Raw genomic sequence first — 55,753 nt, forward strand, 5'->3', positions numbered from 1 at the left:
GCGCCAGGGGGTCCGGATCCGTGGTGCAGGGGAACGCGCCGGGATTCCCCTGCGTGCGCACCGGGAACCCGGCCGCCGACACGGCGGCGGGGTTGGACGAGGTCTGGTCGACCACGAGGTTCGAGACCAGGCGCGGCTCCGCGTCGTACACGAAGCCCTTCTTCTGGGTGTAGCTGGAGCCGGCCTGCGCGGGGAAGCCGGGAGGCGCCCCCTGCGCGTCGCGGAACCTCGCCGGTGTCACCCGCGGGAAGGCCCGGTGGGCGGCGCCGAAGCCCTCGCGGCCGCCGAAGAGGTTGTTGCACGTGCCGTCGACGGTGCGCAGCCCGAGCCCGGCCAGACGGTCCGGCACCTGGTTCGGCGCGCTCCCCACGAGCGTGCCGCACGGGTTGCTGGCGGTCCGGGTCGCCGCGTGCCGCTCGGCGATGCGGATCTGCTTCAGGATGAACGACAGGTCACCGGCGGTGACCGTGAAGCCCTGCCCGGGCGCGGCGGCGGCCGTGGCGGGGCTCGTGGCGGGGCCGGTGAGGACGACGGTGAGCGACGCCGCCACCAGGCCCAGGAGGGCTGACGCGCGGGCCAGACGGCCCGTCGCGGGTGGGTGCTGGGGATGCATGGGGTTCTCCCGTGCCGGCCCGCCGGGTGCGGGCGTACGACGCCATTCCTGACGGGTCGACGTTGTGGTCGCGTTGTGACGGAGCACCGACCGGCCCCCGCGACCGCAGGGTTCCCACAACACGCCTCGGTGAGGGTCGACCCGACCGCCCACCACGGAGGAGCCCATGCCCGTCAACCGACGCGACCTGCTGTCGATGGCCCTGCTCGGCGGGGCGGCCGTCGCCCTGCCGCTCGAGGCGAGCCTGAGGCCGGTCGCCCTGCGTCACCGTCTCGCGGCCTCGGCCCTGCCGGCACCGTTCAGCGCGCCGCTCGGCGTCCCCCCGGTCCTGGCCCCGGTGCGGCAGGACGCCGACACCGACTACTACCGCGTGACGATGCGGGAGTCGACCACCGAGGTCGTCCCCGGGTTGCGCAGCCCGGTCTGGGGCTACGAGGGCATCGCCCCCGGTCCGACGATCCGGGCCGTGCAGGGGCGCAAGGTCGTCGCGCGGTTCGTCAACGAGCTGCCGGCGACCCATCCGCAGTGGGGCTACGCCCCGTGGACGTCGGTCCACCTCCACGGCTCGGCCTCGCTGCCGCAGCACGACGGCTACGCCAGCGACATCACCAACCCCGGCCAGTACAAGGACTACCGCTACCCGAACTGGCAACCGGCGCGGACCCTCTGGTACCACGACCACGGCGCCCACCACACGGCGGAGAACGTCTACATGGGGCTCGCCGGGCTCTACCTGCTCACCGATCCGCTCGAGCAGTCGCTGCCGTTGCCGAAGGGCGAGTTCGACGTGCCCCTCGTCGTGACCGACCACATGTTCACCACCGACGGCGTGCCGCTGCTGAACATCGTCGAGGGCAAGGGGGCGTGGGGCGACGTGGTCGCGGTCAACGGTCGCGCCTGGCCGGTCCTGCGGGTCAAGCGGCGCAAGTACCGCTTCCGGATCCTCAACGCCTCGATCTCCCGGTCCTACCGGTGGTCGTTCTCCGACGGCACCCCCATGACCGTCGTCGCCACCGACGCCGGGCTGGTGCCGAGCCCGACGGTGGTCCGGGACTTCCGCCACAGCTCGGCCGAGCGGTACGAGGTGGTCGTCGACTTCTCGCGCCACCGGCCCGGCCAGCGGGTCGTCCTGCGCAACATCTCCCCGCCCAAGAACGTCGACTACGCCCGCACCGGCACCGTGATGGCGTTCGACGTGGTCGACGACCCCTTCCCGACGACCGACAACGCCGTCCCCGACGTGCTCTTCCCCGAGCAGCCCGCGATGAACGTCCCGGAGGGGGCCGCGCTCCGGACCCGGCGCTTCCGGCTCCACCGGCAGAACGGGTTGTGGAAGATCAACGGCACGACCTGGGACGACGTGGTCCGCAGCGGCTTCCGCAAGGTCCTGGCGGACCCGCGGCTCGACGACGTCGAGGTCTGGGAGCTCGTCAACGAGTCCGGGGGCTGGTTCCACCCGGTGCACATCCACTTCGTGGACTTCCGCGTCCTGAGCCGTAACGGCCTCCCGCCGGCCCCGCACGAGTGCGGCGGCAAGGACGTCGTCTACCTCGGCCCGGCGGAGACCGTCCGCGTGCTCGTGAAGTTCGAGCGCGGCCGGGGCCGCTACATGATGCACTGCCACAACCTGGTCCACGAGGACCACGACATGATGGCCCAGTTCGAGATCGTCGACCCGGCCGTCCCCGCCCCGGACCCGCTCTCGGAGCCGTCCTCCTGGTTGCCGGCAGGTGAGCTGTGAGCGCCCGGCTGGCCCCCTCGGACCCGTCCGGGGCGGGCGCGGACCGTCGGCCCGCCACGCCACACCCGGTGGCGGTCGCGGGCGCGGTGGCCGCGTTCGCCGTCGCCGGTCTCCTGCACCTCGTGGTGGCGCCGGAGCACCTGCACGAGGTGCCGCTCCTCGGGATCGGCATGGTCCTCACGGCCGTCGTGCAGCTCGCCGCGGCGACGGCGGCGGTCCGGTCCGGCCGGCCCTGGCCGGTGCTGGCGGTCGGGGCGCTGGTCACGGTGGCCGCGATCGCGTTCTACGCGCTGACCCGCACCGTCGACCTGCCGCTGATGCCCGGTGGCCACGCCCACGACGGGGCGGCCATGTCCGCCTCCGTGCCCGGGGCCGTCGGGGACGGCGTGCCCCGGCTCCCCGGGTCGCGCACCGAGGGCGTGGGCCTGCTGGACGCCGTGTGCGTCGCGGCCGAGCTGGTCGCCGTCGTGGCCGCCTCCGCGCTGCTCCCCGGCCGGGTGGGCGCGCTGGTCGCGAGGACGTCCCTGGTGGCGGCCCTCGCGGTGGTCGCCTGGCGGGTCCTCCTGGGCTGAGCCGTGGCCACCCGGACCTCACACGGCCGGGTCGGGGTCGTGCTCCGGCTCGTACTCCGGGGGGTACGTCGGGCCGGCGCGGTCGACGGCGTGCTCCGGGTCGGGCACCAGCTCGGCCTCCTCGCCCGTGTCGGTCCACCTCACCAGGTAGGGCGGACGCCCGTCGTGACCGTGCACGTCCAGCACGAGCGCGTCGCGCACCGTGCCGCTGGTGCGGTCCCGGACGAGGATCCGGTCGCCGTGGTGGACGTGCATGGTTCCGCTCCTCCGCGTGGCTGTCCCGCGACGCTACGCAGGGCGGCCCGGGTCCCGGCAGGGACCTTGGGCCCCCGACGACGGGTCCGGCGGCCGTCCCTCGTCCCGGGCCGACCGGACCGACAGGGCGACCCGCACCGCGGCCTCGCAGGCGACGGCCCGCCCCCGCTCGTCCAGGCCCGGCAGGGCCCGCAGGGCGCGGTCGACCCGCGCCACCAGGGCGAGCACCTGACCGGGCGGGACCTCCCCGGCGTACTCCCGGACCAGCCGGGCCCCGGCGCGGCGCAGGGGGCGTGAGGCCCGGTCGTGGGTCGACACCGGCTGCTCCGCCGCGCGGCCGGCCACCGGGTCGGCCAGGAGACTCATGAGGGTCCGCCGGCGACGCCGGGCACGACGAGGACGGCCGTGTGAGCCCGTTCCAGCACGGCCAGGGCGGTCGACACGTGCCAGCTCCGGTGGTCGGCCTCCGAGCGACCGACCACGAGCAGCGCGTCGGCACCGAGACCCTCGGGGAGGCAGACGTCGACGAGGCCCCGCCGGAGCTCGGGCGTGACCCGGACGTCCGGGTACTTCTCCTGCAGGCCGGCCAGTGTCTCGGCGAGCAGCAGCCGCAGGTCCGTGGTGTCGTCGGCGGCCCGGGGCGGGACCGCGCCGTGGCCGTGGAGGGCCGCGTCGACGTCCCAGAAGCAGTGGACGACCCGGAGCGGCGCCCGCCAGAGCGCGGCCTGTCGGAAGGCGGCCTCGACCGCGGCCCGTGATCCGCCCGTCGCGTCGCAGCCGACGACCACCTGGCCGATCCCCCGCACCGGGTCGCCGTCGGCCGCGGGATCCCGTGGGGGCCGGCGGGAGACGATCACGGGACAGTGCGCACGGCGGGCCACGGTCGCGCTCACCGAGCCCAGCACCGGCGACCGCAGCGGGCCGCGGCCGCGCGACCCCAGCACCAGGACGTGCGCGACCCGCGACAGCTCGAGCAGGGTCGCCCGCGCGTCCGCCTCGACGGTCGCCGTCGCGCAGGTCACGTCGGGGGCCACGTGCTCGGCGAGGACCACGGCCTCCGCGAGGAGGCCGCGGGCCCCCTCGCGGACCGCCTCCGACAGTCGCTCCTGGTCGACCCCGGCCATCAGGGCCCAGGCGGGGTCGCGCAGCAGCGTGGACGGGTCGGCGCCGTGCACGAGGGCGAGCGGACGGCGCTCGCGCGACGCGAGCTCGGCGGCCAGCACCACGGCCCGACGCGAGTCGCGCGAGCCGTCGACGCCCGCCACCACGGACCCGGGTCGGACGCTGGGGATCTGCATGTCGCCAGCCTGGGCGTGCCCGGGCGCCGTCGGCACGGGCCGAGATCCCGTGGTCCCGGGACCAAAGGCCGGGTCGTGCCCGGTCCGGTGCGCCGTCAGCCACCGGTGCGGCCGACGGGCCGCAGCACCTGCGTCGAGGGCAGCCGTGGGGGCGACGGCTCGGGCGGCCGGCCGATCGGCCGCCACCCGACCCGGAGGAGGAGGTGGGGCTCGAACCGGTCCTCGACGACGTGGCGACGCAACGCCGCCCTCGTGCCGGGGACCTCGACGACCTCGCTCAGGGGGACCAGCGCCAGGTCGTCCCGCTGCGCACGCAGCCACGCACGCCCGAGGGCGACACCCGAGACGAGCCAGGCGTCGACGTCGTCGCGCGGGCCGCCCAGCACCACCAGCGGGTCACCCGCCCGGAGCGTGGTCCGTCCCTCGGGGGGTCGGGACCCCCGCGACCGGTGCGGTGCGGTCCGACGGGCCTCCCCGAGGAGGGTCCGTGCCCACCAGTGGCTCCGCGCCGACCCGACGGTGAGCGCGCACGCGCCGCCCGATCGTGCCTCGTCGACCAGTCGGTCGAGCCTCCCCGGTGGGACGGGCCACCCGGTGAGCCTGCGCCGGTCGGTACGTCTCGCGAGGAGGGCGAGCACCGCGGCGAGGTCCTCGGCCCCGCGGTGACGGGGGACGCCGGTGATGCGGGCCATCGGGGTGGAGCCGGGGCCGTCCGGCAGCAGCGTGGTCACCGGTTCGAGGGCGCAGGCGCGCAACCCCACCTGCGCGTGGTGGAGGGACACGCCGCAGCTCAGCACCAGGCCCCGGCCGTCGGGGTCCCAGCGGGGGAGAGCCCGCTCGGTGACCGCGTGCAGCTCCAGGTGGGAGGGGCCCACGACCCAGCACCAGGGCTGGGAGTTCCCGAGGCTGGGCGCCCGCAGGGCGACGGTCGCGGCCCACCACAGCCGGCGGTCGCGGGGTCCCGCCCTCATGTCGACGGGGGACCGCTGGTCCGGTCGCGCCGCCGCCGGGCACCGCGGCGTCGGAGGTCGACGCGGCTCAGCAGGCCCACCACGTGGCCGCCGAGGTCGACGACGGGCAGGTCGCGCACGCCCGCGGTCGCCGTCCGCGCGGCGGCGGTCCCCACGTCGTCGGTGGGCCTCGCCCACACGGGATCGCGGACCATCACCTCGGCGACGACGCGGGCCCGGGTCGGTTCGTCGAGGACCGGCCCGGAGCAGGCCCGTCCCGCGGTCGGCACGACCGTCGCGGCGAGGTCGGCCACGCTCACCACGCCGACGACCCGGTGGTCGGAGTCCACCACGGGCAGGCTCGAGAGTCCGTGGAGGGCGAGCAGCTCGACCGCCGCCGTCACCGTGGCGTCGACGCGCGTCGTCGCCACCGGGGCCGTCATCACCTCGCGGACCAGCACGCGGACCACCCTCCTCGCGACGAGCGTCCGCCCCGGTCAGGCTCCTGGCTGCGGTCCGAGGACCCGGGATCGGGAGCCTCCGGTCCCCCTGTCGCGGGACGCCGGCCATGGCTAGGTTGAGACGCATGAGCGACGCCGTCGACGCGGCCCCGGGCCCGGTCCGGGTCTACCTGCTCGACGACCACGAGATCGTGCGGCGGGGGATCCGCGAGCTGCTGGAGGCGGAGGGCGACATCGAGGTCGTCGGGGAGTCGGGCTCCGCTCGGGACGCCGCCCGCCGCATCCCCGCGCTCCGACCCGACGTCGCGGTCCTCGACGGACGGCTGCCCGACGGCAGCGGCGTCGACGTCTGTCGCGAGATCCGCTCCCGCGACCCGCGGATCTCGGCGCTCATCCTCACGTCGTACGACGACGACGACGCCGTCTTCGCCGCGATCATGGCCGGCGCCAGCGGCTACGTGCTCAAGCAGGTGAGGGGCACCGACCTCGTCGACTCGGTCCGACGGGTGGCCGCCGGCCAGTCGTTGCTGGACCCCCAGGTGACGTCGCGGGTCCTCGACCGGGTGAGGAACGGGCCACCACGCAACGCCGCGCTCGACCAGCTGACGGCGCAGGAGCAGCGGATCCTGGGCCTCATCGGGCAGGGCCTGACCAACCGGCAGATCGCCGGGTCGATGCACCTGGCCGAGAAGACGGTCAAGAACTACGTGTCCGCGATGCTGGCCAAGCTGGGCCTGACGAGCCGCACCCAGGCTGCGCTGTACGCCGCGAAGCACGACGTCCCGCCGTCGTGACCGAGGACCCCCCGGGGCCGACCCCCCTCGACACCCGGCTGCTGCTCGAGGCGGCCTCGACGGTCGCGTCCGACCTCTCGCTCGACCGCGTCCTGTCCAACATCGTCGGCATCGCCGGACGGCTCCTCGGCGCCCGGTACGCCGCGCTCGGGGTGCTCAACCCGGGCTCCGGCCCCCGCCTGCGCACGTTCGTGCACCACGGCGTGTCGGACGACGTCGTGGCGACGATCGGCGAGCTCCCCACGGGCCACGGCCTGCTCGGGCTCATCATCGACCGGCCCGCGCCCCTGCGGCTCCACGACATCGCCGCGCACCCCGCCTCCTACGGGTTCCCGCCCCACCACCCCCCGATGCGCTCCTTCCTGGGGGTGCCGATCCGGGTGCGGGGGCGGGTGTTCGGCAACCTGTACCTGACGGAGAAGGACGGCTCGGCCGACTTCACCGAGGAGGACGTCGAGGTCGCGGTCGCCCTCGCGTCCTCGGCGGGGGTGGCGATCGAGAACGCCGAGCTCTACGAGGAGTCCGAGCACCGTCAGCGGTGGCTGGCGGCGAGCGCGGAGATCACGGCGGGGCTGGTCGGATCGCGGGACCCCAGGTCGTCCCTCGAGATGATCGCGGAGCGTGCCCGGGCCACGGCGAGCGCGGACTTCGCCTGGATCGTGGCGGGCGCCGGGCCGGAGGACCTCGAGGTGCACGCGGTGTCGGGGTTCGCCCCCGCGATGGCCGAGGTGGTCCGCGCCGCCGCCCTCAGCGGGACCCTCACCCAGCGGGTGGTGCGCACGGGTCGCGCGGCGGTCAGCGCGCACCTCGCCGGCGACGTCCGGGCCCAGCTGCCCGCCGTCGAGGGGTGGCCCGAGATCGGTGCGACGGTCGTCGTCCCGCTGAGCACGGCCGCCGGCGGGTGCGGGGCACTGGCGCTCGCCTGGGCCGCGGACCGTGGGGTCGACGTCGACCGCATCGACACGTCGCTGCCTGCGGGCTTCGCCGAGCAGGCCGCCCTCGCCCTCGAGGTGGGTCGCGGCCGCGACGACCGCGAGCGCGTGGCCCTGCTGGAGGACCGCGACCGGATCGCCCGGGACCTGCACGACCTCGTCATCCAGCGTCTGTTCGCGGTCGGCCTGGGGCTGCAGGGAGCGGCGAGGGCGGTGGTGGACGCCGAGGTCGCCGCGCGCATCGAGCGCGCCGTCGACGACCTCGACGCCACGATCCGTGACGTCCGCCGCACGATCTTCGACCTCGCCAGCGACGGCGAGGCGCCGGACCTGCAGAGCGAGGTCGAGCAGATCGTCGGGCGCGCCGGCACCACCCTCAAGCTGCGGCCGACGCTCGTCCTCGACGGGCCTGTCCGCTCGGCGGTCCCCGCCGAGGTGGCGCCCGACCTGCTCGCCGTGCTCGCCGAGGCGCTGTCGAACGCCTCGCGTCACGCCGACGCGACCGCGGTCGAGGTCCGCCTGGTGGTGGACGGGGCGTCGGTGCGTCTCGAGGTGGCCGACGACGGGACGGGCCTGCCCGTCGACCGGCACGAGAGCGGTCTCGGCTACATGCGCGACCGGGCCCACCGCCACGACGGCACGCTCACGGTCGGGTCCGGTCTCGGTGGCCGGGGCACCGGACTGGTCTGGACGGTGCCCCTGCTCGCCGGAGGGGGCGGGCCCGGGCCCTGACCGGGCGCGTCGGCACCGACCGGTCAGGCGGTCGGGCTCCCGGGCCACGACCCGAACGCGCGACCGGTGAGCTCGTCCGGGACGAGCCGGAAGAGCATCCGTCGCCGGTCGTCGGGCCAGGGCACGGGGGTGGGCCACCCCCCGGCCGGCTCGGGCTCGGCGCCGGTCCGCACGTGCTCGAGTCCTCCCCGGGCCAGCACGCTCCACCCGCTGCGTGTCGGTGCGTCCAGCTCGTCCGCCTCGAACGCGACCCGCCACCCGTGCAGGTGGACCGCCAGGCCGGTCCAGGTCGCGGTCCGCCACCAGATGGCCCCGTCGCGCACGACGTGGCTCACGGGGAGGACGACGGGTCCCCCCGACTCGACGTAGGCGACGCGCCCGACCGGTGTCGCGGCGAGCAGGTGCCAGCAGGAGTCGCGGGGGAGGCGCCGCACGGGGCCGGGGCCGGGGCCGGCCGGGGCCGGGCGAGGGGGAGCCATCGAGCCAGTCCAGCCGCTGCGGTGGGCGGCCGGCAGGGTCCGCGGACCTGCGTCGGTGGGACCTGCGTCGGTGGGACCTGCGTCGGGACGGTGCGGGCGCGGCCCGGCGCGTGGCACGGGGGCACGAGGAGGCCCGAGACCCGTCGGACGCTTCGCGACACGGCCCCCCCGGTCGCGCCTGGCGCGGGGTCCGGGCCTCCTCGTGCCCCCATCCCCCCACTCCCCACGGGGGGCGCGTCAGGGTCCGGGGTCACCGCTGCGCCGGGGCTCTCGTCCCTGGTGGCCGGTGGGGTGGCTCCCGAGGCTGGGCCCATGCCCCTCTACCGGTCCGTCTGGACCCCGGTGGCCGGCGCGGTCACCGCCGTCGCCGCGGCGGTCGTCCTGGTCGCGCGTGGTCCCGCCGTGCTGGCTGCGGAGGTCGTGCTGGTGTCGGTCGCCGGCCTCGTCGCCGGCCACGCTCTCCAGCCGGACCCGCGCCGCCGGTGGGAGACCGGGTGCCGGGTCGCCGTCGGTGCGTCGGCCACCACGCTCGTCGCCGTGGGCCTCGGGGAGCTGGTCGGCCCCGTGGCGCTGCTGGTGGCGCTGCTGGGCGCCGCGACCCACCCCGCCGGGGTCCCCGCCGTCGTCGGCGGGGCCGGCGCGCGACGGTGTCGGGGTGCGGCCCGTCCGGCGGGCGACCTGACGCTGCTCGACGAGCGGGTGCTCCTCCGGATGTGGCGCGAGAGCGACGCGCGGATGCGCCGCTGCTGGGACACCCCGGTGGCCGCCGCCGAGCTGGCCGACACGAGGCGCCGGCTCCTCGACGAGCTGCTCCGCCGGGACCCCGCACGCATGACCGCCTGGTGGCCCTGACCGTCCGACCCGTCCCGGCCCCGTCCCGGCCCCGTCCCGGTGCGGTCCCGCCGCGGCCGTCGGGCCCGAGCGGCAGACTGGGGGCACCGAGCCGCCCGCACCCGAGGAGCCACGTTGATCGTCATCACCGTCAAGAAGAAGCTGAAGCCCGGCGCGGCCGAGGACTACCTCGCCGCCAGCCGGCCGTTCCTCGAGGCGACCCGCGCCGAGCCCGGCAACCTGTGGTTCGAGCACTACCGCAGCGTCGAGGACCCCGACACCGTGCTGACCATCGAGGCGTTCGCCGACAAGGCCGCCGGCGAGGCCCACGTCGCGGCGCCGCACTTCCAGGACAGCCTCACCGACGACACCACCAAGCAGTACGTCGCCGAGGTCCCCGAGATCCTCTACGTCGACGTGCCGGACAAGGACGGCTGGGACCGGATGGCCGAGTTCTGAGGCGCACCGGGCCGCGGCCTCACCGCACGCTCGGGCGGTAGTGCAGCTCGAGGGTGTGCCCGTCGAGGACCCGGCTCCCGAGCAGCTCGAGGTCGAGGTCGCCCGCACCGGCCAGCACCGGGCTCGTCCCGGTGCGACCCGAGACCACCGGGAACACGGTGAGCTGCAGACGGTCGACGAGCCCGGCGGCCAGCAGCGCCCAGTTCAGCGACAGGCTGGCCTGCGAGCGCAACGGCACCGCGGAGGTCGCCTTGAGCCGACGCACGACCTCGACGCCGTCGCCGCGCTCCAGGGTCGCGTCGGGCCACCCGAGGGTGTCGTCGAGCGTCGCGGAGACCACGGTCGCCGGCATGCGGTGCAGCCGCCGGTTCCACTCGTCGAGGGCGTGCGGGTCGGTCCCGGCCGCCAGGGCCGGCGCGACCTCCCGGAAGGTCGTGGCCCCGAAGACGAGGTGCACCGGCTCCGCGAGCTGCTCGGCCCGGCGCGCGAGCAGCTCGGGTCCCTGACGGCCCCAGTAGCCGCCCCAGTCGCGCTCGCCGGGGCCCGCCGCGTACGAGCCGTGGCCGTCGAGCGTCGAGAACACGTCCCAGGTGTACGTCGCGGTCATGGCGCCTGCTCCTCGAGGTCACGGACGGGGCACGACCGGTCGACGCGCCCCCGACACCCACGACCGGGTCGGGGGCCTCGACTCATCGGTCGGCGTGCGGGTGCAGGACGACGCGGGCGAGGGTGGCGGGTCGCTGGTCGGGCCCGTCGAGGTGGCCGGTGACGTCGACGACGGCGAGGCCGCGTCCGGCGTGACGGACCGCGGCGGCGTACGCGAGGGTCGCGCCGACCGGGATCGCGCAGGTGTAGGCGAGGTGCAGCGAGGCCGTCGTCAGGTGCGCGGCGACCGCCCGCCGGGCGACGAGGTCGGACAGGCACAGCGAGATCCCGCCGTGGACGTTGCCGAGCGGGTTGGCGAGCACGTCGGGGACCACGAACGGCGCGCCGTCGGCGTACGCCCGGTCGAGCCAGGCGACCACGTCGCCGCTGCCCGCGACCCGCTCGTACGCCGAGGGCGCCGGGTCGGCGCCGGACAGCGGCACGAAGCGCCCGCGCTGGGTGCTCCGCGCGACGACGCGGTCGTGGTCGTCGACGAGGTGACCGGTGGCGTACGCGCCGAGGGCGTCGACGTGGTCGACCTCGGCGACCGCGGTGAGCTCGCCGCTCGTCGGCAGCGGCCCGAGGACGTCGAGGGTGATCTCCGCGCTGACCGACCAGCGGCCGTCGGGTCGGGTGGCGATGAGCGCGTAGCCGAGGACGTCGTCGACCAGCACGCCCAGCGCACCGGCCGCGGTGCGCCCGTCGCGCCCGGCGAGCCAGGGCCCGACGGGCATCGAGCCGGTGGTCCGGGTGCCGTCCTGCGCGATCGTGCCGAGCCGGAAGGCGTCTTCGGGGCCACCGTGCAGGGCCGGGAGCGGGCGCGGGGTGCTCACCGGGCCATCATGCGGGCGGGGTCGCGCGACCCGGGGCCGGGGCCGGGTCGGTGGGGCGGTGACGCACCAGGTCGAGCGCGAACCGCACGTACTGCGCGGCGACCTGCTCCGCGCTCGTGGGGCCGTCGGCGCGGAACCACTGCGGCAGGGCGGTGGTCATCGTGACCACCGCGCGGGCGGCCTCGTGCGGCGTGTCGGTGCCGAAGGCTCCCAGCCCGACCGCCGCCGCGACCTCGTCGTCGACCACCTGCTGCACCTGGCGGCGCGCGGTCGCGACCCGCTCGCGCGCGGCCGGCTCGAGGCTGCGCATCTCGCTGGCGCCGACGAAGCCGAGCTCGCGCCGGTGGGTGTGGAACAGCGCCAGGCACTCCACCACCAGCGCGAACCGGGTCACCGGGTGGGCCCCGTCGGCGCGGGCCGCGGTGACCCGCGCCAGGAGGTCGGTCATCGTCAGGTCCAGGATCGCCAGCAGCATCTCCTGCTTGCCGGCGTAGTGGTGGTAGAGCCCGGGCACGGAGAGGCCGGCCCGCTCCGCGATGGTCCGCATCGTCGCGCCGTGGTAGCCGAACTCCAGGAACGACGACAGTGCACCGGCGAGCGCCGGGTCGAGAGCGAGCGTCTCGAAGCGACGCCAGTCGGCGGTGGTGCGGGGACCGTCCACGGAGGCGGCGGGCCGGGCCGGCGGGCCGTCGTCGACGGGGGAGAAGAGCCGCTGCACCGGGACGTCGAGGAGGGTGGCGAGAGCGGCCACGCGCGCGCTGGAGGCGCCCGTGCGGCCGTTCTCGATCGCGCTGAGGGTGGCCACGCTGATCCCGAGCGGCGCGGCGACGTCGCGCAGGGTGAGTCCGCGGGCCAGGCGCAGCCCACGCGCGCTGGCCCCGAGCGCGCGGCGGTGCGCCGCCCGCGGGTCGTCGTCCTCCACGCCCCGGAGGATACGGCCGCGGTCGATTTCAGCAAACCTGAAAACCCCTCCGGCGCGGCGTGTCGTGCCGGCCGTCCGGCGAGCCTTGACACCTCTGGACGGGTCCAGCATCGTGACGTGGGTCATAGTGCGAGCCGAGCGCTCGTTCGGTCGACCCAGGAGGAACCATGCCCGAGGAATCCACCGCCCCCGCCGTCGGAGAGGTCCTGAAGGACGCCCCGAGCAACTGGGGCAAGTGGGGCGACGACGACGAGGTCGGCGCGCTGAACTACCTCGGCCCCGAGCAGGTCGTGGCCGCCGCCGGGCTGATCAGTGCCGGCAAGGTGTTCACGATCCAGCGCCTGATCGGCGACCCGAAGGGCGACCCGGTGTGGCCCGGCCGCTCGCCGGCCGAGCGCACCCAGATCCTCGACGAGGGCGACTGGGACGAGGGCGGCAAGGGCCCGTCGTTCCCGGGCGGTCTGCACTACGCGGACGACAAGATCAACGCGTTCCTCCAGGGCTCCACGCAGTACGACGCGCTCGGCCACGTCTGGTACGACGGCCTGCTGTGGAACGGCTACGACGCCCGCACCACCATCGGCGGTCTCGACAAGGCCAGCGTGCAGCCGATCGCGGAGAAGGGCGTCGTGGGGCGCGCCGTCCTGCTCGACATGGCCCGCTTCCGGGGCAAGCCCTACCTCGACTCGGCGGAGACGTTTACCCACACCGACCTCGAGGAGTGCGCGCGCTCGCAGGGCGTGGAGCTGCGCAAGCGCGACATCCTCGTCATCCGGACCAACTACCTCCAGCGCTTCTTCGAGCTGGGCGACGCGTTCTACGAGGGCTTCTGCGAGCCGGGCCTGGTCTACAGCCCCGAGCTGGTGCAGTGGTTCGCGGACATGGAGATCCCCAACCTCGTCACCGACACCATCGCCAACGAGGTCACGTTCGACCCGAACAACGGGGTGGCGCTGATGCTCCACAACGCCCTGATGCGCAACCTCGGCGTGACGCTGACGGAGATCGTCGACCTCGAGGAGCTGGCGGCGGACTGCGCCGAGGACTCCCGCTACGAGTTCTTCTACGCCGCCGCACCGCTCAAGGTCGCGAAGGGCAGCGGCTCGCCGGTCAATCCCATCGCCATCAAGTAGGCGCGTCGTGAGCGTGTACGACGAGCGTCCCTGGCTCGGGCTGTACGGCGACCTGCCGGCCGACCTCGCGCCCGAGCACGCGGACGGGCTCTCGCTGTTCCGGGCCGGGCTGGCGGCCGACCCGGACGGCGCGGCCGTCGTCTACTTCGACGGCACGCTGTCGCGCCGCGAGCTCGACGAGCAGAGCGACGCTCTGGCCTCCGCGCTGCTCGACCGGGGCTTCGCGCGCGGCGACCGGCTCGCGGTCTACCTGCAGAACGTGCCGCAGTTCGTGGTCTGCCTGGTGGCGACCTGGAAGGCCGGCGGGGTGATGGTCTCCATCAACCCGATGAGCCGCGCCCGGGAGCTGACCTACCTGCTCGCCGACTCCGGCGCGAGCGTCCTGGTCTGCCTCGAGAGCCTGTACGACGAGGTGGCCCGCGACGTGCTCGCCGCGGGCGACGCCGGGAGCGCGGTGTCGCTGGTGCTCACCACGAGCGAGCTCGAGCACCAGACGCGCCACGACGGGCGGCTGTTCGCCGGCGCCTCCCGGCGACGCCACGAGGGCACGACCGACCTGGCCACCCTCATCGACGAGCACCGGGGTCGGATCCCGCCGCCGGTCCGGCTGGGTCCCGACGATGTCGCCTTCCTGACCTACACCTCCGGCACGACCGGGGTCCCGAAGGGGGCGATGAACAGCCACGGCAACGTCGCGTTCACCGCCACCACCTACCGGGACTGGGCGCGGTTCGGACCGGGCGGCTCGATGCTGGGGATCGCCCCGCTGTTCCACATCACGGGGCTGATCGGCCACGTCGCGGTCAGCTTCGCGGCGCCGATGCCGCTGGTGCTCGCCTACCGCTTCGAGACCGACGTCGTGCTCGACGCGATGCTCGAGCACCGCCCGACGTACACGATCGGGGCGATCACCGCCCTGAACGCGCTGCTGGGCTCGCCGCGGTTCACGCGCGACCACGTCGCGTCGTTCGTCGCCGTCTACTCCGGGGGCGCGGCGATCTCGCCGACGGCCGAGCGCCGCTTCCGCGACGCGACGGGGCTGCAGGTCCACAACGCCTACGGGCTCACCGAGACGACCAGCCCGATGACGCTCACGCCGTTCGGCTCCCCGTCACCGGTGGACCCCACCTCGGGCGCGCTGTCCGTGGGGGTGCCGATCTGGAGCACGGTGGTGCGGATCGTGGGCGAGGACGGCGAGGACCTGCCGCTGGGGGAGGTCGGCGAGATCGTCGCCGACGGCCCGCAGGTGGTGCCGGGCTACTGGCGCAAGCCGGAGGAGACCGCCGCCAACCTCCCCGGCGGGGCCCTGCGGACCGGCGACGTCGGGTTCATGGACGCCGACGGCTGGATCTTCATCGTCGACCGCAAGAAGGACATGATCAACGCGTCCGGCTACAAGGTGTGGCCGCGCGAGGTCGAGGACGTGCTCGCCGAGCACCCCGACGTCCGCGAGTCCGCCGTGGTCGGGGTGCCCGACGAGCGGCGCGGGGAGACGGTCAAGGCGTTCGTCAGCCTGGTCCCCGGCTCGACGACCACCCCCGACGCGCTCGTCGCGCACTGCAAGGAGCGGATGGCGGCCTACAAGTACCCGCGTCAGGTGGTCGTGATCGACGAGCTGCCCAAGACCGTCACCGGCAAGATCCTGCGTCGCGAGCTGCGCGGCTGAGGCGCCGGCCCGGGACCGAAGGACACGAGGAGGGCGGGCCCTTCGACCCTGGGTCCCGGTGAGGGGACCGACGAGCCTCGGGAGTGCCCCGAGCCGTCGAGGAGGACCCGTTGCACAGCGTGCCGACGCGACCTCACGACCACCCGGGCCCCGGCCCCGGCACCCATGTCCGTCGGGGGCCCGGCGCCCGGTCGGACGTCCGGTCGGACGTCCGGTCGGACGTCCGGTCGGACGTCCGGTCGGACGTCCGGGCGGACGGGCCCGTCCGGCGGCTGCTGACGGCCGGCGTGGTCGTCCTGCTCGGGGTGGGTCTCGGCTCGGGGGCGGCGCTGGCCGCGGCGGGCCGTCTCGGCGAGGAGCCGGGAGGCGGCGGCGGGGGAGCCGACTCCCCGGCGTACGACGAGGCCACCCTCCCCGCCCCGCGGCCGCTCGTCGACCCGACGGCCGCGCTCGCCGGGTTCACGGACGCGCGGATGGCCGCCGCCCCGCCGGACCCGCTGGTCCTCGCCGACCAGCGCCTGTTCCGCGAGTGCCGGTGGGTGCTGGCGGCGGGACGCGCGCTCAGCACGTCCGACGACGCCGACCTGCGGCAGCGGGGCGAGTCGGTCGTCGACGGGCTCGAGGCGCGGCTCGCGATGCGCTCCTCGATCCTCGCGACCCACGACCCCCTGCGCTGGACGCCGCCGCCCTGGCGGGACCCGCACGCGCCGGCGCCGGGCGCGCAGCGCGACGCTGCGGCGCTCGCCGTCCTCGAGGAGCACACGGCCGGTGCCGACGACGCCGCTCGCGCCCTCGGGTTCGACCCGCACCTGCGGTCCGGGGCCGACGAGGCGTCCGTGGCCCCGTGGGCGTGCTGAGCGCCGCCGCGTCCACGCGCGGCCTGGTCGGGAGGCTCGCGCAGGTGCCCGGTGGCCGGGAGGCGGCCGACCGTCCTGTGGGGCTCCAGGACGAGGTCGACGTCGCCCGGGACCGCGGGCCGGTCCCACCGGGCGAGGAGGATCAGCCGGGCGAGGAGGATCAGCCGCCGTCGTGATGGGGGACGACCGCGACCGGAGCGGGGGTGTGACGCAGGAGGGCCCGCGCCACCGCCCCGAGCCGGGGACCGGCGGGCCCCAGGACGCCGGACCGTCGACCGATCACGGTGAGCCCGCTCGTGGCGGCTGCGGCGAGGAGGTGCTCCGAGGCCCGGCCGGTGCTCACCTCGACGCGCACCTCGAGGTCGGGCGGCACGGCGCGGAGCCCGGCGAGCCAGTCGTGCAGGTCCGCGGTCCGCCGCTCGTCGGTCACGATCCGGTACGTGGTCGCCCAGCCGATCTCCTCGGGGGCGTCCCAGGTGCTGACGACCCGCAGCGCGACACCGCGGCGGGAGGCGAACGACGCGGCCACCGCGATGCTCGCCGCGGCCCGCTCGAGGCGGGGGTGGCGGACGTGGCGGCCCGGCGCCCCCGCCGGGCCGGACCGCAGGTCCCCGGGGCGCAGGTCCACGCCGACCGCCACCGGGTCGGTGGTGTCGTGGTCCCCGGGCAGCGGCCAGTCGTCGGGCACGACGACGACCGGCACGGGGCTGCGCGAGGCCACCGTCAGCGAGGTGCTGCCCTCGGCCCACCGTCGTACGGCCCCGAGGCGGCGCTGGCCGACGACGACCAGCCGCGCCTCCCGGCCGCTGGTCAGGATCACCTCGGCGGCCCGTCCGGGGACCACCGCGGTGGTGACGGCAGGAGCGCCCCGTGCGGGCCCGTCGCGGCCCTCGCGCATCGCGCGCGCCAGGCGCTCCAGCTCGGCGGTCGCCCGTACGCGGTCGGGCTCGACGTAGGGCGTCGCCTGGTCGCCGAACGTCGGCGGGAGGGGGGCGTCCGGGCGGCAGGCGGCGAGCAGGAGCAGCCCGTGTCCCGAGGTCGCGGCCTCGGCGGCCGCCCAGGCCGGGGCACCCACCGGACGGCCGGACGCCGGGCCGGTCGGCGGCACCGGGTCCCGCCCCGCGTCGACGCCGACGACGACGCCGGTGTCGGGGAGGCGCTGGGCCGGGCCGGGCCCCGAGCCGGCGGGCGCCGGGGCGCCGTCGCGGTCCCGCGGTCGTGGGTGGCGGGTGGTGGTCATGGATCCTCCTGGACGCCCGTGGTCCCCCTGCCCCCAGGCTCGCCCCGGCGGCTCGCCGACGCACGGGCCGAAGGTCACCCGGCGGGCCGGGACCACGGCCCTGATCGGCCTCGTCCGACGGGCCACGGTGGAGCCACGCCGCGAGGAGCGGGGCGGGAGAAGGAGCGGGGAGGGGGCGGGCGCGTGGCGGTGGTCCGGCTCGGCTCGGGGGACCGGCACGGGCTCGACCTGCCGGTCCTCGCCGGCGTGCGGCCACGGAGCCGGTAGCCACGCCTCGGTCACCATGGACGGGTGACCTCCACCCCCGAGCGCGCGCGGTCGTCGCGCGACCGCCGGGTCGACCGGGCGCTCGTCGCCGCGATCGTGGTCCGCACGCTCTACGGCCTCGCGATGCTGCCCCTGATCCCGCTGCTGATCGGCCCGAACCCGCTGCTGCTCACCCTGCTGAGCGGGTCGACGGTCGCCGAGGTCGTCCTGGGAGCCCGGATCCGGGTGGGTGACGTGCCGTGGGCCCTCGCCCTCGCCGTCACCGTGCCGCTGTGGGTGCTGACCGACTGGCTCTACTGGGCCGCCGGTCGGCGGTGGGGCGACCGTGCGCTCGCGATGCTGACGCCGCGGGGCGATCCCGGTCGTGCGGCGGCACGGGCCGAGCGGGCCCACCGGGCGATGCACCGGCTGGGACCGGCCGGGGTGGTGCTGGCCAAGTTCCTGCCCGTGCCGACCCAGCTGTCCTACGCGGTGGCGGGGGCCGGGGGCATGCGGCTCCCCGTCTTTCTCGTGCTGAACCTGATCGGCGTGACCCTGGCCGCGGCCGGGACCCTCACGCTCGGCTACGCCGTGGGGGAGAGCGCGGTCGGGCTGGTGGAGTCCTTCCAGCAGTACGCCGGGATCTCGGCGCTGGCGCTCGTGGTGCTGCTGGTGGTCGTCCACCTCGTGCGTCGTCGGCGGATCCGCGCGCGGTCGCGCCGCGAGACGCTCAGGCCAGCAGCGCGGGGCGCCGGTCCGCGCCGACCAGCACCAGACGCCGGCCCGTGACCTGCCGCGGCACGACGCGGAGCCTCAGGACGCGTGAGCCGTCCGGCCACACGTCGACCGCCTCGCGGGGGATCTCGTCCTCGTCGTCGAAGAACGCGCGGCCGCGCACCAGCACGCTCCAGCCGGTGCGGGTGGTGGGCTCGGCGTGGTCGACCTGGAAGGCCACGGGCCGGTCGTCGCACTCGCGGGCGACGGTGCCGTACGGCAGGGTCCGCAGCAGCACCGTGAGGTCGTCGACGGCGTAGTTCATGGTGGCCACCGACAAGCCCTCCTGCCCGTTCCAGACCAGCCGGCCCACCTGCTGCGACTCCAGCAGGGGCCAGCAGCGCTCGGGGGAGATCTCCTCGTAGCGCGTCCGGGGTGTCCACCTGTCCACGGGGGCTCCTCGTCCGTCGGGCCCGGTGAGGTCCGGGCCCCTCGAGGATCGTCGCGGCGACCCGCCCCCGCTCAGCGCCGCGAGTCCGTCGTCGTGGGGACCTAGGTCCTCGCGCCCTCGTCGGTGTCGGGGGGCCTCAGTCGGCGAAGACCACGACGGGCTTCAGGACCTCACCGGACTCGCTGTCGGCGAAGCCGTCGTTGATGGCGTCGAAGTCGTAGGTCCTCACCAGCCGGTCGAAGGGGAAGCGTCCCTGCTCGTACAGGTCGATCAGGCGCGGGATGAAGCTCTGCGGCACCGAGTCGCCCTCGATGACCATGTGGAGCGTCTGCCCCGACAGCAGGGTGGTCCCGATGTCGACGGTCCCCTCGGTGCCCGGTGTCGTCGCGCCGACCATCGCGCCCTGGCCGAGGACGCCGAGGCAGTCCGACAGCTGGCGGAAGACCGTCGGGACACCGGTGGTGTCGAGCGCGAAGTCGGCGCCCCCGCCGGTGATCTCCCGGATCCGCTCCACCGCGTCCTCCTCGCGAGGGTCGACCGTGTGGGTCGCGCCCAGCTCGCGGGCCAGCGCGAGCCGCGAGCCCACCACGTCGACGGCGACGATCGTGGTCGCGTCCGCGACCACCGCGGCGAGCACGGCCGCGAGGCCCACCGCCCCGGCGCCGAAGACGACGACGCTGGAGCCGGCCGGCGGGTCCAGGCGGTTCAGGACGGCGCCGGCGCCGGTCTGGATGCCGCAGCCCAGGGGCGCGAGGAGCTCGAGCGGGGCCGACGCGGGGACGGTCACCAGGCACCGCTCGTAGACGTTGGCGTGCGTCGCGAACGACGACTGTCCGAAGAAGTGCGACGACACGGCCTCGCCGTCGCCGCCGGTGAACGCGGTGGAGCCGTCGGTGCGGCGCCCACCGAAGTTCAGCTCGTAGAAGGTCGCGCAGTAGGCCGGGTGACCGGTCAGGCACAGCCGGCAGGTGCCACAGCTGGCGAAGCTCATGACCACGTGGTCGCCGACCGCGACCGTCGTGACCCCGTCGCCGACGGCCTCCACGACCCCCGCGCCCTCGTGGCCCAGCACCGCCGGCAGCGGCACGTCGTACCACTGGTCGCGCACGATCGCGTCGGTGTGGCAGATCCCGCTGGCCCTCAGCCTGACCCGCACCTCGCCGGGCCGGGGGTCGTCGAGCTCGAGCTCGCGCATCTCGAGGGGCTGTCCCTCGCCGGGGACGACGGCGGCAGTGATCCTCACGGGCTTCTCCTCAGGTCCGGACGGGCGCTCCGGAGGCACGCTAGCGCCGCTCACGTCTGGCGGGGGCCCCGTCTGGGCACCGGACCGGAACCGCACATCCAGGGACCATCCAGGGACGGGGGCCCCGTGCACTTCCACGTCTGGCAGTCGGTGATCGGGGAGGCGCCCGAGGACCTGGGCGGCCCGTTCGCGCTGCCCTACCCGACGCCGCGGCCGACGTTCGACACGGCGGCCGGGGCGGTGGACGCGGCCTCGGGCACGGCGTACGAGCGGTGGGGGGTGCCGGCCGAGGCCCACGTCGAGGCCGCGCTGCTGACGGAGATGTCCCGCGACGCGCACCTGCAGGACCAGGGCGCCCTGGCGAGCTGGCGTGAGCCCGACGGCGAGGGTGCGGTGTGGCGGCTCGAGGCCTGCCGCTGCGTCGACGGGCTCCTGGCCCAGATCTTCGCGACCTACGACTGAGCGGCCCGCGCCCCACGCCGGACGACGGCCGGGGTGCGGCCCCACCACCGGCGCGCCAGGCGGGTCAGCACGGCCTGCTCCGCGACGCCGACGAGGCGGGCCACCTGCGCGAGGGGGAGGTCGGTCGTCGTGAGGTAGCGGTGCGTCTCCTGGCGTCGGACGTCGTCGAGCACGGCGGTGAAGCTCGTCCGCTCCTCGGCGAGCCGCCGCTGCAGCGTGCGGGGGTGCACGCCCAGCAGCCGCGCCACCTGGCCGACCTCCGGGGCGCCCGTGCCGAGCAGCTGCTGCACCGCGCCGCGCACGCGCGGGGTCACGGCGTCCCCGGAGGCCGGCACCTGCCGGTCCAGGTGCTCGAGCGCGACCCGGCGCAGGGTGTCGTCACGCCCGGCCAGCGGCAGCGCGCCGAGGCTCGACGGCATCCGCAGCAGGGCCGAGGGGCGGTCGAAGCGCACCCGGGCGCCGAAGAAGTCCTCGTACGCCGCGCGCGGCGCGGCCGGCGGGTGCGGGAGGTCGACGCTGCGCAGGCCGTAGCCGCCGCCGACCAGCGACCGGATGATCCGGTGCAGCGTGCCGAGGCTGAGCGTCGTGCCCTGCGGGGGAGGGGTGAGGCCGGGCGCGGTGAGGTCGTAGCGCAGGCCGTCCACGCCGGCCACGCCCTCGGGGTCGTCGACGACGGTGATGCGCATCGCCGGGGCGTGCACGAACAGGTAGCGCGAGGTGCACGCCACCGCGTCCGCCACGGTCGGCGAGCTCTCGATGGCGAGCGCGAGCGCACCCAGCATCGACAGGTCCTGCCGCTCCGCGACGCGGAGCCCGAGGTCGCCGCGCCCCAGCTCGTCGGCCGCCAGCTCCAGCACCGTGGCGACCGCGACGTCGTCGACGAGCAGGTCGTCGGTGTCCAGCGCGGCCGGGTCGAGGCGGGCCTGCCGGGCGAGGTCGTCGGCGTCGCCGCCCAGCTCGGTCACGACCGCGCGGAAGCCGCGCAGCCCGGCGGAGCGGATGACGCTGTGACCGGCGGGGAGCATGTCGTCCAGGATCAACCATGTGTCGCGCTCGATCAAGAACGAGGCGTCGCGCCGCGCCAGGATGGGAGCATGAGCACGACACGCGAGACCCTGCCCGACCACGTCGGCGTCGTCGTCGTCGGCGCCGGCCTGTCCGGCATCGGCGCCGGCTACCGGCTCCAGACCGAGGTCGCCGACCGCGACTACCTGATCCTGGAGTCACGCGAGGCCATGGGCGGCACGTGGGACCTCTTCAGCTACCCGGGTGTCCGCTCCGACTCCGACATGTTCACCCTCGGCTACGAGTTCAAGCCCTGGCGCGAGCCGAAGTCGATCGCCGACGGCCCCACGATCCTGCGCTACATCCAGGAGACCGCCGCGGAGTTCGGCATCGACGAGCGCATCCGCTACGGCACCAAGGTCGTGGCCGCGGACTTCGTCACCGCCGAGGCCCGCTGGCACCTCACCCTGCGGCGCGACGGCGAGGAGGTCGCGATGACCTGCGACTTCCTCTACTCCTGCGCCGGCTACTACGACTACGACGAGACCTACACCCCCGCGCTGCCGGGGCTCGAGGACTTCGCCGGCACCGTCGTGCACCCGCAGTTCTGGCCCGCCGACCTCGACTACGCCGGGCAGCGCGTCGTCGTCGTCGGCTCCGGTGCCACCGCGGTCACCCTTGTCCCCTCGATGGTCCGCGACGACGAGACCACCGGCGTGCGCCGGGCCGCGCACGTGACGATGCTGCAGCGCAGCCCCACCTGGATCAGCGCCGTGCCGAGCCGCGACGCGACCGCCGACCGGCTCCGCGCGGTGCTGCCCGCCCGGCTCGCGCACCGGCTCGTGCGCGCCAAGAACATCACCTTCGGCACGGCCTTCTACCAGTTCTGCCGCCGCTACCCCGACCGCGCGCGGTCCCTGCTGACGTCGATGACGACGAAGATCCTCGGCGACCCGCAGCTGGTCGCCGACCACTTCACCCCGTCGTACGACCCGTGGGACCAGCGCCTGTGCGCGGTGCCGAGCGCCGACCTCTTCAAGGCCATCACGGCGGGCGACGCCGAGGTCGTCACCGACACCATCGACACCTTCGTGCCCGAGGGCGTCCGGCTCGCCTCCGGTCGCGTGCTGCCCGCCGACGTCGTCGTCACCGCGACCGGCCTCCAGCTGCTCGCCTTCGGCGGCATCGAGCCGCACGTCGACGGCGAGCGCGTGCCGCTCTCGGAGCAGTTCGTCTGGCAGGGAGCGATGATGACCGGCGTGCCGAACTTCGCGGTCTGCATCGGCTACACCAACGCCTCCTGGACGCTGCGCGCCGACCTCTCGCACCGGCTCGTCACCAAGGTGCTGCGGTGGATGGCCGACACCGGCGCCGCGACGGTCGAGCCGTCGCCCGACCGCGACCTGACCGAGCGCCCGCTGCTCGACCTCGCCGCCGGCTACGTCCAGCGCTCGATCGACGCCTTCCCGCGCCAGGGGGACTCCGGGCCGTGGCGGGTGCGCCAGAACTACGTCCTGGACTCGCTCACCACGATGCGCGCCAACCTCCGCCGCGACCTGCGCACCACGGCGTACGGCGACCTCCCGGACGGCGCCGCCGACCGGGCCGGGGGCAGCGCGCGCCGGGAGGTGGCGGTCTGATGCCCGCGACCGTGCCCACCACGACGCCCACCACCCTCCCCGCCACGATGCGCGCGCAGCGCCTCGACACCGCGACCCTCACCTTCGAGGTCACCGACGTCGCCGTGCCCGAGCCCGGCCCGGGCGAGGTGCTGATCGAGGTCGCGTTCTGCGGGATCTGCCACTCCGACCTGTCGCTGCTCGACGGCACCTTCCCGGCCATGGGCCCGCCCGTGATCACCCAGGGTCACGAGGCGTCGGGGACCATCGCCGCGCTCGGCCCCGGCGTCGAGGGCTGGGCGGTCGGCGACCGGGTCGTGCCCGCCGCCGGTCGCCCCTGCGGCCGCTGCGCGGCCTGCCGCCGCGCGCAGTACGGCCGGTGCACCGCGCTCGCGCTCATGGCCTTCGCCTACGACGGCGCGTGGGCGCAGTACACCCTCGCCCAGGCCCTCGGGCTGACCCGGATCCCCGACGGCGTCTCGATGGAGCAGGCGGCGATCCTCGCCGACGCCGTCTCCACGCCGTACGGGGCCGTGGTGCACACCGCGGACCTGCGGGTGGGGGAGTCCGTCGGTGTCTGGGGCGCCGGCGGCGTCGGCACCCACGTGGTGCAGATCGCGCGCCTCGTCGGTGCGACCCCGATCGTCGCCGTCGACCTCGACCCCGTGGTGCGACAGCGGGCGCTGGACCTCGGCGCCGACCTGGCCCTGGACTCCCGCGACCCCGACCTGGCGGCGCGGATCCTCGAGGTCACCGGTGGGGAGGGACTCGACGCGGCGTTCGACGCCGTGGGGCTCGCGGTGACCTTCGAGCAGGCCCTCGCCTCCCTCGGCAACGGCGGCCGCCTGGTCGGCGTCGGCATGAGCGCCGAGGAGATGTCCCTGGGCTCGAGCATGCTGTTCAACCTCGGACGCACCCAGGTGCGCGGCCACCTCGGCTACGACGTCGCGGACATCGGGGTCCTCGCGCGCCTGGTCTCGACCGGTCGGCTGGACCTGTCGCGCTCCATCAGCGGCGTCGTGGACCTCGAGGACGTGGCGGAGGGCATCCGGGTGCTGAAGGAGCGTGAGGGGAGCCCGGTGCGGATCCTCGTGCGCCCCTGAGGTCGGCGACGCCGTGGCAGCCGTACGCCGCGGCGGCCAGCAGGAGGACCATCACGACGACGAGGTCGAGCACCGACGCCCCCGCGACCAGGTAGGCCGACCAGCTGACGGTGGCGCCCAGCAGCACCACCGCCAGGACGACGTCGAGCCACCAGCCGGCGGCGGCGTCACGGGCGGCGTCACGGGCGGCATCACGGGGAGGAGTCGTGACCATCCGCCCACGGTAGGCGCTGCGACCGGACGTCGAGGCCGAACGGTGATGTCACCGGACCAGACCGGTGGGACGGTCCCGGCGCGCGGCCTATCGTGACCCCGTGCGCCTCCTCCGCCCCGCCGCCGCGGCCCTCCTCGCCCTCGCCACCGTCGCCGGGACGGCCGCCACGACCGCCGTACCCACGGCGGTCGCTGCGGTCGCGGGGTCGGCGGCCCCGGTGGACACCGCGGACCTGGCCGTCACCGGCTTCGCCCTCGGCAGCCTGAGGAACGGCACGCTCGACCGCGACGCGGACGTGCTCGACACGGTGACGGTGGCCGGCGTCGGGCTGCGGGCCGCGGGCGACTCGGTCGCGCCGACGACCCCCGACATGGCGCGGGTCCGCGCCGCTGCCGAGGCGCGAGGCCTGGCCACGGAGCTCGTCGTCAGCAACTACAGCAACCGCCTGGAGGACTTCGACCCCCGGGCGGTCCACCGGCTGCTCGGCGACCCGGACCACGTCGCGGCCGTGGCCCGCCAGGTCGCCGACCGCGCCACCGACGGCGGCTGGGGCGGCGTCAACGTCGACCTGGAGCGGGTCCGCGCGAGCGACGCCGCGGGCCTGACCGACTTCGTCGAGGCCGTCGACGCCGCGCTCCCGCAGACCTCCACCGTCTCCGTCGACGTCAGCGCGGCCACCTCCACCCGCCAGTACCGTCAGCGCGGTTACCACCTCGGCGGCCTCGGCCGCGCGGCCGACGTCGTCGTGCTGATGACCTACGACCTCCACGGCCCGACCTGGTCCGGCGCCGGCCCGATCGGCGACCTGCGCTGGCAGCGCCGGGTCGTCGAGGCCGCCTCGGAGCACGTCGACCCGGCCCGGCTCGACCTCGGGGTCGCGGGCTACGGCTACACCTGGCCCCGTCGCGGTACCGGCCGCACCCTCACCCCGGCCGGCGCCCGGCGCCTGGCCGAGCGCGACGGGGTCCGCCCGCGCTGGCACGCCGACAGCGCCGAGTGGTCCGTCGTGCTGCGCGACGGCACCCGGATCCGGTGGTCCGACGGCCGCTCCTACCGCACCCGCGTGCGGCTCGCGGACCGCCTCGGGCTGCACGGCGTGGCCGTGTGGCGGCTCGGCTCGGCGGACCCGTTGGTCTAGGCCGTCCCCGTCAGGGCTGCGGCCGGCTCCCGGGCGGCGACCCGCGCGGCGACCGCGCGCGCCGCGACCCGGCCGGCGCGGTTGGCGCCGATCGTGCTGGCCGAGGGGCCGTAGCCGACCAGCTGCACCCGCGGGTCCGCCACGGCGGTGGTGCCGTCGAGTCGGATCCCGCCGGCGGGCGACCGCAGGCCGAGCGGCGCGAGGTGGGCCACCGCGGGCCGGAAGCCGGTCGCCCAGAGCACCACGTCGGCGTCCCAGCGGTCGCCGTCGTCCCACACGACGCCGTCGCGGTCGAGCCGCGCGAACACCGGGTGCCGCTCGTAGGCGCCGAGCCGCTCGGCGGCCCGCTCCTGGTCGCGGAGGGCGAGACCGGTGACGCTGACGACGCTGCGCGGGGGCAGGCCCCGTCGTACGCGGTCCTCGACCATGGCCACCGCGGCCCGGCCGGCCTCGGCGTCGAAGTCGTCCCTGCGCCACACCGGGGGACGCCGGGTCACCCAGAGCGTCGCGGCGGCGACCGGCGCGACCTCGCCGAGCAGCTGGACCGCGGAGGCCCCGCCCCCGACGACGACCACGCGTCGCCCGGCCATCTCCCCGGGCCCGCGGTAGTCGGCCGTGTGCAGCTGGCGGCCGGCGAACGTCGCCATCCCCGGGTACGACGGGACGAACGGCCGCGTCCACGTGCCGGTCGCGTTGACCAGGGCCCGCGAGCGCCACGTGCGGTCCCCGGCGCGGGTCACGAGCAGCTCGTCGTCGGAGACGACCTCGTCGACGGCGACCGGTCGCACGACCGGCAGCTCGAAGCGACGCTCGTAGTCGGCGAAGTACGCCGGGACGACGCGGTTGGCCCGGCCGGACGGCGGACCGCCGTCCTCGCCGAGGGGCGGGTCGACCCCCGGCAGCGCGGCCACCCCGTGGACGTCCTGCATCGCCAGCGAGTCCCAGCGGTGCTGCCACGCCCCGCCCGGGGCCGCGTCGGCGTCGAGGACGACGTGGGAGAGCCCGAGCCGACGCAGGTGGTACGACGCCGACAGCCCGGCCTGTCCCGCCCCGACCACCACCGCGTCGTACGTCTCCACACCGACCTCAACGCCGGGTCCGCGCCGGGTAGTCCGCGACCGACGGCCGGGGTCGTGGGCCACCCGGCGTCCCCACCCCACGCGCCGGGCGGCGGCTGTGGAGAGCCGCCGCGGGCCGTCGGTGACCGGACCGAGGATCTCTCCCATGGAGACGACCAGCGGCACGACACCGACGACACCGACAGCACCGGCGACGGACCCGACGAGCGGCACGACGGCGGCGGGTGGACCCGGGCCCGGGCTGACGACGGGGGAGACGGTCGAGACCCCCGACGGGCGCCGGGTGCGGGTGACCGAGAGGGCGGCCGCCTGCCTGCCCCGGGTCCGCGCGCACCTGCTCGGCCTGGCGCGGGCGGGGGAGACCACCACCTACGGGGCGCTCGTGCGCGACCTCGCGCTTCCCTACCCGGCGGTGGGCCTGGGGCGGCTGCTCGACCTGGTCGCCGCCGACTGCGCGCGGCGCGGGGAGCCGGGGCTCGACGCGGTGGTGGTGGCGGCAGGGTCCGCCCCCGACCCGGCCGTGGCGCGGGTGCACCGGCACTGGAGGGGCTGAGCCCCGCCCACCGCCGCCCCGCCGCCGCCCCGCCGCCGACCCGCCGCCGACCCGCCGCCGACCGGCGACGGGCCGCGACCCGGGCTCAGGCGATCTGGAAGGAGCGCTTCGACAGGCCGAACGAGTAGTCGTCGATGACGGTGGTCGGGACCGCCGGGCCGTCGGCCGCGCCGAGGGTCACGAACATCGGCGTGAAGTGCTCCACCGTGGGGTGCGCGTAGGGCATGCCCGGCGCCTCGGCGTACCGGGTGAGGCGGTCCCAGTCGACGTCGGCGAGCGCCTCGGCGGTCCAGGCGTCGAACTCCGACGACCAGCCCGGCACGGCGTTGTCGACGACCATCTCGCGGGTGAGGAAGGGCAGCCCGTGGGTGCCGTAGCCGGACCCGACGACGAGGACGCCCTGCTCGCGCAGGGCCCGCAGCCGCCGCCCGATGTCGGCGAGCCGGGCGGGGTCGTGGGTGGGCATGCTCATCTGGATCACGGGCACGTCGGCGTGGGGGTACATCACCGACAGCGGCACCCACGCGCCGTGGTCGAGCCCGCGACCGGTGACGTGCACCGTCTCCCGGTCCGGCAGCAGCCCGACGACCTGCTCGGCGAGCCAGGTCGCGTCGGGAGTGGCGTAGGAGAACTCGAAGAAGCGGCGGTGGAAGCCGGAGAAGTCGTAGACCAGGGGCGTGCCCGCGGTGGGTGAGGAGATCGCCAGCGGGGCGGACTCCCAGTGCGCGCTCACGATGAGCACGGCCCTCGGCTTGGGCAGGTCGCGGGCCCAGCCGTGGAGCTGGTCGATCCAGTGGGCGTCGTCGTAGAGCGGAGGCGCGCCGTGGGACAGGAACAGCGCCGGCAGGGCGCCGTCCTCGGGCGTCCACAGGGCGTGGTCGCGGCTCGCGGGCGCGGTGTCGCGCAGGAACGCGTCGTAGGCCGCGGCGGCGGGGGTGGGATCCATGGGGTGGGACACGAGGGCGCTCCAGGTGATGTTGATGTGTCAACAACGGTACGCCGCGACCCGCTGCCCCGCAAGGGGCGGCATGAGTAGGTTGGCGCCCGTGCCCGACGACACCCCGTGGCTGGACCCGGACGAGCGCGGCGCCTGGGTCGCCCTGGTCCGCACGATGCTGCGTCTGCCCGCGACCCTGGACACCCAGCTGCAGCGCGAGGCGGGGGTGACGTTCTTCGAGTACCTCGTCATCGCGATGCTCTCCGAGACCGACGACCGCACCCTGCAGATGAGCGAGCTCGCCGACCTCACGGCCGCGTCGCTGTCGCGGCTGTCCCACGTGGTCTCGCGGATGGAGTCGCGCGGCCTCGTGCGCCGCGAGCGGATCCCCGGCACCGGCCGCCGGACCGCGGCGACGCTCACCGACGAGGGCCTGGCCCTCATCGCGGGCGCCGCGCCCGACCACGTCGTCCACGTGCGCTCGCTCGTCGTCGACGCCGTCGACCGTGACGACCTCGCCGCCGTGCGGCGGGTCGCGGAGCGGATCTCCGAGCGCATCGACGACGAGCGCTCCGGGCCGACGCGCTGATGCGGGCGGTCCGCTACGACGCGTACGGCGCCCGCCCGGCGCTGGTCGAGCTGCCCGAGCCGGCGTGCCCCGAGGACGGCGTGGTCGTCCGCGTCGAGGCCACCGGCGTCTGCGGGTCGGACCACCACGCGTGGCGCGGGCACGACCCGGTGCCGGTCCCGATGGTCCCGGGCCACGAGTACGCCGGGACGCTCACCGCCGTCGGGCCCGACGTGCGCGGCTGGGCGGAGGGCGACCGGGTCACCGTGCCGTTCGTCCTCGGCTGCGGGCGCTGCCGCTGGTGCGCGGCCGGCGACCAGCACGTCTGCCCCGACCAGCAGCAGCCCGGCTTCACCCGTGACGGGTCGTGGGCCGAGCTCGTGGCCGTGCCCCACGCCGGGGCCAACCTCGTCCGCCTGCCCGACGCGGTGCCGGCGGCCTCGGCGGCGGCGCTCGGTTGCCGCTTCGCGACGGCCGCGCGGGCCGTGCGCACCCACGGCGCCCCCGCGCCCGGCGACTGGGTCGCGGTGCACGGCTGCGGCGGCGTCGGCCTGTCCGCCGTCATGGTCGCCGCCGCCCTCGGCGCCCGCGTCGTCGCGCTCGACCCGGACCCGGCCGCCCGGTCGCTGGCCGCGGACCTCGGCGCCGCGACGGTCCTCGACCCCACGGCGCACGACGACGTGGCGGGGTCGCTGCGCGAGCTCACCGGCGACGACGTCGCGGTCTCCCTCGACGCCGTCGGCCACCCGGCGATCGCGGCGGCCTCCGTCGCCTCCCTGCGTCCCCGCGGCCGCCACGTGCAGGTGGGCCTGCTGCTCGGTGACGCGGCCTCGACCGCCCTGCCGATGGGGCTCGTCGTCGCCCGCGAGCTCGTGGTCCACGGCAGCCACGGCATGCCGGCGCCCGACTACCCGGCCCTGCTGGCGATGGTCGCCGACGGCACCCTCGACGTCGCCCGCCTCGTCACCGCCGAGCTCGACCTGGCCGCGGGGCCCGACGAGCTGGTCGGCTTCGACGCCCCCGGCCGCCGGGCGGGCATCACCCTCCTGCACCCCTGACCGCCGAGGCGTCGCGAACTCCCTCGCCCTGACCGCCGAGGCGTCACGAGCTCCCTCGCCCTGACCGCCGAGGCGTCGCGAACTCCTTCGCCCTGGCCGCCGAGTCGTCGCGAACTCCCCAGGCGCGAGGTGACTTCGCGCCGACTCGGCCGTCGTACGGCGGGAGCTTGCGCCGACTCGGCGGTCGTACGGCGGGAGCTTGCGCCGACTCGGCGGTCGTACGGCGGGAGCTTGCGCCGACTCGGCCGTCGTACGGCGGGATCTTGCGCCGACTCGGCCGTCCTACGGCGGGACCTTGCGCCGACTCGGCCGGTGGTGGGGTCAGCCGCGACGCTGCGCCTCGACGAGGCGGCCCTTCGCCAGCTTGCCGGTGGCGGTGCGCGGCAGTGCGTCGACGAACTCGACGGTGCGGGGGATCTTGTAGCGCGCGAGGGTGCCCTCGAGCGAGGCCAGGATCTCCGCGGCCAGGGTCTCGGAGGGGGTCGCGTCGGCCACGGGCTGCACGAACGCCTTCACCGCCTGGCCCAGGTCGTCGTCCGGCACGCCGACGACGGCGACGTCGAGGATCGCCGGGTGCAGCGCGAGGGCGTTCTCGATCTCCTGCGGGTAGACGTTGACCCCGCCCGAGATGATCGTGAACGCCGTGCGGTCGGTGAGGTAGAGGAAGCCCTCGTCGTCGACGTGACCGATGTCGCCGGTCGTGGTCCAGGTCGGGTGCGCGGGGTGCGTGACGGCGGCGGTCCGCTCCGGGTCGCGGTGGTAGGTGAAGGGCAGCTCGTCGCGCTCGAAGTACACGGTCCCCGTCTCGCCGGTCGCCAGCTCGGTGCTGTCGGGCCCGCAGACCCGGATCACACCGAGCGCGGCCCGGCCCACCGACCCGGGGTGGGCCAGCCAGTCCTCGGGTCCGATCAGGGTGATCCCGTTGGCCTCGGTGGAGGAGTAGTACTCGTAGAGGATCGGTCCCCACCAGTCGATCATCCGCTGCTTGACCTCCACCGGGCAGGGCGCGGCGGCGTGGATCGCGACGCGCAGGGACGACACGTCGTACTGCTCGCGGACCTCGTCGTCCAGCTTGAGCATCCGCACGAACATCGTCGGCACCCACTGGCTGTGGGTGACCCGGTGCTGCTCGATCATCCCCAGCGAGGTCTCCGCATCGAAGCGCCGCGACATCACCAGCGTGCCGCCGAACATCGACACCATCCCGCCGAATCGCAGCGGCGCCGCGTGGTACGTCGGGGCGGCGGAGTAGTAGACCGTGTCGGCGTCGAAGCCGTAGAGGGGGCCGAAGACGGCGGCCAGCATGTCGCCGGGCTCGTCGACCTGCCGCGGGGGCAGCGGGGCCTTGACGCCCTTGGGCCGCCCGGTGGTGCCCGACGAGTAGAGCATGTCGGTGCCGCGCGGCTGGTCGGCCGGCGCGACCGGCGAGGCGGCGGCGAGCGCCTCCTCGTAGTCGTCGAAGCCGCGCACCGGCCCCTCGAACGCGAGCCGCACCTCGAGGCCCGGCACGAGCTCGGCGACCGCGGTGACGAGGTCGGCGTGCTCACCGGTCCCGACCAGCGCGCGGGCGCCGCAGTCGGTGAGGATGTACGCCGCCTCGTCCGGCGTCAGGTGGTGGTTGACGCCGGTGACGTAGAGCCCGGAGCGCAGGGCCGCCCAGTAGACCTCGAAGACCTCCGGGGTGTTCTCGGCGATGAACGCGACGCTGTCGCCGGGCGCGAGGCCCTGCTCACGCAGGTGGTTCGCGAGCCGCACCGACCGCTGCTCCAGAGCGCCGTAGGTGACGACCCGTCCGTCGTCGGCCTGCACGAGGGCCGGCTTGGTCGGGTCGGTGGCGGCGAAGGTCCCGGGAAAGACCACGGCAGGCTCCCTGCGGTACGGCGACGGGTGGTGCGCGTCACGGTACGAGCCCCGGGCGCCCGGGGACAGCCCCCGACGCACGACCCCCACGGGGGAGGAGTCGGGCCGGGGGCCGTCCGTCGGGCGGCAGGGGCGCCGGGGGACGGGGGACCCTCAGCGCCCCTGCCAGTCGGGGGAGGTGCGCCGCCCCGCCGAGGGCGGTGCGGTGAACGCCGCGACGCCGGCGGCGAAGTCGGCGGAGCCGTAGACCCGGTCGAGCACGTCGGCGTCCTCCACGACGCCGGCGGCTGCGTGCAGCCGACGCAGCAGCTCCTTCGCCGACCACAGGGTCAGCGGTGCGTGGCCGAGGATCGCGGTGACGACCTCCTCGGTCGTCGTCGTGACGTCCTCGGCGACCCGCGTCACGAAGCCCGCGGTCAACGCCTCCTCGGCGTCGAGGAGCCGGGCGGTGGCGATCATGTCGATCACCCGGCCCGCGCCGAGGTGCCGCACGGCGAGCGCGTAGCTGCGCGCCGAGAGCGTGTTGCCGAGCGTCCGCGCGATCGGGTAGCCGAAGCGGGCGTCCCGGGAGGCGACGCGGAGGTCCGCGGCCGACGCGATCGCCAGGCCACCGCCGATGCAGAACCCGTCGATCGCCGCCACCACCGGCACCGTGACCGCGAGCAGCCGGCCGATCGTGGCGTCGATGCGGCCCTCGTAGGCGACGCCGGCGGGGCCGTCGAACCCGGCGAACTGGGCGATGTCGGTGCCCGCGACGAAGGCCCGCCCGCCCGCGCCGCGCAGCACCATCACCCGGATCGCGTCGTCGGCGTCCGCGCGCTCGCAGGCCGCGACCAGCCCGGCGTACATGTCGAAGGTCATGGCGTTGCGGGCCTCGGGGCGGTCGAAGGTGACCCGCAGGACCCCGCCGTCCGCCTCGACGTGCAGGTCGTCGCTCATGCGTGCTCCTCTGCGTCTCTGTCGGCGTCTCTGTCGGCGTCGGCGTGGGTGACTGCGTCGGTGCCGGGCTCGGTGCCGGGCCCGGTGGAGGGCTCGAGCCCGGCCAGGACGGCGTCGGTGTCGTGGCCGAGCGGCGGGGCCGCGCGGCCGCGACGGGTGGGGGTCCGGGAGAAGCGCATGGGGGAGCCGACCTGGCGGACGTCGCCGAGGGTGGGGTGCTCGGCGTCCCAGTAGAAGTCGCGCGCCTCGAGGGCCGGGTCGGTGAAGACCTGGTCGTAGGTCTGGATCGGGGCGCACGGCACGCCGGCCGCCTGGAGGGCGGCCAGGACGTCCGCCGTGCCGCGGGTGCCGGTGACCGCCTCGATCCCGGCCACGAGCGCGTCGCGGTGACGCATGCGCCCGGCGTTGTCGGCGAACCGCTCGTCGGCGGCGAGGTCGGCCAGTCCGAGCGCGTCGCAGAAGCGGGTCCACAGCCCGGGGGTGTTGGCGCCCACGGTGACGTGGCCGTCGGCGGTCACGACGGCCTGGTACGGCGCCTGCGACTGGTGGGCGGAGCCCTGCGGGCCGGGCACGGTGCCGTCGCCGAACCAGCGCCCGGCCTCCCAGACCCCCAGCGACACCCCGGCCTCGTGCAGCGAGACGTCGAGGTGCTGGCCGCGGCCGGAGCGGTCCCGCTCGCGCAGGGCGGCCGTGACGCCGAGGGCGACGTACATCGCGCAGACCAGGTCGCAGATCGGTACGCCGACCTTCGCGGGGCCCGCGTCCCGGAAGCCGGTGATGCTCATCAGCCCCGAGCGCGCCTGGGCCATGATGTCGAGGCCCGGCTGGTCGGCCAGCGGGCCGTCCTGGCCCCACCCCGACGCCGAGGCGTAGACGAGGCCGGGCTGCTCGGCGGCCAGGTCGTCGTACCCGAGGCCGAGGCGGCGCATGGCGCCGGGCCTCAGGTTCTCGACCAGCACGTCGGCGGTGGCGACCAGGCGCCGGAACGCGTCGCGGCCCGTGTCGGACTTGAGGTCCAGCTCGACGGACTCCTTGCCGCGGTTGAGCCGCAGGAACGAGCTGGACTCGCCGCCGACGTACGGTGCGTTGCCGCGCACGAAGTCGCCGGTGCCGGGGGTCTCGACCTTGATCACGCGTGCGCCGAGGTCGGCCAGCTGCATCGTCGCCCAGGGCGCGGCGATGAACGAGCCGACCTCGATCACGGTGACGCCGGACAGGGGGTGGTCGCTCACGCTGCTCCTTCGGTACGACGGGGGGCGGGGTGGGGCGGTATACCGTCCACGGCATGTCCGCAGGAGACGACGGCCGGATCGTGGCGCCGCCGAGCATGGCCCAGCTCGCGACGGAGCGGATCCGGTCGCTGATCCTGGGCGGCGAGCTCGCGCCCGGCCAGCGGCTCGTCGAGAGCATGCTCACCGAGCGGCTCGGGGTGTCGCGCCCGCCGGTGCGGGAGGCGCTGAAGGACCTCCAGCACGAGGGCCTGGTCGCGGCGCTCCCGCGGGGCGGGGTCGCCGTGCGGGAGCTCACGCACCACGACGTGTTCGAGATCGTGACGCTGCGCGACGAGCTCGAGCGGCTCGCCGTGCGGCTCGGCGTGCCGGTGCGGGACCCGGCGCGCCTCGAGGCGCTCCGCGCGCGCCTGGCCGACCTCGAGTCCGCGGAGCAGGTGCCGGACGCCGAGGGCGGCACGGACCTGGCCCTGGTGCGCCGCGGCTTCGAGTTCCACGTCGCGCTGGTCGCGCTGGCCGGCCACGACCGGCTGGTCGAGACCTACCGCAGCCTGCAGTGGCAGATGCAGCTGTGCATGCGGCTCAACGTGGCGGCGCGCGGCCCCGCGGAGGGCGCGGCGGGCAACGCCCACCGCCACCGCGTGCTGCTGGACGCCGTCGAGTCCGGCGACGCCGACGCGGTGCTCGCGGCGCTCGCGGCGCACGGCCACGACAGCTTCGTGTGGACCCTGGTCGACGACCTGCCCGGACGCACGACCGACTCCACGGCCTGGCACGCGCAGGTGCGCTAGGTCGCGCTCGCCGGCCCTCACAGCACCAGGCTGAGCAGGAGCGTGGCGAGCAGCCCGACGACCGAGGCGACCGACGTGCCGGTGCCGACGATCTTGACGGCGCCCGTCGTGGTCTGGCCGAGCAGGTTCTTGGCCATCCAGAAGAAGTTGCTGTGCACGGTCATGAGGAACAGGGCACCGGAGGCCGCGGCGAGGGCGATCAGGACCGGGTCGACGCCCGAGGCGGCCGCGACCGGGCCGAGGATGCCGGCGGCCGTGATCGCCGCGACGCTGACCGAGCCGATGGCGACGTGCAGCACGACGGCGATCAGCCACGCGAGCAGGATGGGCGGGCCGGCGCTGGACTCGAAGAACGTGCCGAGGACGTCGCCGAGGCCGGTCGCCTGCACCAGCCCGGCGAGCGAGCCGCCGAGCCCGGTCAGCAGCAGCACCTCGCCGAGGTTGGAGAAGGAGCGGTCCAGCGCCCGCTTGACGCCGTCCATCCCGCGGGAGAAGCGGACCAGGGTGATCGCGCCGAAGGAGCCGATGAGCAGCGCGATGGTCGGGGACGCGAAGAAGGCGACCACGGCGTTCTCGACGCCGAACACGTCGGTCAGCGAGCCGGAGGCCACCAGGAGCAGCGACACGACGACCGGCAGGAGCGCCAGCCACAGCGGGAGCTCGCGCCCGCGGACGTCGCCGTCGGACGCCGTGCGCTCGGCGGCCACGGGCCGGGTCACCCCGGTGGTGCCGCCGGAGCCCCCGGCGCCCGACGCGATGCTCCCCGCGACGCTGCCCTGGTCGTCGACGCCCGCGGCGACGCGCTCCAGCTCGCCGTCGAGCCGGTCGAAGGTGGCGCGGTCCTCGTCGGTCGCGGGGTTCCAGAAGCGGGTGCGGTCGATGAGGAGGTTGAGCACGAAGATCGTGGTGACGATGGTGACGACGCCGACCAGGGTGCCGTAGAGCAGGTAGCGCCACAGCGGGATGTCGATGACGCCGGCCAGCGCCAGCGACCCGACGCTGGGGACCATCATCGTGAGCCCGGTGAGGATGCCGACGACGAGCGCGCCGGCGACGCGGGGGATGCCGGTGGGGCCGATTCTGCGGGCCAGGCCCCGCGCGACGGGCGCGGTGACCACGAGCATGACGTCCGCGAAGATCGCCTGCAGGGCGGTGCCGGCCGTGACGCCCAGCGCGTACGGCGAGCGCGTGGTGCCGAAGACCCGCAGCAGGCCGCGGACGATCCGGTCGATCGCGCCCAGCTCGCTCATCGCCGTCCCGAGCGTGATCCCGAAGGCGATCAGCAACCCGATCTCGGCGAGGATCCCGCCGAAGCCGGTGGTCAGGGTCTCCAGCGTGCCGTCGAGCCCCAGGCCCCCGGCGAGGCCGAGGTAGAGGATGCCCGCCAGCAGCGAGTAGACCGGGTGGATCTTGAGGCCCACGATCAGCGCGATGACGCCGACGATCGTGATGCCGGTGTGGAGCAGGAGCAGGCCGTTGTCGGACATGCGGGGGAACCGTCCTCGTCGTTCTGGTGCCGCCGTACCCACCTGGTGTGAGCCGGGTCACCGTGTTCGGTAGACGGTATACCAAAATGTCGGGTGGGGGAACGGCGTCGACCGGGCGGGTAGTCCCTGACGTTGTGACCGTGGATCGGTCGTTTCGGGGGTCCGTACGTCGGGGACTACCGGGCGCTGGGTGGTCGGGGCTGACCGGGCGGGTAGTCCCTGACGCTGTGACCGTGGATCGGTCGTTTCGGGGGTCCGTACGTCGGGGACTACCGGGCGCTGGGTGGTCGGGGCTGACCGGGCGGGTAGTCCCTGACGCTGTGACCGTGGATCGGCCGCTTTCAGGGTCCGAACGTCAGGGACTATCCCGACCGCCGCCCGACCACCGCCCGACCACCGGCCGACCACCGGCCGCCCACCGGGGCCGGGCGGCCCCGGTGGGGGTGGGCTCAGCCGAGCAGGACGACGTCGAGGGTGCGGGGGCCGTGGACGCCCTCGACGCGGTTGAGCTCGATGTCGCTGGTGGCGCTGGGGCCGGAGATGAAGGTCAGCGGGCGGGTGGCGTCGAGCGCGGCCACGGCCTGGGGGACGGTGTCGACGAGCTGGTCGGCGCGCAGCACGCAGACGTGGTGGTCCGGCACGAGCGTCACGGCCCGGCGGCCCTGGCCCTCGCCGGCGTCGAGGACGACGGTGCCGGTCGCCGCGATGCCGAGGCGGCCGAGGGTGACCACCGCCGTCGTCGCGTCGAGCTCGTCGACGCCCAGGGGCGCGTCGGGGCGGTCGACGACCGCGCCCGGCGGCACGAGGTGGGCGGGGAGGTCGTGGGGCACGACGGCCGGGGCGTCCCCGACGAGCGAGCGCACCAGGGCGCCGGCCTCGTCCGCGGTGGCGCCGGCGGGCAGGCGGTGCACCCGGGCCGCGTACTCCTCGACCGCCTCGGCGAACCGGTCGGCGTCCGCGGTCCCGACCAGCGGCGCGGCCTCGTAGTCGCGCGGCGGCGGCCCGGGGTCCGGACGGTCGCCGAGCGCCCGTCGTACGGAGGCCAGCACCTCCTCGCGCGCGCTCACGCGTCGCCCCCCGTCCCGGTCGCGCCGCCGGTGCCGTCCGTACGCCGGTCGCGCCAGCGCCGTCGGAAGGTCGCGCTCGGCGGGGAGGGCATGTCGCGGGCGGCGGTCCAGCCGGCGCCGGGTCCGGGCAGGCGGCGGAAGCCGCCCTTCTTCCAGGACCCGAGGCGGCCGGCGCCGATCAGTGCCGACCAGCGACGGGGGTGGGTCATCGCCGACGCGGCGGCCCGCATCGCGAGCGCCTCGGCGCTCGGCCGGCCGCCGGCCTCCTCGGCGGCGTCGACCGCGTCGGCGCGCAGCTTGACCAGCATCGTGGGGATGTCGATGCGCACCGGGCAGGCGTCGAAGCAGGCGCCGCAGAGCGTGGAGGCGAACGGCAGGCTCGCGTTGACGTCGGTCTTGCCCTCCAGCCCGGTCAGCTGTGGTGACAGCACGGCGCCGATCGGCCCCGGGTAGACCGAGCCGTAGGCGTGGCCGCCGACCCGCTCGTAGACCGGGCAGACGTTGAGGCAGGCGCTGCAGCGGATGCAGTGCAGCGCCGAGCGGCCCTCGGGGTCGGCCAGCACCCGGCTGCGTCCGTTGTCGAGCAGCACGAGGTGGAACTCCTGGGGCCCGTCGCCGGGGGTCACACCGGTCCACATCGAGGTGTAGGGGTTCATCCGCTCCGCGGTCGAGCTGCGGGGCAGCAGCTGGAGGAAGACCTCCATGTCCGCGAAGCTCGGCACGACCTTCTCGATGCCCATCACGGTGATCAGCGTGCGGGGCAGGGTCAGGCACATCCGGCCGTTGCCCTCGGACTCGACGACGGCCAGGGTGCCGGTGTCGGCGGCCGCGAAGTTGGCGCCCGAGATCGCGACCTGGGTGGTGAGGAACTTCTGGCGCAGGTAGGACCGCGCGGCCATCGCCAGCTCGCGGGGCTCGTCGGTCAGCCCCGGGTCGGCGCCCGGCATCGAGCGGCGGAAGATGTCGCGGATCTCGGTGCGGTTGCGGTGGATCGCGGGCACGAGGATGTGGCTGGGCCGGTCCTCCCCGAGCTGCACGATCAGCTCGGCCAGGTCGGTCTCGAGCGCGGCGATGCCCTCGGCCTCGAGGTGCTCGTTGAGGCCGATCTCCTGGGTCGCCATCGACTTGACCTTCACCACCTCCTGCGCGCCCGCGGCACGGACGAGGTCGGTGACGATCCGGTTGGCCTCCTCGCCGTCGCGGGCCCAGTGGACGACGCCGCCGCGGGCGGTGACGTTGCGCTCCAGCTCCTCGAGCAGCTCGGGCAGGCGGGCCATGGTGTCGGCCTTGACGCCCTCGCCGGCCAGGCGCAGCTCCTCCCAGTCGTCGAGCTCGGCGACCGCGCGCAGCCGCTTGGCGCGGATGGTGCCGGTGGCGTGGGCGAGGTTGCGCCGGAGCTGGTCGTCGGCCAGCGCGTCGACGGCGGCGTCGGGGAAGGACCGGTCGCCGCGGACGAAGCCCGTGGCGGTCGGCATGCCCAGGAAGGTGCTGCTCATCGGGGTGCTCCCTCGAACGGGATGTCGGCGGGCCCCCGCGCGGGGTCCTCCGGCGGGACGGACGGCAGGGACGACGGCGCGGACGGGCCGGCCGACGGCGTGGTCGACAGGCCGGGGGCAACGTCGGGGGTGGCGGCCACGGCGCCGCGGCGGCGCGGACCGGGGGTCCAGGGGTGGGCGCGGGTGGAGGCCAGGATCTCGGCCAGGTGCACCGTCGAGGCGCCGGTCTCGAGCCGCGCGAGCCCGCCGCCGATGTGCATCAGGCAGGAGGAGTCGCCGGCCGTGCAGACCTCCGCCCCGGTGGCGCCGATCGCGTCGATCTTGTCGCCGAGCATGGCGCCGGAGGTGGGGGCGTTCTTGAGCGCGAAGGTCCCGCCGAAGCCGCAGCACGACTCCGCGCCGGGGAGCTCGACGAGGTCGAGGCCCTCGACGGCGCGCAGCAGCCGCTCCGGCTTCTCGCCGACCCGCAGCATCCGCAGCGAGTGGCAGGTCGGGTGGTAGGTGACCCGGTGGGGGAACCAGGCCCCGACGTCGGTGACGCCGAGCACGTCGACGAGCAGCTCGGAGAGCTCGTAGGTGCGCGCGGCGACGCCGGTGGTGCGCTCGGCGAGGGCCGCGTCGTCGTAGCGGCGGGCCACCGCGCCGTGCTGGTGCCGCACCGAGCCGACGCACGACCCGCTCGGTGCGACCACCGCGTCGCAGGTCTCGAGCACCCGCTCGAAGGTGTCGGTGTGGTGGCGCACCACGTCGTGGCCGAGGCGCCAGTAGCCGGTGTTGAGGTGCATCTGGCCGCAGCAGGTCTGGGCCTCGGGGACGACGACCTCGTGCCCGAGCCGCTCGAGGACGGTGGCGGTGGCCATCGGGACGCGCGGGAACATCGCGTCGGCCAGGCAGGTGGTGAACAGGGCGATGCGCATGCGCTCTCCGCGGGCCGGTCGGCTGTGGTCGGACCACAGTACCCGCGATCGGGCCCGGCCGGGAGGGGGCCCGGCCTACGATCGCCGGGTGCGCGCGACCGAGACCGTCCAGGCGTGGGTGGAGGACCGTCTCCGCTCCCGCGAGCTGACGGTCGGGATGCGGTTGCCGGCCGAGCGTGCGCTCGCCGAGCAGCTCGGGGTCTCGCGGGGCTCGGTGCGCGAGGCGCTCCAGGTGCTCGCCGCCATGGGCGTCGTCCGGCGCTCCGTCGGCTCCGGCGACGCCGCGGGCGCCGTCCTCATCGCCGAGCCCGCGGCGCCCCTCGGCTCCGCGCTGCGCCTGCACGTCGCGACCGAGGCCTTCCCCGTGCGCGACGTGGTGGAGACCCGCGTGCTGCTGGAGACCTGGGCGGTCGCCGCCGCCGCGCGGGTCACGCCGGCCCCCGACCTCACCGAGGTCCACGAGCTCCTCGACGCCATGGACGACCCCGACCTCGACGTCCGCGCCTTCCTGCGTCTCGACGCGCAGCTGCACGTGGCGCTCGCGGCCCGCTCCGGCAACGGCCTGGTCGGCCAGATCATGGTCTCGCTGCGCGAGTCGATCGAGACCTACGTCGTGGGCGCGATCCCGCACGTGGCCGACTGGTCCGCGCTCCTCGACACCCTGCGGGCCGAGCACCGCGAGGTCGTCGCCGCGGTGGCCGCCGCCGACCCCGACGCCGCCGCGCGGGCCGTCGACCGTCACATCCGCGGCTTCTACGCCGTCTCCGGGCTCGCGGGCTGAGCCCCGCCGTCGGGCCCTGGGGCCCTCGGCGACACTGAGGCCATGGATCCCGAGCAGCTCGTCGCCGCGCGGACCCTCGAGCTCGACGGTGCGCTCAACCTGCGCGACCTCGGCGGGCTGCCCGCCGCCGACGGGCGGTGGGTCCGTCGCGGACAGGTGCTCCGCGGCGCCTACCCCGGGTTCGCGGACCCCGCGACCTCCCCCCACGCGGCCGCCCAGGTGGCCGACCTCGGGCTGCGCTCCGTGGTCGACCTGCGCCGCGCCTCCGAGGCCGAGACCGAGAACCCGCCCTGGGCCGACCACGGCGTGACCTGGCTGCGCTGGCCCCTGGTCGCCGCCGAGGGTGACTCCTGGACCGCGCGGTACGCCGGCTACCTGGCCACCCGGCCCGAGACCGTCGTCGGCGCCGCCCGCGCGGTGATGGACCCCGCCCAGCGGCCGACCCTGTTCCACTGCGCCGCCGGCAAGGACCGCACCGGCACCCTCGCGGCCCTGCTGCTCGACGTCCTCGGCGTGCCGGCCGAGGTGGTCGTGGCCGACTACGCGCACTCGGCCGCCGCCGTGGCCGCCGTCCTCGACCGGCTGCGCGACCGCCCGCCGTACGACGCGATGCTGGCGGGCACGACCCTGGCGGGCCAGACCCCGCGGGCGGACACGATGGCGGACTTCCTCGCCGGGCTCGCCGCGCAGGGCGGCGCCGAGGCGTGGCTGGTCGCGCACGGCGTGCCGCAGGCCGAGGTCGACGCGTTCCGCGCCGACCTGCTCGAGGACGGGCCCGCGGCGTGAGCGGTCGCGACGCGACCGGCCCCGACACGACCGGGCCCGCGACCGGGCCCGCGACCGGGCCCGCGACCGGGCTGGGGCCGCGCGCCGCGGCCGCGCTGGTCTTCGGCTCCTCGGCCGCCGTGCTCGTCGTCGAGCTGGTCGCCCTGCGGCTGCTCGCGCCGTACCTGGGGCTGACGCTGGAGACCAACACGCTGGTCATCGGCATCGCGCTGACCGCGATCGCGGTGGGCAGCTGGGCGGGCGGTGCGGCCGCCGACCGGGTCGACCCCCGCCGCACCCTCGCGCCGCTGCTCGCCGTGTCGGGTGCGGTGGTCGCGCTGACCCCGGTCACCGTGCGGCTGGCGGGGGCGGTGCCGGAGTCCGGGGCGCTGGTGCCCGTCGCCGCGCTCGCGATCTTCGTGCCCGGCGCGCTGCTGTCGGCGGTGACGCCGATGGTGACCAAGCTGCGGCTGTCGAGCCTGGCCGAGACCGGCACCGTGGTGGGCCGCCTCTCGGGCCTCGGGACGGCGGGCTCGATCGTCGGCACCGTGCTGACGGGCTTCGTGCTGGTCTCCGCGGTCTCGGTGACCTGGATCCTCGTCGGGCTCGGCGTGCTGCTCGTCGCCGTCTCGGCGCTCGTCGCGGTCCGGGTGGGCCGCGTGCGGCAGGTGGGGCTCCCCGCGGCCCTGGTCGTGCTCGGGGGCCTGGCCGCCGTGGTCGCGCCGGGCGGCTGCGACGCGGAGACGACGTACCACTGCGTGGTGCTCGCCGACGACCCGGAGAACCCCGACGGCACCACCCTGGTGCTCGACGGCGTCAACAACTCCTACGTCGACGCCGACGACCCCGAGGTCCTCGACTTCGACTACACCCGCGGCCTCGCCTCGGCGCTCGACGTCTTCGCCCCGGCCGGCGAGCCCCTCTCGGCCTACCACCTCGGCGCGGGCGCGCTCACGGTGCCGCGCTACCTCGCCGCGACCCGGCCGGGCACCGACTCCGTGGTCTCCGAGATCGACGGGGGCGTCGCCGCGGTGGTCCGCGACGACCTCGGCGTCACCCCCGACGGCGTCGAGGTCCGCGTCGAGGACGGACGGCTCGGGCTGCGCGACCAGGGCACCGACAGTCGCGACGTCGTGGTCGGCGACGCGTTCGGGGGCGTGAGCGTGCCCTGGCACCTGACCACCGCCGAGGCGATGGGCGACGTGCGGCGCGTGCTGCGCCCCGACGGCGTCTACCTCGCGAACCTCATCGACCACGGCCCGCTGGCCTTCGCCCGCGCCGAGGTCGCCACCCTGGCCGAGGTCTACGACCACGTCGCCCTCGCCGGGACCCCCGAGGCGCTGGCGCGCGAGGAGGGCGGCAACCTGGTCGCGCTCGCCTCCGACGCGCCGTTCGGGTCGGGCTCGGCGCCCGACCTGGCCGCCTACGAGGAGCGGATGGCCGAGCGCGACCTCGACTGGCGGGTGATCACCGGCGACGAGCTGGACGCCTGGGTCGACGGCGCCGAGGTGCTGCGCGACGACTACGCGCCCACCGACCAGCTGCTCACGCCCTACCCGGTCGGCTGAGGCCCCGGCGCGCCCGAGGGTCCGCCGGACGACGTGCCCGTCGCCGCCTATGCTCGCCGCACGAGGATGCGGCGGGGAGTGAGATGAGCGGTCCAGCGGGGCTCGGCCCGCGCGGCGGCGCGCACGACCGTCTCGCGTCGGGCCTGGCGGTCTCGTCGGTGGGCGGGGCCCGGCACCTGCCGACCCGGGTGCACCTCGACGACCCCGCCCGGCTCGCCGCCGTACGACGCCTGCTGCCGGCCGGCAGCGGCAACCCGGTCGTGGCCCGGCTCAGCGCCCTCGCCTCCCACCTCCTCGGCACCTCCTCGGCGCAGGTGTCGCTGGTGGGGGAGGCGACCTCGGTCGTCGGCGGCCACGGGGCCGGTCTGCTGCTCGCCGACGGTCCGGCCCTGCCCCGCGACGCCTCCCTGTGCGCCGGTGTGGCCGCCCGCGGGGTGCCCCTGCTGGTCGGGGACGCGTCGGGCGAGGACCCCGCGCTGGCCCGCCTGATGCGCGCCGACGCGGGACGCGGCGCGCGGGCCTACCTCGGCGTGCCGCTCTACGGCGCCGGCGGTCAGAGCGTCGGCGCGGTCTGCGTGTACGACGAGCGGCCCCGTGACTGGCACAGCCGCGACGTGATGGTGGTCGAGGAGCTCGCCGAGGCCGTCTCCGCGGAGCTGGAGCGCGCGGCCGTCGAGGTCGAGCGCAACGAGGCGCAGCGGGTGCTGACCGCCGCGGGTCGTGACCACGAGCAGGCGCTGGTGGCGCTGGCGGCGTCGGCGAGCGACGCGCTGGCCGCCTCCCTCGAGCCCGCCGAGGCGGTCCGCAGCCTGGTGCGCCTGACGGTCCCGGCGCTGGCCGACTGGTCCGTGGTGACCGTCGCCGGGCCGCGGGGCGGGCTGCGCGACGTCGCCTGGTGGCACCACGACCCGGACGCCTGGGCGGCGACCGAGGAGTTCGCCCGCCACCGCTTCGACGGCCTGGACGCGGTGCCCGGATGGCTCGCGGCGATCGTCGAGCGGGGTGCCTTCACCCTCGAGGCCGACGTGCTCGCGGCCGCGCGGCGGATGCTGGGCTCGCCCCGCGCGATCGCCGCGCTGGAGACCCTCGCGCCGACGTCGATGGTCGTCGTCCCGATCGTGGGGTCGGGCCGGGTCGAGGGCTCGATCAGCCTGTTCCGCGGCGGCGACCGGCCGCCGCTGTCGGAGGCGGAGGTCGCGGCCGCCCGCGACGTCGGCCGCCGGGCGAGCGTCGCGCTGCGCAACGCCCGTGACTACTCCCACCACCGCACGACCTCCGAGGAGCTGCAGCGCAGCCTGCTCACCGCACCGGCGCAGCCCGTCGGCGGCGAGGTCGTCGTCCGCTACGCACCCGCCAGCGACGCCGCACGGGTCGGCGGCGACTGGTACGACGCGTTCGCGCTGCCGCCCGACGAGGGGGCGGCGGAGCCCGCCACCATGCTCGTGGTCGGCGACGTCACCGGGCACGACGTGGCCGCCGCCGCGGGCATGGGGCAGGTCCGCAGCATCCTGCGCGGCCTCGCCGTCACCGGGGGCCTCGGGCCCGCCGCGCTCCTCGACCGGGTCGACACCGCCCTGGATCGGCTGCGCCTCGACGTCGGCGCGACCGCCCTGGTCTGCCGGCTCGCGGCGCCCGGCGGGGACGGGTCGTGCGAGCTGTGCTGGTCGGGTGCCGGCCACCTGCCCGCGCTGCTGGTCCACCCCGACGGCGCGGTCGAGCTCCTCGACGGCGGCGGGGTGATGCTCGGGCTCGGGGCGGAGGGGCTGCGCCGCGAGCAGGTCCGCCGTCTGCGGCCGGGCGCGACCCTCGTGCTGTTCACCGACGGCCTCGTCGAGCGGCGCGGCGAGGGCCTCGACGCGGGCCTCGACCGGCTGCGGGCCGCCGCCGGTCCGCTCGCCGTCCGTCCGGTCGCCGACCTCGTCGACCGCCTGCTCGCGCAGGTGCTGCCCGACGGCCACGAGGACGACGTCGCGCTGCTCGCCGTACGGGTCGGGGCGGGCCGGCCCACCGCCGCGGAATCTCCCGGGTGGTCCCCGTCGACGACGTCGTCCGCGGCGGCCCCGGAGGGCCCTGGGGTGGGGGACTAGCCCGGGTGGGGCGCGGGGTCGCGGCGCATCGGCAGGTGTGGGATGCCGTCCTCGACGAACTCGGGGCCGGTGACCGCGTAGCCGAACCCGGCGTAGAAGCCCGCCAGCGGCGACTGGGCGTCGAGCACCGAGGGCCGCTCGCCGATCTCGGCGAGCGCCGCGTCGACGAGCGCGGCGGCGAGACCCCGGCCGCGGGCCGAGCGGCGCAGCAGCACCCGGCCCACCCGGGCCGTGCCGTCGGGCTCGTCGAGCACGCGCAGGTAGCCCTCCAGCGCGCCGTCCTCACCGGTGAGCAGCACGTGGCGGGTGCCCGGCTCCGGGTCGCGGCCGTCGAGGTCGGGGTAGGCGCACTCCTGCTCCACCACGAACACGTCCTGGCGCAGCCGCCACACCTCGTACGCCGTGGCGACGTCGAGGTCGCCGAAGGCCAGGACGGCGACGCCCGGCGCGGGGCGCGTCACCGCAGGTGCTCCGTCGCCATCCGCAGGGCGGTCCGGGCCTCGGGCAGGCCGGGCAGCAGGCCGAAGACGTGGATCAGTCCGGGACGCTCGACGTAGGCGAGGTCCCAGTCGGCGGTCGTGGCGCGGTCGGCGAGCTGACGGCACCCGGCGGAGACCATGTCGCGCGAGCCGCAGAACGCCAGCGTCGGCGGCAGCCCGTCGAGGTCGCCGAAGAGCGGGCTCAGCTCGGGGCGCGCCAGGTCCTCGCCCTCCCCGCCCCACCAGCGGGCCCAGACGTGGGCCTTGCCGGGGAACAGCCACGGGTCGTCGGCCGCGATCCGCTCGGTGTCCGGCGAGCTCATCGTCAGGTCGACCCACGGCGCGTGGAGCAGCAGCCGGTCGGGTGTCGCGGCACCCGTGTCGCGGGCGGAGTCGCGCAGGGTCTGCGCGAGGGCGAGCGCCAGGCCGCCGCCGGCGGAGTCGCCGACGAGCGCGACGGGGAGGCTGCCGGTGAGCAGCCGTCCGGCGAGCTCGAGCAGGCCCGCGCGCGACTCGCGCCAGGTGTGCTCGGGAGCCGTCGGGTAGCCCGGCAGGACCACGCGCGAGCGGGTCGCGGCGCCCAGCCGGGCGGCGTACCGGACGTGGAACGGGTCCACCGGGTAGACGTAGCCGCCGCCGTGGCAGTAGAGGATGGTGCGCACCGGGTCGACGCCGCGTGGCGTGATCGACCACGCCGGGAACGGCCCGCTCGCACCGTCGACCTCCTCGGTCACGACCGCGAAGCGCCGCGCGAAGCCGGGAGTCGCCACGGTCGGCAGCCCCGGGCGCCGGGCCGCCTTGCGGGCCAGCACGGTCGTGCGTTCGTGCTCCGCGTCCACGACCTCGGCGGAGCGCCGCAGCCGCGGCACCACCTCCGCGAGCAGCTGGTGTCGGAGGCTCGGCGCAGGCACCGGCCCAGCGTAGGGCCGCCCGCCCTCCGCCCAGGTCCGCAGGTGGTCGACGTAGGGTGGGAGGCGAAGACAGGGGAGCACGCGCGGGCGTGCTGAGAGTGCGGGATCGGCCGCAGACCCTCCGAACCTGATCCGGTTAGCACCGGCGATAGGGAGTCACGATGAGGACGCACGCACGCCTGACCACGCTCGTCACGGCGGCGGCCGCGGGGTCGCTGCTGCTCGGCGGGTGCTCGCTCGCGGGCGGCGACGGCGGCACAGACGCCGGGGCGCCCAGCGCCGAGCAGCGCGAGGACGGCACGGGCCGGGTCGTGCTGGTCACCCACGACTCGTTCGCGCTGCCCGACGACGTCGTCGCCGACTTCGAGGAGCGCTCCGGGATCGAGCTGGTCCAGCGCGCCGCCGGTGACGCCGGGTCGCTGACCAACCGGCTGGTGCTGACGAAGGACGACCCGATCGGCGACGTCGCGTTCGGCGTCGACAACACCTTCGCCTCCCGGGCGCTCGAGGAGGACGTCTTCGCCCCCCACGAGGCCGAGCTGCCCGCGGGGGCGGACGCCTTCGCGCTGGCCGACGGGGCGGACCGGCTGCTGCCCGTCGACGAGGGCAACGTCTGCGTCAACGTCGACGAGGCCTGGTTCGCCGAGCGCGACCAGGAGCCGCCGGCCACCCTCGACGACCTGCTCGACCCGGCGTACGCCGACCTGACCGTGCTGCCCGGCGCGCCCACCTCGAGCCCGGGGCTGGCGTTCCTGCTCACCACGGTCGCGGCGTACGGCGAGGACTGGCCGACCTACTGGGAGGACCTGGTCGCCAACGGCGCGAAGATCACCTCCGGGTGGTCCGACGCCTACCAGGTCGACTTCACCGCCGGCGGCGGTGGCGGTGACCGCCCGGTCGTCGTGTCCTACGACTCCTCGCCCGCCTTCACGGTCGCCGACGGCGAGACCACGACCTCCGCGCTGCTCGACACCTGCTACCAGCAGGTCGAGTACGCCGGGGTGCTCACCGGGGCCGAGAACCCGGCCGGCGCCGCCGAGGTGGTCGACTTCCTGCTGAGCGAGGAGGTCCAGGCGGCCCTCCCCGAGAGCATGTACGTCTACCCGGTCCGCGACGACGTCGAGCTGCCGCGCGACTGGGCCCGCTTCGCCGAGCAGCCGAGCGACCCCTTCGAGGTCGACCCGGCCGAGGTCGCCGCCAACCGCGCCGACTGGCTCGCCGAGTGGAGCGACGTCACCAGCCGATGACCCGCCCGTGACCCGCCGGTGGGCTCCCGCATGACCCGGCGCAGCGGCCTGCCGGGCCTGGTGGCGCTCGCGGTCGTGCCGGTCGCGGTCCTGGCCGTCTTCTTCGTGCTGCCGGTCGCCGGGATGCTGGCGCGCGGGCTGTGGCCCGACGGCACCTTCGACCCCTCCGGGGCGGTCGACGTCCTCACCCGTGAGCGCACCGGCCGGGTCCTGTGGTTCACCGTCGCGACCAGCGCCGCGGGCACGGCCGGCTCGCTGCTGCTGGGGCTGCCGGTGGCCTGGACCCTCCACCGGCTCGCACTGCCGGGTCGTCGGGTGGTGCGGGCGCTGCTGCTGGTGCCGTTCGTGCTGCCCACCGTGGTCGTCGGGGTCGCCTTCCGCGAGCTGCTGGGGGAGTCGGGGCCGCTCGGGTTCCTCGGCCTCGACGGGACGCCGGTGGCCGTCGTCGCCGCGCTGGTCTTCTTCAACGTCGCCGTGGTGGTCCGCGCCGTCGGTGCGGCCTGGGAGTCGCTCGACCCCCGGCCCGCCGAGGCCGCCGCCGCGCTGGGGGCCACGCCGTGGCAGGTGTGGTGGACCGTGACCCTGCCCGCGCTGCGACCCGCGATCGTCTCCGCCGGCAGCGTGGTGTTCCTGTTCTGCGCCACCGCGTTCGGGGTCGTGCTCACCCTGGGCGGCCTGCGCTACGCCACCGTCGAGACCGAGATCTACCTGCTCACCACCAACCTGCTCGACCTCGAGGGCGCGGCCGCCCTCTCGCTGCTGCAGCTCGTCGTCGTCGCCGGGCTGCTCGCGCTGGCCCAGCGGCTGCGGGCCACACCCGCGGCCGCGCGGCGCGTCGTCGCCCGCTCCCGCGCCGTACGACCCTCCGACGCGCCGCTGCTCGTCGTCACCGCCGTCGTGCTCCTCGGCGTCGCGACGCCCGTCGCCACGCTGGTCGCCGGGTCGCTGCGCACCCCCGACGGCTGGGGCCTGCGCAACTACGCCGCGCTGGCCTCGACGGGGTCCGGGCCGGGTGGGAGCGGGGCACTCGCGGTCCCCGTCACCGAGGCCCTCGTGGTCTCCCTGCGCACCGCGGTCGACGCGACCTGGATGGCGATGCTGCTCGGTCTGCTCGTCGCCGTCGTGGTCACCCGTCGCTCCCGCGGACGCGCCGAGCGGGCGGTGCGCGCCGGCCTCGACGGCTTCTTCATGCTTCCCCTCGGGGTCTCGGCGGTGACGCTCGGCTTCGGGCTGCTCGTCACCCTCGACGACGGCCTGCTCGACCTGCGGGCCTCGCCGCTGCTGGTGCCGGTCGCGCAGGCGCTGGTGGCGCTGCCGCTGGTCGTGCGCACCCTCGCGCCGGTCCTCGCCGGCATCGACCCCCGCCAGCGCCAGGCGGCGGCCTCGCTCGGCGCCGGCCCGTGGCGCACCGTCGCCGTGGTCGACCTCCCCGTGGTCTGGAAGCCGGTCCTGGCCGCCGCGGGCTTCGCGTTCGCGGTGTCGCTGGGCGAGTTCGGGGCGACGTCGTTCCTGTTCCGCGAGGAGGCGCCGACCGTGCCCGTGGTCATCTTCCGCCTCATCGGTCGCCCCGGCGAGGGCAACTACGGCATGGCGCTGGCCGCGTCGGTGGTCCTGGCGGGCGTCACCGCCCTCGTCGTCCTGGCGGTCGAACGGCTGCGGGTGCGCAGCGTGGGAGCGTTCTGACGTGCTGTCGCTGAGCGGGGTGTCCGTCGCCTACGACGGCGTCGACGCCGTCGTCGACGTCTCCCTCGACGTGCCCGCGGGCGAGGTGCTCGCGGTGCTCGGCGCGTCCGGCTGCGGCAAGTCGACCCTGCTGCGGGCCGTCGCCGGCCTGGAGGCGCCGCGCTCGGGCACCGTGGTCGCCGACGGCGAGGACGTCACCCGCGTCCCCACCCACCGCCGCGGCTTCGCCCTGATGTTCCAGGACGGTCAGCTCTTCGGTCACCTCACCGTGGCCCGCAACGTGGCCTACCCGCTGCGGCTGCGCCGCCGCCCCGCCGCCGAGACCGCCGCCCGCGTCGCCGAGCTGCTCGAGCTGGTCGGCCTCGTCGGGTACGGCGACCGCCTGCCGGGGACGCTGTCGGGCGGCGAGCAGCAGCGGGTCGCGCTGGCCCGCGCCCTCGCCGTGCGACCGCGGCTGCTGCTGCTCGACGAGCCCCTCTCCGCGCTCGACGCCGGCCTGCGCGAGCGGCTCGCGGGCGACCTGCGCCGGATCCTCGTGGAGGCCGGCACCACCGCCGTCCTGGTGACCCATGACCACGAGGAGGCCTTCGCGGTCGCCGACCGGATGGCCCTGATGCGGGCCGGCCGCGTCGTGCAGCACGGACCGGTCGCCGACGTCTGGGGCGCCCCCGTCGACGCCGAGGCCGCGCTGTTCCTCGGCTACGCGCGCGTGCTCGACGGGGCGCGGGCGGCGGCGGTGCTCGCCGCCGCCGGCCGTCCGGGAGCCTCTGCGGTGGCGCTGCGGCGCTCCGCGCTGCGGGTGGAGCCCGCCGGGGCGCTGGCGGGCACGGTGGTCTCGGCCGCCGCGACCCCCGACCAGGTCCGCCTGGTCGCGGACGTCGAGGGGCTCGGTCGTCTCGACGCGGTCGGGGGGCCGGGTCTCGCGGCCGCGCGGGTGCCCGCGCCCGGCGCCGCCGTGCGCCTGGACGTCGACCCCGCCCGCCTCGCGCCGCTCCGGCGGGCCCGCGGCTGAGAACACCCTGAACGCGTTGGCGGGACGCGAGGTGGGGAACCCTAAGATGTGCCGGGTGTACCGCCGCGCCTACGCCCTGCTCGTCGGCGTCGCCGGTGGAATGCTGCTCCTCGCGCTGTTCACCGCCAACGCCCTCGGTCGCAGCATCGTCGACCCCGAGGGCTTCCTGGGTCCCGCGTGGGCCCGCGGGCCGCTGCTGATCCTGCTGGCGCTGACGCTCGACATGGTGCCCCGGGCGCTGTGGTACTCCAAGCTCGACGTCCGCAAGATGCCGGGCATCGTGCGGGAGCGCTGGCGCACCCACTGGACCCGCGACCGGCTGGTCCTGGTGGTCCTCGGCCTGGTCTGCTTCTACGTCACCTACGTGTCCTACCGGAACCTGAAGTCGTTCCTGCCCGAGGTCCTCGGCACCGACTACATGTTCGACCGCGAGCTGCACCAGATCGACCAGCTCCTCTTCTTCGGCAACGAGCCGGCGATCGTGCTGCACAGCATCCTCGGCTACGAGGTGGTCGCGCAGTTCCTGTCGCTGATCTACATCTGGTACCTCCCGCTGGTGCCGCTCGCCGTGACCGCGTGGGCGATCTGGTCGCGCAACATCTCCTTCGGCTACTGGTTCGCCACCTCGCAGGTGCTGGCCTGGACGCTGGGCACCGCGTCGTACTACCTGCTGCCGACGCTGGGGCCGGGCTTCGAGTACTCCTGGCTCTACACCGACCTGCCGCAGACCCCGACCACCGACCTGATGCAGTCGCTGCACTACGGGCGCTCGACGTTCCTGTGGAACGACGTGGAGAACGCGATCCAGGGCGTCGCGGGGTTCGCGAGCCTGCACACCGCGATCACGCTGCTGTGGGCGCTCATGGCGCAGTACACCGTGCGCAACCGGGTCGTGCACTGGATCTTCTGGGTCAACTTCGGCATCACGATCGTCGCCACCCTCTACTTCGGCTGGCACTACGTCGCCGACGACATCGGGGGCATCATGATCGCGCTGATCTCCTTCTACCTCGGCGGGCTGGCCAGCGGGCAGAAGTTCGACCGCATGGGCCGCTCCAGCCACCCGACCACGACCACGTCCCGGATCCCGGTCGACGACCGCGCCGCCGAGGGCGACCCGGCGGCTCGCGCCTGACCTCCCGCCCCGGGCGAGCGTCGGGCCGGACCTCGACACTCTGTCCAGGATCCATGCTGTAACTCTGTGTTACAGATGACAGACAGACGCCGCTACCGGCGAGTAGCGTGGTCGTCATGGCCACCGACACCGTCCAGCCCACGCCGTACGACGACCCGGCCGGCGCGACCTCCGCGGAGGGGTCGACCAGCGCGACGACCGGGGCCGCCACCTCCGGCGCCGACCTCGACCCGACGCGGATGCAGGCGATCCTCGACGGCCGCTACGCCGAGGTGCGCGACCTGGTGCGCAGCAACCTGGTCGAGTTCGCCGACATCCTCACCGACGCCGAGACGTTGTCGGTCGACGACTACCGCGACCGCGTCCGCGACCTGCTGCTCGAGATGGCCGCCAGCGGCCAGACCGGGATGGGCTTCCCCGAGGAGTACGGCGGGGGCGGTGACGTCGGTGCGTCGATCTCCGCCTTCGAGACCCTCGCCTACGGCGACCTGTCGGTCCTGGTCAAGGCCGGCGTGCAGTTCGGCCTCTTCGGCGGCGCAGTGCTGCACCTGGGCACGAAGCACCACCACGACCGCTACCTGCGCCCCCTGATCTCGGGCGAGCTGATGGGCGGCTTCGCGATGAGCGAGTCGGGCCACGGCTCCAACGTGCAGGCGCTGCGCACCCACGCGACGTACGACCCGGCGACGCAGGAGTTCGTCGTCACCACCGACGGCGACCTGGGCCGCAAGGACTACATCGGCAACGCCGCCCGCCACGGCGAGGTCGCCGCGGTCTTCGCCCAGCTCCACGTGGGCGGCGAGGACAAGGGCGTCCACGCCTTCGTCGTGCCGATCCGCGAGCGTGGCGAGGACGGCGGGCTCACCCCGGCGCCCGGCGTCCGCATCGAGGACTGCGGCCACAAGATGGGCCTGAACGGCGTCGACAACGGCCGCCTGTGGTTCGACGAGGTGCGGATCCCGCGCACGGCGCTGCTCAACCGCTTCGCCGACGTCACCCCCGAGGGTGTCTACGAGTCCTCCATCGACAACCCCGACCGCCGGTTCTTCACCACCCTCGGCACGCTGGTCCAGGGCCGGATCTCGGTCGGCGGGGCCGGGCTCGGCGCCGCGAAGGTCGCGATCACCCTGGGCGTCCGGTACGGCGACCTGCGCCGCCAGTTCGAGGCCGCCGACCCCGACCGCGAGCAGCTGCTCCTCGACTACGGCATGCACCAGCGACGCCTGCTGCCGCTGCTGGCCCGCACCTACGCGCTGCACTTCGCGCAGGAGAAGCTGGTCGGCGAGCTGCACCTGATGTCGGGCGTCACCGACGACGAGTCGCGCCAGCGCGAGCTCGAGTCGCGCGCCGCCGGCACGAAGGCCCTCGCGACCTGGCACGCCACCCGCACCATCCAGGAGTGCCGCGAGGCCTGCGGCGGCGCCGGCTACCTGTCGGCCAACCGGTTCGCCGCGCTCAAGGCCGACACCGACGTCTTCACGACCTTCGAGGGCGACAACCACGTGCTGCTGCAGCTCGTGGCGAAGGGCCTGCTCACGGGCTACGCCTCGGAGTTCGAGGACATGAACCAGCTCGACATGGCCCGCTTCGTCGGCGAGCTCGCGGTGGAGACCGTGATCGAGCGGACGTCGGTGCACAAGCTGCTCGAGCGGATCCGCGACGTGCTGCCCGGCTTCGACGACGGCGAGCCCGAGGCGGGCCTCGCCGACCCCGACTACCAGCTGGCGATGTACCGCTTCCGCGAGGAGCACCTCGTGTCGGGGGTGGCCCGTCGGCTGAAGCGGGGCATCGACGCCGGTCACCACCCCGGGGCGGTGTTCTCCCGCGTGCAGGACCACGTCATCGCGGCGGCCCGCGCCCACGTGGAGCGCCTGGTGCTGGAGGACTTCACCGCCAAGGTCGCCGGTCTCGAGGACGGCGCCGAGAGGGACGCGCTGCGGCTGCTGCGCGACCTCCACGCCCTGAGCGGCATCGAGGCCGACCGCGCCTGGTTCATCGAGCACGGCCGCCTGTCGGTGGCGCGCTCGAAGGCGATCACCCGCGAGGTCGGCGAGCTGTGCCGCCGGGTCCGGCCGATCGCCGTCCCGCTGGTGGAGTCGTTCGGAGTCCCCGACGCGATGCTGCGCTCGCCCGACCTGCTCGACGAGCGGCTCCTCGCCGAGGAGCCGACCCGGTGACCCCGTGCCCGGTGACCCCGTGCCCGGTGGGCCCCGGGGGTCCCGGGCGCCCGGGGCGCGCGCGGAGCCGGCGGGCGCGACGGTGAGGCTCCCCGTCGTCGGGCAGCTGGTCGGCCGCTGGGAGACCGATCCGCTGTGGGCGCGGTTCTACGACCTGACGGTCGAGCACCCGCGTCTCGGCGACCCTGTCTGGCGCTGGGGGATGGGCAGCGACCTGTCGCTGCTGCTGGCGGCGGTGCGCTCCCTGGGCGCGCTGCCCGCGGGCTCCCGCGTGCTCGACGTGCCCTGCGGCGGCGGGGTCGGGCTGCGCGGGCTGCGGCCGGGCCAGGGCGTCGACTACGTCGCGGCCGACGTCTCGCCCGCCATGCTCCGTCGTACGACGGGACTCGCGGAGCGGCTCGGCGTGACCGACCAGCTGACCACGCGGGTCACGGACGCGGCGGACCTGCCCGACCCCGACGGGAGCTACGACGTGGTGCTGAGCCTGATGGGGCTGCACTGCTTCGACGACCCGCGGACCGCGGCCGCCGAGCTGGCCCGCGTCGTCGCCCCGGGCGGGCGCCTCATCGGCAGCACGCTCGTCACCGACTCGGGGCTGCGCCACGAGCCCGGACGCCGTGTCGGGCGCGCCGCCGGGCTGCTCGGGCCCATGTGCTCGCGGCTCGAGCTGCACTCGTGGCTGCGGGCCGCGGGGCTCACCCGGATCACGCTGCGCTCCTCCGGGCCGGTCGTCCACGTCCGGGCGACCCGCGCGGCCTGAGCGCGCGGGACCCGGCCGGAGGACCTCAGCCGGCGGCGGGCGGGTGCGGCATGTCGTGTCCCGACTGCCGCGCGCGCTCGAAGGAGGCCTCGATCTCCTTCTGGGCGTCCTCGAAGCCGACCCAGTTGGCGCCCTCGACGGACTTGCCCGGCTCGAGGTCCTTGTAGACCTCGAAGAAGTGCTGGATCTCCAGGCGGTCGAAGTCGGAGACGTCGCTGATGTCGCGCATGTGGGCCTGGCGCGGGTCGTTGGCCGGCACGCAGAGCACCTTGTCGTCGCCGCCCGCCTCGTCGGTCATGCGGAACATGCCGATGGCCCGGCACTCGATGAGACAGCCCGGGAAGGTTGGGGCCTGGAGCAGCACGAGGGCGTCCAGCGGGTCGCCGTCCTGGCCCAGCGTGTGCTCGATGTAGCCGTAGTCGGCGGGGTACTGCGTCGAGGTGAAGAGGGTCCGGTCGAGCCGGAGCCGCCCGGAGCGGTGGTCCACCTCGTACTTGTTGCGCTCGCCCTTGGGGATCTCCACGAGCACGTCGAACTCCAGCACGTCCACTCCTAGCGTCCGTCACCCTGCACCCGGCCTGCGGGTGTCCCCGCCGCGGGGACCGCGACAGTCTCGCGCACAATGGCCTGCCGGCCCCACCCCGCCCCCCGAGAGGGAGTCCACCCGTGCTCCGAGGTGACCTGCGTCACACCGAGGCCGGCGCCGTGCGCCTGCGCCCGGTGCTGGTCGTCGTGGTGGTGCTCGGGGTCCTCGCGGCGGGCCTGCTGGTGTGGCGTCCGGGCCTCGTCGACGACGTCCGCGACGCGTTCACGTCGTCGCCGGCGCCGCCGGACCCCGACGACGACCCGGCCGACGTCGACCCGCCCTCCGGCCTCGACCTGCCCGCCGTGCCCGCGCCGCCGCCCGTCGCCGCCCCGCGGGAGCCGGCCGACACCGGGGTCCCCGACGCGGCCGCCGTACGACGGGCGCTGGCGGGTCCCCTGCGCGACCGCGACCTGGGGGGTCGCGTCGTCGTCGGGGTGTCGGGGCTCGCGACCGACCGGGGGGACCGACCCGTGCTGCTGGGCGCCCGGGAGGCGGCGGTCCCCGCGTCCACGACGAAGGTGATGACCGCGGCGGCGGCGCTCGAGGCCCTCGGGCCCGAGCGGCGCTTCGCGACGAGGGTCGTGGACGGCGGCACGCGCGGCGGCGTCGCCGAGGTGGTGCTGGTCGGCGGCGGCGACCCGCTGCTCGCGAGCGCCCCCGACCCCGACCGCCCGCTCGGGGAGCCGGCCCGCGCCGACCTCCGGACCCTCGCGGAGGACACGGCGGAGACGCTGCGCGCCGACGGGACCCGGAGGGTGCGGGTCGCCTGGGACGACACGCTGTTCGACGGCCCGCCCGCGAGCCCCACCTGGGAGGACGACTACCTCTCCTCGGGCGTCGTCTCGCCGGTCTCCGCCCTGTGGGCCGACCGCGGGGTGCGCCCCGACGAGGTGCGCGCGCCCGACCCGGCGCGCGCGGCGGCCGGCACGTTCGCCGCCGCGCTGCGGGAGGCCGGCGTACGGACGCCCGGCGC

At 75.7% G+C, this 55,753-nt stretch carries 55 protein-coding genes and 1 riboswitch (2 of these 56 cut by a window edge); of the genes, 29 read left to right on the forward strand and 26 right to left on the reverse strand.

The annotated features are described in order from the left end of the window. Positions 1–613, reverse strand: partial view of a peroxidase family protein gene (locus tag ABD158_RS07390; RefSeq protein ID WP_344005681.1) — the 5' end (the start) only. 4,637 nt of this gene lie to the left of the window's left edge; the window shows 613 of its 5,250 coding nt (coding positions 1–613); its start codon is at positions 611–613; its stop codon lies beyond the left edge, outside the window. Positions 614–779: 166 nt separating this feature from the next. On the opposite strand from ABD158_RS07390, the gene ABD158_RS07395 reads away from it, so the two are divergent. Together ABD158_RS07395 and ABD158_RS07400 are read left to right on the forward strand one after the other, a co-directional pair. Then, positions 780–2,354, forward strand: coding sequence for a multicopper oxidase family protein (locus ABD158_RS07395; RefSeq protein ID WP_344005683.1), 1,575 nt, complete (start codon positions 780–782; stop codon positions 2,352–2,354). After that, complete coding sequence (locus ABD158_RS07400) at positions 2,351–2,926, forward strand: hypothetical protein (protein WP_344005684.1); 576 nt, start codon at positions 2,351–2,353, stop codon at positions 2,924–2,926. Before ABD158_RS07395 ends, ABD158_RS07400 begins: the two co-directional genes overlap by 4 nt. 18 nt (positions 2,927–2,944) lie before the next feature. On the opposite strand, the gene ABD158_RS07405 is transcribed toward ABD158_RS07400, so the two are convergent. The 5 genes from ABD158_RS07405 to ABD158_RS07425 all read right to left on the reverse strand — a co-directional run bounded on the left by ABD158_RS07405 (position 2,945) and on the right by ABD158_RS07425 (position 5,890). Beyond that, positions 2,945–3,181 carry a DUF1918 domain-containing protein gene (locus tag ABD158_RS07405; RefSeq protein WP_344005686.1) on the reverse strand — a complete coding sequence of 79 codons (237 nt, stop codon included), beginning with the start codon at positions 3,179–3,181 and terminating at the stop codon, positions 2,945–2,947. A 33-nt stretch (positions 3,182–3,214) separates the two neighbouring features. Then, complete coding sequence (locus ABD158_RS07410; protein ID WP_344005688.1) at positions 3,215–3,547, reverse strand: hypothetical protein; 333 nt, start codon at positions 3,545–3,547, stop codon at positions 3,215–3,217. Then, on the reverse strand, positions 3,544–4,479 hold the full coding sequence (locus ABD158_RS07415; RefSeq protein WP_344005690.1) for a universal stress protein: 936 nt from the start codon (positions 4,477–4,479) through the stop codon (positions 3,544–3,546). The genes ABD158_RS07410 and ABD158_RS07415 overlap by 4 nt, the downstream gene beginning before the upstream one ends. Before the next feature lie 95 nt (positions 4,480–4,574). Continuing rightward, positions 4,575–5,450 carry a nitroreductase family protein gene (locus tag ABD158_RS07420; protein WP_344005692.1) on the reverse strand — a complete coding sequence of 292 codons (876 nt, stop codon included), beginning with the start codon at positions 5,448–5,450 and terminating at the stop codon, positions 4,575–4,577. Continuing rightward, complete coding sequence (locus ABD158_RS07425; protein WP_344005694.1) at positions 5,447–5,890, reverse strand: CBS domain-containing protein; 444 nt, start codon at positions 5,888–5,890, stop codon at positions 5,447–5,449. The genes ABD158_RS07420 and ABD158_RS07425 overlap by 4 nt, the downstream gene beginning before the upstream one ends. A gap of 125 nt (positions 5,891–6,015) precedes the next feature. On the opposite strand from ABD158_RS07425, the gene ABD158_RS07430 reads away from it, so the two are divergent. Next, on the forward strand, positions 6,016–6,684 hold the full coding sequence (locus ABD158_RS07430; protein ID WP_344005696.1) for a response regulator: 669 nt from the start codon (positions 6,016–6,018) through the stop codon (positions 6,682–6,684). Beyond that, positions 6,681–8,348, forward strand: coding sequence for a sensor histidine kinase (locus ABD158_RS07435; protein ID WP_344005698.1), 1,668 nt, complete (start codon positions 6,681–6,683; stop codon positions 8,346–8,348). Before ABD158_RS07430 ends, ABD158_RS07435 begins: the two co-directional genes overlap by 4 nt. A 23-nt stretch (positions 8,349–8,371) precedes the next feature. On the opposite strand, the gene ABD158_RS07440 is transcribed toward ABD158_RS07435, so the two are convergent. After that, complete coding sequence (locus tag ABD158_RS07440) at positions 8,372–8,827, reverse strand: pyridoxamine 5'-phosphate oxidase family protein (protein ID WP_344005700.1); 456 nt, start codon at positions 8,825–8,827, stop codon at positions 8,372–8,374. Between the two features lie 312 nt (positions 8,828–9,139). Here ABD158_RS07440 and ABD158_RS07445 point away from each other — a divergent pair, with 312 nt between their 5' ends. Together ABD158_RS07445 and ABD158_RS07450 are read left to right on the forward strand one after the other, a co-directional pair. Next, complete coding sequence (locus tag ABD158_RS07445) at positions 9,140–9,679, forward strand: hypothetical protein (RefSeq protein WP_344005702.1); 540 nt, start codon at positions 9,140–9,142, stop codon at positions 9,677–9,679. A gap of 114 nt (positions 9,680–9,793) precedes the next feature. Then, positions 9,794–10,117 carry a putative quinol monooxygenase gene (locus ABD158_RS07450; protein ID WP_344005704.1) on the forward strand — a complete coding sequence of 108 codons (324 nt, stop codon included), beginning with the start codon at positions 9,794–9,796 and terminating at the stop codon, positions 10,115–10,117. A gap of 19 nt (positions 10,118–10,136) precedes the next feature. Here the strand turns inward: ABD158_RS07450 and ABD158_RS07455 are convergent, their stop codons facing one another. The 3 genes from ABD158_RS07455 to ABD158_RS07465 all read right to left on the reverse strand — a co-directional run bounded on the left by ABD158_RS07455 (position 10,137) and on the right by ABD158_RS07465 (position 12,517). Continuing rightward, entirely contained in the window at positions 10,137–10,724 is a 588-nt protein-coding gene (locus ABD158_RS07455) for a dihydrofolate reductase family protein (protein WP_344005706.1), read from the reverse strand. Between the two features lie 82 nt (positions 10,725–10,806). Next, a complete protein-coding gene (locus ABD158_RS07460) occupies positions 10,807–11,595 on the reverse strand; it encodes a PaaI family thioesterase (RefSeq protein WP_344005708.1) in 789 nt (262 codons plus the stop codon). Between the two features lie 7 nt (positions 11,596–11,602). Beyond that, the gene (locus ABD158_RS07465; RefSeq protein ID WP_344005709.1) at positions 11,603–12,517 is read right to left on the reverse strand and encodes a TetR-type transcription factor C-terminal domain-containing protein; all 915 of its coding nucleotides are present in this window, start codon (positions 12,515–12,517) and stop codon (positions 11,603–11,605) included. A 167-nt stretch (positions 12,518–12,684) separates the two neighbouring features. On the opposite strand from ABD158_RS07465, the gene ABD158_RS07470 reads away from it, so the two are divergent. The 3 genes from ABD158_RS07470 (at position 12,685) to ABD158_RS07480 (ending at position 16,173) form a co-directional block, all read left to right on the forward strand. Further along, entirely contained in the window at positions 12,685–13,650 is a 966-nt protein-coding gene (locus tag ABD158_RS07470; RefSeq protein ID WP_344005711.1) for a cyclase family protein, read from the forward strand. Positions 13,651–13,657: 7 nt separating this feature from the next. Beyond that, entirely contained in the window at positions 13,658–15,316 is a 1,659-nt protein-coding gene (locus tag ABD158_RS07475; RefSeq protein ID WP_344005713.1) for a class I adenylate-forming enzyme family protein, read from the forward strand. Positions 15,317–15,603: 287 nt separating this feature from the next. Further along, a complete protein-coding gene (locus ABD158_RS07480) occupies positions 15,604–16,173 on the forward strand; it encodes a hypothetical protein (protein ID WP_344005715.1) in 570 nt (189 codons plus the stop codon). 160 nt (positions 16,174–16,333) lie between these two features. On the opposite strand, the gene ABD158_RS07485 is transcribed toward ABD158_RS07480, so the two are convergent. After that, positions 16,334–17,413 (reverse strand): universal stress protein, encoded by a 1,080-nt coding sequence (locus ABD158_RS07485; RefSeq protein ID WP_344005717.1) that lies wholly within the window; start codon positions 17,411–17,413, stop codon positions 16,334–16,336. Between the two features lie 291 nt (positions 17,414–17,704). On the opposite strand from ABD158_RS07485, the gene ABD158_RS07490 reads away from it, so the two are divergent. Continuing rightward, entirely contained in the window at positions 17,705–18,448 is a 744-nt protein-coding gene (locus tag ABD158_RS07490) for a DedA family protein (RefSeq protein ID WP_344005719.1), read from the forward strand. Here the strand turns inward: ABD158_RS07490 and ABD158_RS07495 are convergent. Together ABD158_RS07495 and ABD158_RS07500 are read right to left on the reverse strand one after the other, a co-directional pair. Then, positions 18,390–18,824, reverse strand: a complete 435-nt coding sequence (locus tag ABD158_RS07495; RefSeq protein WP_344005721.1) for a pyridoxamine 5'-phosphate oxidase family protein — start codon at positions 18,822–18,824, stop codon at positions 18,390–18,392. The genes ABD158_RS07490 and ABD158_RS07495 overlap by 59 nt on opposite strands. Before the next feature lie 136 nt (positions 18,825–18,960). After that, a complete protein-coding gene (locus tag ABD158_RS07500) occupies positions 18,961–20,067 on the reverse strand; it encodes an NAD(P)-dependent alcohol dehydrogenase (protein ID WP_344005723.1) in 1,107 nt (368 codons plus the stop codon). Between the two features lie 126 nt (positions 20,068–20,193). Between ABD158_RS07500 and ABD158_RS07505 the strand changes: the two genes are divergently transcribed. Then, positions 20,194–20,529, forward strand: coding sequence for a hypothetical protein (locus tag ABD158_RS07505; protein WP_344005724.1), 336 nt, complete (start codon positions 20,194–20,196; stop codon positions 20,527–20,529). Here the strand turns inward: ABD158_RS07505 and ABD158_RS07510 are convergent. Continuing rightward, entirely contained in the window at positions 20,520–21,554 is a 1,035-nt protein-coding gene (locus ABD158_RS07510; protein ID WP_344005726.1) for an AraC family transcriptional regulator, read from the reverse strand. The genes ABD158_RS07505 and ABD158_RS07510 overlap by 10 nt on opposite strands. Positions 21,555–21,623: 69 nt before the next feature. Here ABD158_RS07510 and ABD158_RS07515 point away from each other — a divergent pair, with 69 nt between their 5' ends. The 3 genes from ABD158_RS07515 to ABD158_RS07525 all read left to right on the forward strand — a co-directional run bounded on the left by ABD158_RS07515 (position 21,624) and on the right by ABD158_RS07525 (position 25,608). Further along, positions 21,624–23,174, forward strand: coding sequence for a flavin-containing monooxygenase (locus ABD158_RS07515; protein ID WP_344005728.1), 1,551 nt, complete (start codon positions 21,624–21,626; stop codon positions 23,172–23,174). Then, complete coding sequence (locus ABD158_RS07520; RefSeq protein ID WP_425573162.1) at positions 23,174–24,256, forward strand: zinc-binding dehydrogenase; 1,083 nt, start codon at positions 23,174–23,176, stop codon at positions 24,254–24,256. Before ABD158_RS07515 ends, ABD158_RS07520 begins: the two co-directional genes overlap by 1 nt. 314 nt (positions 24,257–24,570) lie before the next feature. Continuing rightward, the gene (locus ABD158_RS07525; protein ID WP_344005730.1) at positions 24,571–25,608 is read left to right on the forward strand and encodes a glycosyl hydrolase family 18 protein; all 1,038 of its coding nucleotides are present in this window, start codon (positions 24,571–24,573) and stop codon (positions 25,606–25,608) included. Here ABD158_RS07525 and ABD158_RS07530 read toward each other — a convergent pair. Beyond that, on the reverse strand, positions 25,605–26,687 hold the full coding sequence (locus tag ABD158_RS07530) for an FAD-dependent oxidoreductase (protein ID WP_344005732.1): 1,083 nt from the start codon (positions 26,685–26,687) through the stop codon (positions 25,605–25,607). The genes ABD158_RS07525 and ABD158_RS07530 overlap by 4 nt on opposite strands. Positions 26,688–26,832: 145 nt before the next feature. Here ABD158_RS07530 and ABD158_RS07535 point away from each other — a divergent pair, with 145 nt between their 5' ends. Further along, a complete protein-coding gene (locus tag ABD158_RS07535) occupies positions 26,833–27,240 on the forward strand; it encodes a hypothetical protein (RefSeq protein WP_344005734.1) in 408 nt (135 codons plus the stop codon). Positions 27,241–27,325: 85 nt separating this feature from the next. Here the strand turns inward: ABD158_RS07535 and ABD158_RS07540 are convergent, their stop codons facing one another. Beyond that, positions 27,326–28,186 (reverse strand): dioxygenase family protein, encoded by an 861-nt coding sequence (locus ABD158_RS07540; RefSeq protein ID WP_344005736.1) that lies wholly within the window; start codon positions 28,184–28,186, stop codon positions 27,326–27,328. 100 nt (positions 28,187–28,286) lie between these two features. Between ABD158_RS07540 and ABD158_RS07545 the strand changes: the two genes are divergently transcribed. Both ABD158_RS07545 and ABD158_RS07550 read left to right on the forward strand, forming a co-directional pair. Then, entirely contained in the window at positions 28,287–28,766 is a 480-nt protein-coding gene (locus ABD158_RS07545; RefSeq protein ID WP_344005738.1) for a MarR family winged helix-turn-helix transcriptional regulator, read from the forward strand. Beyond that, positions 28,766–29,803 carry an alcohol dehydrogenase catalytic domain-containing protein gene (locus ABD158_RS07550; protein ID WP_344005740.1) on the forward strand — a complete coding sequence of 346 codons (1,038 nt, stop codon included), beginning with the start codon at positions 28,766–28,768 and terminating at the stop codon, positions 29,801–29,803. Before ABD158_RS07545 ends, ABD158_RS07550 begins: the two co-directional genes overlap by 1 nt. A 321-nt stretch (positions 29,804–30,124) precedes the next feature. On the opposite strand, the gene ABD158_RS07555 is transcribed toward ABD158_RS07550, so the two are convergent. From ABD158_RS07555 to ABD158_RS07565, 3 genes are all read right to left on the reverse strand, one after another. Next, positions 30,125–31,663, reverse strand: a complete 1,539-nt coding sequence (locus tag ABD158_RS07555; RefSeq protein WP_344005742.1) for an acyl-CoA synthetase — start codon at positions 31,661–31,663, stop codon at positions 30,125–30,127. A 153-nt stretch (positions 31,664–31,816) separates the two neighbouring features. Continuing rightward, complete coding sequence (locus ABD158_RS07560; protein WP_344005744.1) at positions 31,817–32,602, reverse strand: enoyl-CoA hydratase; 786 nt, start codon at positions 32,600–32,602, stop codon at positions 31,817–31,819. Then, positions 32,599–33,834, reverse strand: coding sequence for a CaiB/BaiF CoA transferase family protein (locus tag ABD158_RS07565; RefSeq protein WP_344005746.1), 1,236 nt, complete (start codon positions 33,832–33,834; stop codon positions 32,599–32,601). Before ABD158_RS07565 ends, ABD158_RS07560 begins: the two co-directional genes overlap by 4 nt. A 53-nt stretch (positions 33,835–33,887) precedes the next feature. Between ABD158_RS07565 and ABD158_RS07570 the strand changes: the two genes are divergently transcribed. After that, positions 33,888–34,622 carry a GntR family transcriptional regulator gene (locus ABD158_RS07570; protein WP_344005748.1) on the forward strand — a complete coding sequence of 245 codons (735 nt, stop codon included), beginning with the start codon at positions 33,888–33,890 and terminating at the stop codon, positions 34,620–34,622. Positions 34,623–34,639: 17 nt separating this feature from the next. Here ABD158_RS07570 and ABD158_RS07575 read toward each other — a convergent pair whose 3' ends face one another. From ABD158_RS07575 to ABD158_RS07590, 4 genes are all read right to left on the reverse strand, one after another. Continuing rightward, entirely contained in the window at positions 34,640–36,109 is a 1,470-nt protein-coding gene (locus ABD158_RS07575) for a GntP family permease (protein WP_344005750.1), read from the reverse strand. A gap of 449 nt (positions 36,110–36,558) precedes the next feature. Continuing rightward, positions 36,559–37,176: a LutC/YkgG family protein gene (locus ABD158_RS07580; RefSeq protein ID WP_344005751.1), complete on the reverse strand. Its 618-nt coding sequence runs from the start codon at positions 37,174–37,176 to the stop codon at positions 36,559–36,561. Beyond that, positions 37,173–38,672, reverse strand: coding sequence for a LutB/LldF family L-lactate oxidation iron-sulfur protein (locus ABD158_RS07585; RefSeq protein WP_344005753.1), 1,500 nt, complete (start codon positions 38,670–38,672; stop codon positions 37,173–37,175). Before ABD158_RS07585 ends, ABD158_RS07580 begins: the two co-directional genes overlap by 4 nt. Then, entirely contained in the window at positions 38,669–39,589 is a 921-nt protein-coding gene (locus ABD158_RS07590) for a (Fe-S)-binding protein (protein ID WP_425573163.1), read from the reverse strand. The genes ABD158_RS07585 and ABD158_RS07590 overlap by 4 nt, the downstream gene beginning before the upstream one ends. 88 nt (positions 39,590–39,677) lie before the next feature. Here ABD158_RS07590 and ABD158_RS07595 point away from each other — a divergent pair, with 88 nt between their 5' ends. The 4 genes from ABD158_RS07595 to ABD158_RS07610 all read left to right on the forward strand — a co-directional run bounded on the left by ABD158_RS07595 (position 39,678) and on the right by ABD158_RS07610 (position 44,790). Further along, complete coding sequence (locus tag ABD158_RS07595; protein WP_344005755.1) at positions 39,678–40,370, forward strand: FadR/GntR family transcriptional regulator; 693 nt, start codon at positions 39,678–39,680, stop codon at positions 40,368–40,370. 42 nt (positions 40,371–40,412) lie between these two features. After that, positions 40,413–41,156 carry a tyrosine-protein phosphatase gene (locus tag ABD158_RS07600; RefSeq protein WP_344005757.1) on the forward strand — a complete coding sequence of 248 codons (744 nt, stop codon included), beginning with the start codon at positions 40,413–40,415 and terminating at the stop codon, positions 41,154–41,156. Beyond that, on the forward strand, positions 41,153–42,703 hold the full coding sequence (locus ABD158_RS07605; RefSeq protein WP_344005759.1) for a fused MFS/spermidine synthase: 1,551 nt from the start codon (positions 41,153–41,155) through the stop codon (positions 42,701–42,703). The genes ABD158_RS07600 and ABD158_RS07605 overlap by 4 nt, the downstream gene beginning before the upstream one ends. Positions 42,704–42,786: 83 nt before the next feature. Then, positions 42,787–44,790 (forward strand): GAF domain-containing SpoIIE family protein phosphatase, encoded by a 2,004-nt coding sequence (locus tag ABD158_RS07610; protein ID WP_344005761.1) that lies wholly within the window; start codon positions 42,787–42,789, stop codon positions 44,788–44,790. On the opposite strand, the gene ABD158_RS07615 is transcribed toward ABD158_RS07610, so the two are convergent. Beyond that, a complete protein-coding gene (locus tag ABD158_RS07615) occupies positions 44,787–45,251 on the reverse strand; it encodes a GNAT family N-acetyltransferase (protein ID WP_344005763.1) in 465 nt (154 codons plus the stop codon). The two genes, ABD158_RS07610 and ABD158_RS07615, sit on opposite strands and share 4 nt — an antisense overlap. Next, on the reverse strand, positions 45,248–46,180 hold the full coding sequence (locus tag ABD158_RS07620) for an alpha/beta hydrolase (protein WP_344005765.1): 933 nt from the start codon (positions 46,178–46,180) through the stop codon (positions 45,248–45,250). The genes ABD158_RS07615 and ABD158_RS07620 overlap by 4 nt, the downstream gene beginning before the upstream one ends. Before the next feature lie 61 nt (positions 46,181–46,241). Further along, a riboswitch (TPP riboswitch) is annotated at positions 46,242–46,352 on the forward strand. On the opposite strand from ABD158_RS07620, the gene ABD158_RS07625 reads away from it, so the two are divergent. From ABD158_RS07625 to ABD158_RS07650, 6 genes are all read left to right on the forward strand, one after another. Next, the gene (locus tag ABD158_RS07625) at positions 46,342–47,427 is read left to right on the forward strand and encodes a thiamine ABC transporter substrate-binding protein (RefSeq protein WP_344005767.1); all 1,086 of its coding nucleotides are present in this window, start codon (positions 46,342–46,344) and stop codon (positions 47,425–47,427) included. It overlaps the preceding riboswitch by 11 nt. Before the next feature lie 30 nt (positions 47,428–47,457). Continuing rightward, a complete protein-coding gene (locus tag ABD158_RS07630) occupies positions 47,458–49,110 on the forward strand; it encodes an ABC transporter permease (RefSeq protein WP_344005768.1) in 1,653 nt (550 codons plus the stop codon). 1 nt (position 49,111) lies between these two features. Next, positions 49,112–50,122, forward strand: coding sequence for an ABC transporter ATP-binding protein (locus tag ABD158_RS07635; protein ID WP_344005770.1), 1,011 nt, complete (start codon positions 49,112–49,114; stop codon positions 50,120–50,122). 46 nt (positions 50,123–50,168) lie between these two features. Then, entirely contained in the window at positions 50,169–51,257 is a 1,089-nt protein-coding gene (locus tag ABD158_RS07640; RefSeq protein ID WP_425573165.1) for a phosphatase PAP2 family protein, read from the forward strand. A 116-nt stretch (positions 51,258–51,373) separates the two neighbouring features. Beyond that, a complete protein-coding gene (locus ABD158_RS07645) occupies positions 51,374–53,434 on the forward strand; it encodes an acyl-CoA dehydrogenase family protein (protein ID WP_344005774.1) in 2,061 nt (686 codons plus the stop codon). Positions 53,435–53,516: 82 nt separating this feature from the next. Beyond that, the gene (locus ABD158_RS07650; RefSeq protein WP_344005776.1) at positions 53,517–54,194 is read left to right on the forward strand and encodes a class I SAM-dependent methyltransferase; all 678 of its coding nucleotides are present in this window, start codon (positions 53,517–53,519) and stop codon (positions 54,192–54,194) included. A gap of 25 nt (positions 54,195–54,219) precedes the next feature. On the opposite strand, the gene ABD158_RS07655 is transcribed toward ABD158_RS07650, so the two are convergent. Then, a complete protein-coding gene (locus ABD158_RS07655) occupies positions 54,220–54,735 on the reverse strand; it encodes an inorganic diphosphatase (protein ID WP_344007002.1) in 516 nt (171 codons plus the stop codon). A gap of 125 nt (positions 54,736–54,860) precedes the next feature. On the opposite strand from ABD158_RS07655, the gene dacB reads away from it, so the two are divergent. Further along, a protein-coding gene (gene dacB, locus ABD158_RS07660; RefSeq protein WP_344005778.1) for a D-alanyl-D-alanine carboxypeptidase/D-alanyl-D-alanine endopeptidase crosses the window boundary here: on the forward strand, positions 54,861–55,753 show its 5' portion. The gene runs 604 nt beyond the window's last position; the window shows 893 of its 1,497 coding nt (coding positions 1–893); the start codon lies at positions 54,861–54,863; the stop codon falls past the right edge of the window.

This window comes from Nocardioides lentus (assembly GCF_039529515.1).
Classification (GTDB): domain Bacteria; phylum Actinomycetota; class Actinomycetes; order Propionibacteriales; family Nocardioidaceae; genus Nocardioides; species Nocardioides lentus.

What these genes read in the sequence shown, in the direction of transcription:
- ABD158_RS07395 (WP_344005683.1), top strand. Translation starts at nt 780, where the DNA reads ATGCCCGTCAACCGACGCGACCTGCTGTCGATGGCCCTGCTCGGCGGG.
- ABD158_RS07405 (WP_344005686.1), bottom strand. Translation starts at nt 3,181, where the DNA reads ATGCACGTCCACCACGGCGACCGGATCCTCGTCCGGGACCGCACCAGC.
- ABD158_RS07410 (WP_344005688.1), bottom strand. Translation starts at nt 3,547, where the DNA reads ATGAGTCTCCTGGCCGACCCGGTGGCCGGCCGCGCGGCGGAGCAGCCG.
- ABD158_RS07415 (WP_344005690.1), bottom strand. Translation starts at nt 4,479, where the DNA reads ATGCAGATCCCCAGCGTCCGACCCGGGTCCGTGGTGGCGGGCGTCGAC.
- ABD158_RS07420 (WP_344005692.1), bottom strand. Translation starts at nt 5,450, where the DNA reads ATGAGGGCGGGACCCCGCGACCGCCGGCTGTGGTGGGCCGCGACCGTC.
- ABD158_RS07430 (WP_344005696.1), top strand. Translation starts at nt 6,016, where the DNA reads ATGAGCGACGCCGTCGACGCGGCCCCGGGCCCGGTCCGGGTCTACCTG.
- ABD158_RS07440 (WP_344005700.1), bottom strand. Translation starts at nt 8,827, where the DNA reads ATGGCTCCCCCTCGCCCGGCCCCGGCCGGCCCCGGCCCCGGCCCCGTG.
- ABD158_RS07445 (WP_344005702.1), top strand. Translation starts at nt 9,140, where the DNA reads ATGCCCCTCTACCGGTCCGTCTGGACCCCGGTGGCCGGCGCGGTCACC.
- ABD158_RS07455 (WP_344005706.1), bottom strand. Translation starts at nt 10,724, where the DNA reads ATGACCGCGACGTACACCTGGGACGTGTTCTCGACGCTCGACGGCCAC.
- ABD158_RS07470 (WP_344005711.1), top strand. Translation starts at nt 12,685, where the DNA reads ATGCCCGAGGAATCCACCGCCCCCGCCGTCGGAGAGGTCCTGAAGGAC.
- ABD158_RS07485 (WP_344005717.1), bottom strand. Translation starts at nt 17,413, where the DNA reads ATGACCACCACCCGCCACCCACGACCGCGGGACCGCGACGGCGCCCCG.
- ABD158_RS07510 (WP_344005726.1), bottom strand. Translation starts at nt 21,554, where the DNA reads ATGCTCCCCGCCGGTCACAGCGTCATCCGCTCCGCCGGGCTGCGCGGC.
- ABD158_RS07515 (WP_344005728.1), top strand. Translation starts at nt 21,624, where the DNA reads ATGAGCACGACACGCGAGACCCTGCCCGACCACGTCGGCGTCGTCGTC.
- ABD158_RS07520 (WP_425573162.1), top strand. Translation starts at nt 23,174, where the DNA reads ATGCCCGCGACCGTGCCCACCACGACGCCCACCACCCTCCCCGCCACG.
- ABD158_RS07535 (WP_344005734.1), top strand. Translation starts at nt 26,833, where the DNA reads ATGGAGACGACCAGCGGCACGACACCGACGACACCGACAGCACCGGCG.
- ABD158_RS07540 (WP_344005736.1), bottom strand. Translation starts at nt 28,186, where the DNA reads ATGGATCCCACCCCCGCCGCCGCGGCCTACGACGCGTTCCTGCGCGAC.
- ABD158_RS07550 (WP_344005740.1), top strand. Translation starts at nt 28,766, where the DNA reads ATGCGGGCGGTCCGCTACGACGCGTACGGCGCCCGCCCGGCGCTGGTC.
- ABD158_RS07560 (WP_344005744.1), bottom strand. Translation starts at nt 32,602, where the DNA reads ATGAGCGACGACCTGCACGTCGAGGCGGACGGCGGGGTCCTGCGGGTC.
- ABD158_RS07570 (WP_344005748.1), top strand. Translation starts at nt 33,888, where the DNA reads ATGTCCGCAGGAGACGACGGCCGGATCGTGGCGCCGCCGAGCATGGCC.
- ABD158_RS07575 (WP_344005750.1), bottom strand. Translation starts at nt 36,109, where the DNA reads ATGTCCGACAACGGCCTGCTCCTGCTCCACACCGGCATCACGATCGTC.
- ABD158_RS07585 (WP_344005753.1), bottom strand. Translation starts at nt 38,672, where the DNA reads ATGAGCAGCACCTTCCTGGGCATGCCGACCGCCACGGGCTTCGTCCGC.
- ABD158_RS07590 (WP_425573163.1), bottom strand. Translation starts at nt 39,589, where the DNA reads ATGCGCATCGCCCTGTTCACCACCTGCCTGGCCGACGCGATGTTCCCG.
- ABD158_RS07600 (WP_344005757.1), top strand. Translation starts at nt 40,413, where the DNA reads ATGGATCCCGAGCAGCTCGTCGCCGCGCGGACCCTCGAGCTCGACGGT.
- ABD158_RS07610 (WP_344005761.1), top strand. Translation starts at nt 42,787, where the DNA reads ATGAGCGGTCCAGCGGGGCTCGGCCCGCGCGGCGGCGCGCACGACCGT.
- ABD158_RS07625 (WP_344005767.1), top strand. Translation starts at nt 46,342, where the DNA reads ATGAGGACGCACGCACGCCTGACCACGCTCGTCACGGCGGCGGCCGCG.
- ABD158_RS07630 (WP_344005768.1), top strand. Translation starts at nt 47,458, where the DNA reads ATGACCCGGCGCAGCGGCCTGCCGGGCCTGGTGGCGCTCGCGGTCGTG.
- ABD158_RS07640 (WP_425573165.1), top strand. Translation starts at nt 50,169, where the DNA reads ATGTGCCGGGTGTACCGCCGCGCCTACGCCCTGCTCGTCGGCGTCGCC.
- ABD158_RS07645 (WP_344005774.1), top strand. Translation starts at nt 51,374, where the DNA reads ATGGCCACCGACACCGTCCAGCCCACGCCGTACGACGACCCGGCCGGC.